The sequence below is a fragment of the Dactylosporangium salmoneum genome (genome assembly GCF_039532525.1).
GTDB lineage: Bacteria > Actinomycetota > Actinomycetes > Mycobacteriales > Micromonosporaceae > Dactylosporangium > Dactylosporangium salmoneum.
Window position 1 is genome coordinate 1 of sequence record NZ_BAAARV010000064.1, and the last position, 57,671, is coordinate 57,671.

Consider the following 57,671-nt stretch of genomic DNA (forward strand, 5'->3'; position numbering starts at 1 on the left):
GCCGGCGCCCCGACCAGCGACTGCAGGCCGGCCGGCACCGCCGCGGTCACGCCCCCGCGCAGGGCGGCGAGGTCCAGCCGCGCCGGCACCACGAGCGACGCCCCGGCCGCCAGGGCCGCGTCGAAGAGGGCGAGCCCGTGCCCGCGCTCCAGCGGCACCAGCCCGCCGCGGGCCAGGCGGGCACGGTCGGCGCCGGTGAGGTGCTCGGTGAGTGCGCCGTCGCCGGCCCACAGGCCCCAGGCCACGGACACGCCGGCCAGCCCGGCCGCCGCCCGCCGCGCCGCGACCGCGTCGAGCACGGCGTTGGCCGCCGCGTAGTTGCCCTGACCGGGCCCGCCGATGAGCCCCATCACGGAGGAGAAGAGCACGAACATCCGCAGGTCCAGCCCGCGGGTGAGCTCGTCGAGGTGCAGCGCGGCGTCGGCCTTGGCGGCGAGGACGCGGTCGCACTGCTCGCGGGTGAGCGACCCGATGACCCCGTCGGCGAGCACGCCCGCGGTGTGCACGACGCCGGTCAGCGGTCGGTCGGCCGGCACCGCCTCGAGCAGCGCCGCCACCTGGTCCCGGTCGGCGACGTCGGCGGCGGCCACCAGCACCCGCGCGCCGGCCCGCTGCAGCTCCCCGGCGAGCTCGGCGGCCCCGGGCGCGTCCGGCCCGCGGCGACTGACGAGGACGAGGCTGCGCACGCCGTGCCCGGCCACGAGGTGCCGCGCCACGAGCCCGCCGAGCGCCCCGGTCCCGCCGGTGATGAGCACGGTGCCGTCGCCGAGGTCGGGCCGGCCGGTCGGCAGCGGGGACCGGACCAGGCGCGGCACCAGCATCGCCCCGCCGCGCACGGCCACCTCGGGCTCGCCGGTGGCGACGGCGGCCAGCACGTCGCCGTCGGCGCCCGGGCGGTCCCGGTCGTCGAGGTCGACCAGCGCGATCCGGCCCGGGTTCTCCGACGCGGCCGAGCGGGCCAGGCCCCAGACCGCCGCGGCGACCGGGTCGGGCGCCGGGTCCTCGGGACCGGCCGCGACCGCGCCGCTCGTCACCACCGCCACGAGACGGGACTCGTCGGCCAGGTGCTCCCGAAGGCGCGCGAGGGCCTCGCCGACGCCGTCGTGCAGATCGGCGCCCACCGCCGGAAGGTCCAGCCGTACGACGTCGGGCGCCTCGGCCCGCGCGGCCGGGGCCGGGCGCCACTCCAGGCGGTGGAAGGCGTCGTCGGCCGGCGCGGTGAAGGGGCGCCAGCCCAGCGAGCCGATCCGGCCCAGCGGGCGGCCCGCGCCGTCGGCGAGGTCGAAGGTGGTCCCGCCCGCGCCGTCGGGCGACACGCGCACCCGCAGTTCCCGGGCGCCCGCGGCGTCGAGGGCCACGTCGCGCCAGGCGAACGGCAGCTGCGTGCCCCGCACCGGCCCGAGCAGCGCGGCGTGCAGGGCGGCGTCCAGCAGCGCGGGGTGGATCGCGAGCCGAGGATCGTCGTCGACCGGCAGCGTCACGGTCGCGTAGACGTCCTCGCCGTCCCGCCAGGCGGCGGTCAGTCCCTGGAAGGCGGGGCCGTACTCGTACCCCCGTGCCGCCATCTCCTCGTAGAAGCCCGCGAGATCGACCGCCGACGCCTCAGCGGGCGGCCACTCGACCGGCTCGAAGTCCTCGGAGGCCGTGACCAGCGAGCCGCTCGCGTGCGCGGTCCACTCGGCGTCGTCGCCCGGTCGCGAGTGGACGGTCACCGCCCGCCGCCCACCACCATCCGGTTCAGAAACCCAAACCTGCACCTGTACCGCATCGTCGCCGTCCAGCACCAACGGCGCCTGGATCGTCAACTCCTCCACGACCGGGCACCCGCATGCCTGACCGGCCCTCAGCGCCAGCTCGACGAACGCGGTGCCCGGCAGCAGTACGGTGCCGTTCACGGCGTGGTCGGCCAGCCACGGCTGCGCACCCAGCGAAACCCGCCCCGCCAACAGGTACGCGTCCGCGTGCGCCAGCCGGACCATGTCCAGCCCGCCGTCCCCCGCAGCCCAGAACCGCTCGTGCTGGAACGCGTACGTCGGCAGGTCCACCCGCCGTCCGCCGCCGAGCCCGAAGTCGACCCCGATCCCCTGGGTGTATGCCTCCCCCAGCGACGTGACGAGTCGCCGCATCCCGCCGTCGCCCCGGCGCAGCGTCCCCACCCCGAGCGCCAGCACCGGATGCGCACTGCACTCGACGAACCCGTCAAGCCCAAGCCCCCGCGCGGTGTTCACCGCATCGTCAAACCGCACCGGCTGCCGCAGATTCGTGTACCAATACGTCCCATCCAACTGCGACATATCCAGCACATCGCCCGTCACCGCAGATATGAACGGAACTCGACCCGCAGCCGGCTCGATATCGGCCAGGTCAGTCAGGATCTGCCCACGCAACTCCTCCACCTGCGGCGTATGCGACGCATAATCCACCGGGATCCGGCGCACCCGAACGTCCTCACCGCAGGAGGCCACGAACTCGTCCAACGCCTCAACCGGACCAGCCACCACCGTCGCCGACGGACCGTTCATCGCCGCAATAGAGAGCCGGCCGTCGATCAGCTCACGCACCCGATCCACCGGCTCGGCGACCGAAACCATCCCACCGCGACCGGCAATCGCCCGCAGCGCCTTCGACCGCAGCACCACCACCCGCGCGCCATCCACAATGGACAAGCCACCGGCAACCACCGCCGCGGCGATCTCACCCTGCGAATGACCGATCACGGCCGCAGGAGTCACGCCATAGGACTCCCACATCGCGGCCAGGGAGACCATCACCGCCCACAGGACCGGCTGCACCACGTCGACCCGCTCCAGCAACTCCGGATCGGTCAGCGCATCCCGCAGCGACCAGTCCACCAACGACGCCAGGGCTCGCTCGCATTCGGCGAAGACCGGGGAGTCGGCCAGCAGTTCGGTCGCCATACCCACCCACTGCGAACCCTGGCCCGGGAACACGAACACCGCCCGGCGGCCCGCACCGGCGAAGCCCTCCACCAGGTTCGCGAACGGCTCCCCCGCGGCCAGCGCCGCCAGGCCCGCCAGGGCCTCCGCACGGTCCGCCGCCACGACCACCGCCCGGTGCTCCAGCGCCGCCCGGCCAGAGGCCAGCGAGAACGCCACATCGGGCAGACCGAGTGACGGGTCCCCGGAGAGCCATTCGGCCAGCCGGGCCCCCGCCTCCCGCAGCGCGGGCAACGAGCGGGCCGACACCACCAGCGGCACCGGCCCGGAAGAGGGGGACGGCACGCGGTCGACGGCCGGCGCCGACTCCAGGATCACGTGCGCGTTGGTGCCGCTGATGCCGAACGCCGATACCCCGGCCCGGCGCGGGCGGCCGGCAAGAGACCACGGCCGGGACTCGGTCAGCAGCTCGACCGAGCCGGCCGACCAGTCCACGTGCGACGAGGGCTCGTCCACGTGCAGGGTGCGGGGCAGCACGCCGTGGCGCATCGCCTCGACCATCTTGATGACCCCGGCCACCCCGGCCGAGGCCTGGGTGTGGCCGATGTTCGACTTCACCGAGCCGAGCCACAACGGCTCGGCGCGGTCCCGGCCGTAGGTGGCCAGCAGCGCCTGCGCCTCGATCGGGTCGCCCAGCGCCGTGCCCGTGCCGTGCGCCTCGACGGCGTCCACGTCGGACGGCCGCAGGCCCGCGCCGGCCAGCGCGGCCCGGATCACCCGCTGCTGGGAGGGGCCGTTGGGGGCGGTCAGGCCGTTGGAGGCGCCGTCGGAGTTGACCGCCGAGCCGCGCACGACGGCGAGCACCGGGTGCCCGAGCCGCTGCGCGTCGCTGAGCCGCTCCAGCAGCAGTACGCCGACGCCCTCGGACCAGGCCGTGCCGTCGGCGCCCTCGGCGAAGGCCTTGACCCGCGCGTCGCGGGCCAGACCTCGCTGGCGGCTGAACTCGGTGAACATGCCCGGGCCGGACATCACCGTCACGCCGCCGGCCAGGGCCAGGGCGCACTCACCGGCCCGCAGCGCCTGCGCGGCCAGGTGCACCGCCACCAGCGACGACGAGCAGGCGGTGTCCACGGTCAGGGTGGGGCCCTCGAAGCCGAACGCGTAGGAGATCCGGCCCGACGCGACGCTGGGGGCGCTGCCGGTCAGGACGTACCCCTCGTCGCGCGGGCCGGCCTCGTGCAGCCTCGGGCCGTACTCCTGCGAAGTGCACCCGACGAACACCCCGGTGCCGCTGCCGCGCAGGCCCGCGGGGTCGATCCCGGCCCGCTCGAAGGCCTCCCACGACGCCTCCAGCAGCAGCCGCTGCTGCGGGTCCATGGCGAGCGCCTCGCGGGGCGAGATGCCGAAGAACGCGGCGTCGAAGCCGGCCACGTCGTCGAGGAAGCCGCCCTGCGCGACGTACGAGGTGCCGGGGCGCTCGCCGGTCGGGTCGACGAGACCGGCGACGTCCCAGCCGCGGTCCGGCGGGAACGGGCGCAGCACGTGCCGCTCGTCGAGCACCAGCCGCCACAGCTGCTCGGCCGAGGCGACGCCGCCGGGCAGCCGGCAGGCCATGGCCACGATCGCCACCGGCTCGGCGGCGCCGGCGGGCGCCGCGGTGGTGGCCGGCTCGGCCTCGGTGGGCGCGCCGGCCAGCTCGTCGGCGAGGCGCAGCGCCAGCCGGGCGGGGGTCGGGTGGTCGAAGAGAAGCCCGCCGGGCAGCGTCAGCCCGGTGGCGGCGGCGAGGCGGTCGCGCAGCTCCACGGCGGAGAGCGAGTCGAAGCCCAGGTCCTTGAACGCCCAGTGGATCTCGACCGCGCTTGCGCCGCCGTGCCCGAGCACGGCCGCCGCCTCCGCCCGGACCAGCCGCAGCAGCGCATCGGCCCGCGCGGCCGGCTCCAGCCCGGCGAAACGGCCCGCGACACCGCCCGCGACACCGCCCGCGACACCGCCCGCGACACCGCCCGCGACACCGCCCGCGACACCGCCCGCGACACCGCCCGCGACACCGCCCGCGGCCGAAAAGTCGGCCGAAGAGCCGGCGAAATGGCCCGCCGCCGGCGCCGGGGACTCGACCCGCGCCCCGTCGGCGCCGATCCAGAGGCGTTGGCGCTGGAAGACGTACGTCGGCAGCTCGACCCGCCGGGCGCCGGCGAACTCGCCGGTGCGCTCGACCGCGACCCCGCGCGCCTCCAGCCCGGCCAGCGCGGCCAGCAGCGTCCGCCGCTCCGGCCGGTCGGCCCGCAGCGCCGGGACGAACGTCGCCCCCTCCACGCAGTCGCGCCCGAGCGCGGACAGCACGCCGTCGGGCCCCAGCTCGGCAAAGAGCGTGACCCCCACGTCGCGCAGGGCCCGGATGCCGTCGGCGAAGCGCACGGTCGCCCGCACGTGGCGCACCCAGTGCTCGGGCGTGCACAGCTCGTCCGGCCCGGCGACGGCCCCCGTCAGGTTGGTGACGATCGGAATGACCGGCCTGTGGTACGTCAACGACTCCGCCACCCGCCGGAAGTCCTCCAGCATCGGCTCCATGAGCGGCGAGTGGAAGGCGTGCGAGACGGTCAGCGCGCGGGTGCGGAAGCCGTCGGCGGCCAGCCGCTCGGCGATCCCGCGCAGCGCGGCACCGTCGCCGGACAGCACCACCGAGGCGGGCCCGTTGAGCGCGGCCAGCCCCACGAGGTCCTGGCCGCGCAGGTACGGCGCGACGTCCCCCTCGCCCGCCTTCACCGACACCATGCCACCGCCGGGCGGCAGCGCCTGCATGAGCCGCCCCCGCGCGGCCACCAGCTTGCAGGCGTCGGGCAGCGAGAGCACGCCGGCCACGTGCGCGGCGGCCAGCTCCCCGATCGAGTGGCCGAGCAGGTAGTCGGGGCGCACGCCGTGCCGCTCGAACCAGCGGTGGAGCGCGACCTCCAGCGCGAAGAGGGCCGGCTGCGCGTGCCCGGTCCGCTCCAGCAGCGCCGGGTCGCCGGCCTCGAAGACCACGCGCCGGACGTCGGGGCCGAGCAGGGCGCAGCACTCGTCGAAGGCCGCGGCGAAGGCGGGCTCGGTGGCGTACAGCTCCCGGCCCATCCCGATCCGCTGGCTGCCCTGGCCCGTGAAGAGGAACGCGAGCCGGCCGGAGCCGGCGGTGGTGCCGGTGACGACGCCGGACGGGCGGGCGGCCGCGGGATCGGCGAGGGCGGCCAGGCCGTCGAGCAGCTCGGCGCGGTCCTCGGCGACGACCGCGGCGCGGTACTCGAAGGCGGTCCGGGTGGTGGCGAGCGAGTACGCGAGGTCGGGCAGGGCCACGCCCGGGTCGTCCGCGACGGCGGCGTGCAACGCGGCGGCCTGCGCGGCCAGCCCCGCCTCCGACCGCGCCGACACCGGGAACGTGAGCGGGCCCCCGTGCGCCGGGGCCGCTTCGGGGTCGTCGTGTTCCCAGGCGCCCAGGACCACGTGGCAGTTGGTGCCGCCCATGCCGATGGAGCTGACGCCGGCCAGCAGCGGCCCGTCCGGCGACGGCCACGGCCCGAGGCCGGTCTGCACCGCCAGGCGCAGCTCGTCCAGCGGGATCAGCGGGTTGGGCGCGCGGAAGTTGAGGCTGGCCGGCAGCTGCCGGTGCCGGAGGCTGAGCACCACCTTGAGCAGCCCGGCGATGCCGGCCGCGCCCTCCAGGTGCCCGATGTTCGTCTTGACCGAGCCGACCCGCAGCGGTGCGTCGGCGGGCCGGCCGCGGCCGAGCACCGCGCCGAGCGCGGCCGCCTCCACCGGGTCGCCGGCGCGGGTGCCGGTGCCGTGCAGCTCGACGTACTGGACCTCGCCCGGGTCGACCCCGGCCCGCCGGTAGGCCTCGGCGAGGACGTCCTCCTGCCCGGCCCGCCCGGGCACGGTCAGGCCTTCGGTGGCGCCGTCGTTGCCGACCGCGCTGCCGAGGATGACGCAGTGGATCTCGTCGCCGTCGGCGCGGGCCCGGTCCAGGGTCTTCAGCACGATCACGCCGCCGCCCTCGCCACGCACGAAGCCGTTGGCCCGCTCGTCGAAGGTGAAGCAGCGCCCGTCGGGCGAGAGGCCGCCGAAGCGGGCGGTGATCCACGAGGTGTGCGGCAGCAGCGCGAGGTTCACGCCGCCGGCCAGCGCGACGGTGGACTCGCCGCGGCGCAGGCTCTGCACCGCCAGGTGTACGGCGACGAGCGACGACGACTGCGCGGTGTCGACGGTCAGGCTGGGGCCGCGCAGGCCCAGCGCGTAGGAGATGCGGTTGGCGATGATGCCGCGCACCAGGCCGGTGGCCGAGAACGGGGTGACCGCCCCGGCACCGAGGGCGTGGCTGAGCTTGGCGTAGTCCTCCCACATCGAGCCCATGAAGACGGCGGCGGGGCTGCCGGCCAGCCGGTGCGGCGGGATGCCGGCGTGCTCCAGGGCCTCCCAGGCCAGCTCCAGGGCGAGCCGCTGCTGCGGGTCCATGACCGCCGCCTCGCGCGGCGAGATGCCGAAGAACGCCGGGTCGAAGGCGTCGGTGGCGTCGAGGTAGCCGCCCCAGCGCGCCCCGGGCAGATCGGGCGCGGCGTGGGCCGGGCGTTCGGTGATGGCGTCACGCCCCTCGCGCAGCAGCCGCCAGAACTCGGCGGGCCGGTTCGCGCCGGGCAGGCGGCAGGCGAAGCCCACCACCGCGATCGGGCACTCGACGGCGCCGTCAGACACGAAAGGCCTCCCCATCCCGAGTTCGCCAGCCGCAGCGCACCCGCGATCCATCCCGAGTTCGCCGGCCGCAGCGCACCTACGATCGATCGGGCCGCTAAAGCGGCGCTAACGCATCGACGGCTGCGACGCTAGGCAAGCCACGAGGGGGCGGAACACCCTTACCGGGCCCCTAACAACGGCGCAATGGGCCGAGAATCCCGCACCCTCTCGACAACCGCGCGGGATCGTATATGATCGGCACAGCCCTAGTGGCCAACCCCTGAGCGCGGCCATGAATCGCGGGTTAAGACAATGTCGAATGTCGATCGCCATGCGTTCACGTGAACGTCGCCGCCAACATCGGGCGGCGGAGGGATCGAGAGCGCTACCGCGCGGCGCGCAGGGCCATTCCGGCCGTGGCGTCCAGGAGCCCGACATCGGTGCGGCCCCAGTAGATCCAGCACGCCTCGATGAGCCCCTCGTCGTTGGCCCGGATCAGGCCCACGACATTCAGGGTGAGCAGGGTGCGCCGGGGATTGCGCGGCGCGTCGAGGAAGCCGTGCGCCACCAGCGCCGGCCCGAGCGGGAGGTAGTTCATCTGCACGGTCACCGGCAGCATGGCGTGCCGGCCGTCGCCGGCGGCCACCGGCACGCCCGGTATGTCGTAGGTCTCCGACTCCGCCGCCCGGGTGAAGTGCCCGCGCAGCTCGTCGTGGCCGATCATGGGCCGCGCGCCGACCGGGTCCTCGAAGCGCACGTCCCGGCTGTAGAGCTCCAGCATGTAGTCGACGTCGCCGGTGTTCATGCGCCGGCAGTGCTCGGCCAGCAGGCCGGTGAGCTTCGCATCGGTGAGCATGGATCCCCCATGGGCCGTTTCGCCCGACCCTTGCAGGCGTGGCGGGGGGCTGTCAAGGGCGGGCACGGCGAGCACCGTCCACTATGGACGGTTACCGTGACGGACATTACATATTTACGTTGAGCACTTCGTAACAGCACCGCAACGAGCGATTTCACCGAACGTAGCAAGCAGTCTATCCGGGTCGCGTTAATGCATTCCGGGTGCATCTGCCGCCTTACCCAGGTCGGAAAAAGTCCGAAAGCTGACGAAGCCGGGACGGTGATCCCATGTCGGCCCCCACCGTGTCCCGTGCCCCGAGATTGACGGTGGTCCGAGCGTCGCCCGAGCGGCTACCGTATCGAAGGTCGACAGGCCCGAGTGTTCGCGTTCATTCGTCTTTACGAAGAGGCGGCTGTAGATGGCTCTGGTGGAGCGCAAAAATGAGCTCGACACCCTTGAGCAGGCTCTGGACGCATGCCTGCGCGGCCACGGCGGCGTCGCGCTGATCTCCGCCCCCGTGGGGTGCGGCAAGACCGCCCTGTGGCACGCGGTGCAGCAGCGGGCGACCCCCGCGGGCGCGGTGTGCCTTTCCGCCACCGGTTCGCGGGTGGAGAGCTCGCTCGCCCTCGGCGTGGTGGACCAGCTCTTCGCCGGCGCGCCCTTCGCCGAGGACCAGCGGGTCCGCGTGGGCCGGCTGCTGCGCGAGGGCACGCTCAACGCGATGCTGTACGAGACGGGCGCCGTGCCACTGGTCAGCGCGGAGGTGTTCGGCGCGCTGACCGAGGCCCTCGTCGAGCTGTCCGAGCGGGTCCCGCTGGTCATCGGCGTCGACGACGTGCACCTCGCCGACGCCGCCTCGCGGCAGTTCCTGCTGTACCTGGCCCGCCGGGTGCACCGGGCCCGCGTGCTCATGGTGCTCACCGAGTGCGTCGGCGCGCAGCCTTCGGACCCGCTCTTCCGGGCCGAGCTGGACAGCCAGCGGCACCTGCGCCAGATCCTGGTCGGGGCGCTGTCCCGGGCCGGGGTGGCCGCGCTGGCCGGCGACGGCGTCGCCGAGCTGCACCGCATCAGCGGCGGCAACCCGCGGCTGCTCACCGCGCTGTTACTGGACCGGCAGGCGGCCGGCGGGACCGAGCCCGTGGCCGTCGCCGACGCGTTCGCCCAGGCGGTGCTCAACTGCCTGTACCGCAGCGACGCCACCGTCCTGCGGGTGGCTCGGATGGCCGCCGTGCTGGACGAGCCGGCGCCCCTTGCCGTGCTGGCCGAACTGGCCGAGCTGGACCCCGCGGCGACCAGCGGCGCGCTCGCCGCCGCGGCCGGCATGGGCATCCTGCGCGAGGGCCGGTTCCACCACCCGCGGGCCCGGGCGGCCGTGCTCTACGCCATGCCCGCCCCCGAGCGGGCCGCGCTGCACGAGCGGGCGGCCCGGCTGCTGCACGCCACCGGGGCCGCCGCGATCCAGGTGGCCCGGCACGCCATCGCGGCCAGCCCGGCCGACGGCGGCTGGTCGGTGCCCGTGCTGCGCGACGCCGCGGAGGCCGCCCTCGAGGACGACGACACCGCGCTGGCCCTGGACTGCTGCCGGATGGCCGACCGGATCGGGGCCTACGGGCCGCAGCGGACCGCGGTCGCCGCCGCGCTGGTGCGCACCCAGTGGCGGCTCGACCCCTCCGCCGCCGACCGGCCGCTCGGCGAGCTGGTGACCGCGGCCCGGGCCGGGCACCTGAGCGTGCCGCAGGGCCTCGAGCTCATCCGCCACCTCATGTGGCACGGCCGGCCGGAGCAGGCGGTCGAGCTGCTGCGCCGCTTCGCCGCCGCGGCCGAGCCCGCCGACGTGCCGGCCGCGATCGAGCTGCAGCTGGTCCGCCAGCAGCTGTGCTACGTCTACCCGGGCCGCTCCGGGCAGATCCGCGCGGCCGCCGGGCCCCCGCTGCCCGGGCTCGGCCACGCCGGCGCCGACTGGTCGGTGCGGCTGCAGGCGGGCCGGGTCGTCGAGGCGCTGACCACCGGCGCCGCCATCTCGGACGAGACGCTCGGCGATGCCGAGCACGTGCTGCGCACCGTGCGGCTCACCGACGACACCGTCGGCCTGGCCGCGTACTGCGTGGAGGCCCTCATCGGCGCCGAGCGCCTGGACGCGGCGGCGAGCTGGTGCGACGGGCTGATCCGGGAGGCCGGTGCGCGCCGCGCGCCGGTCTGGCGGGCGCTCTTCCGCGCGATCCGGGCCGGCGTCAACCTCCGCCGCGGCAACCTGGCCGAGGCCGAGGAGGACTCCCGCGGCGCGCTGACCCAGTTCTCGCCCAAGGGCTGGGGCGTCATCATCGGCGCCCCGCTGTCCACGCTGATCCTCAGCACCACCATGGCGGGCCACCACGACCAGGCGGTCAACCACCTCAACGTGCGGGTGCCGGCGGCCCTGTTCCAGGCGCGCACGGGGCTGCTGTACCTGCGCGCCCGCGGCCGCCACCACCTGGCCACCGGCAACCGGCAGGCGGCGCTGAAGGACTTCACCACCTGCCGCGACCTGATGCGCTCCTGGGGGCTGGACCTGCCGACGCTGCTGCCGTGGCGCATCGACCTGGCGGAGACCTACCTCGCGCTCGGCGACCAGGCCCAGGCCCGCGCGATCCTGCGCGACCAGCTCGACCACCTGGGGCCGCACACCGACCGGGTCCGCGGCGCCGGGCTCCGCCTGCTGGCCAACGCGTCCGAGCCGGAGCACCGGGCCGGCCTGCTGCACGACGCCGCGAGCGTGCTCGAGGCGACCGGCGACCACCACCAGCTCATGCTCGTGCGGGCCGACCTGCTGACCGACCAGCAGCGGCAGCCGCGCGAGACGCCGGCCGGGCACAACGTGCTCGGCGGCCACCGCGGCGCCTCGGCGCAGCGGCCGGGCCGGCCCGATCACATCGCCGAGCTCAGCGACGCCGAGCTGCGCGTCGCCGCCCTGGCCGCCCGCGGGCACACCAATCCGCAGATCGCGCGCTCGCTCTTCCTCACCGTGAGCACCGTCGAGCAGCATCTGACGCGGGTGTACCGCAAGCTCAACGTGCCCGGGCGGTCCGCGCTGCCGCGGGAGCTGACCCGGCGCAGTCGAGGCTATGGCGGCCTTCCGCGGGCCGTCAGCCCCTAGCCCGCCCCTAACCCGCCCCACCCGCGCCAGGTGCCATCGGGGGCGCCCCGGTTAGGGGTGTACGCCCCCGCCGGGCCCGCCTTACGTTGCTAACCGGTCGAAGCGGGTGAGTGCATCCAGGCCCCGCCGGCCGCTGGTCCGCAGCCAAGGAGGGTCTGGTGGCCGTGACCGCCTTCAATACGATGATCGCTCCGCCGGTCGGCATCCTCGCCACCGGGTCCTATCTGCCGGCGCTCGAGGTCGGAAGCGACGAGGTCGAGCGCCTCGTCGGGGTCGAGCCGGGCTGGATCGAGCGCAAGACCCGCATCCGGGCCCGGCGCCGGGCCGCGCCCGAGGAGGCGACCTCCGACCTGGCCGCCCAGGCCGCCGCGAGCGCGCTGGCCCAGGCCGGCCTCGACGCCGACAGCATCGACTACCTCGTGGTGAGCACGTCGACCGGCGACCACCCGATGCCGCCGACGTCGAGCCTCGTGCAGAGCGCGCTGTCGGCCGCCCGGGCCGCCTGCTTCGACGTCAACGCGGTGTGCAGCGGCTTCGTCTACGCCATGGCGCTGGCCCGCGGGCTCGTGTCGCTGTCGCCGGGCGCGCACGCGCTCGTCGTCGGGGCCGACATCTACTCGCGCATCCTGGACTTCGGCGACCGCCGCACGGCCGTGCTGTTCGGCGACGGCGCCGGGGCGGCCGTGCTGGGGCCGGTCCCCGAGGGGTACGGCATCATCGACCTCGACCTGGTCAACCACCGCGGCACCGAGAAGCTCATCCGCATCGAGGCCGGGGGCAGCCGCCGCCCGCCGACGCGGGAGACCGTCGAGGCCGGCGAGCACTACTTCCGCATGGACGGCCGCGGCGTGCGCGACTTCGTCATGGAGAACGTGCCGCCGACCCTGGCCGCGCTGGTCGAGCGGGCCGGCTACGGCCTCGACGAGGTCGACCACTTCGTGCCGCACCAGGCCAACGGGGTCCTGCTCGACGAGCTCGTCGGGCGTTGCGGGCTCGAGGGCGCGCGGACGCTGCACACCCTGGAGCGGTACGGCAACATCGGCAGCGCCTCGGTGCCGGTGACCCTCGACGAGGTCAACCGGGCGGGCTCCCTCGCCGACGGCGACCTCGTGCTTCTCGCCGGCTTCGGCGGGGGCATGTCCATCGGCGCCTGCCTGCTGCGCTGGTCAGGCCGCGCACTCGGGGAGGAGACGCGATGAGCGACATTCAGCGGGTCGGGATCGTGGGCTGCGGCATCATGGGCTCCGGCATCGCCGACGTGTGCGCGAGGCGCGACGTCGACGTGATGGTCGCCGTGGCCGGCCCGGCGTCGGCGGAGGCCGGCCGCAAGCGGGTGACCGGCTCGCTCGACAAGGGCGTGCGCAAGGGCGCCGTCACCGAGCAGGAGCGCGACGCGGCCCTGTCCCGCATCCGGTTCACCACCGACCTCGGCGACCTGGCCGACCGGCAGCTCGTCATCGAGGCGGTCCGCGAGCACGAGCCGACCAAGCTCGAAATCTTCGCCACCCTCGACAAGGTGGTCAGCGACCCCGACGCGATCCTCGCCTCCAACACCTCGGCCATCCCGATCATCCGGCTGGCCCGGGCCACCGGGCGGGCCGCGCAGGTGATCGGCGTGCACTTCTTCAACCCGGTGACCGCGCTGCCGCTGGTCGAGCTGGTCGGCTCGCTGCTGACCGCGCCGCGGACCCGCGAGCGGGCCGGGGCGTTCGTGACCACGGTGCTGGGCAAGCGGGTCGTCGCCGCCCCGGACCGGGCCGGCTTCGTCGTCAACGCGCTGCTCATCCCGTACCTCGTGTCGGCCATCCGGATGGCCGGGGCCGGCCTGGTGACCGCCGAGGCGATCGACAGCGCGATGACGCTCGGCTGCGCCCACCCGGTGGGCCCGCTGCGGCTCGCCGACATGATCGGGCTGGACACCGTCGCCTCCATCGCCTCCTCGCTCTACGAGGAGTCGCACGACCCGGCAGTGGCCCCGCCGCCCGCGCTGCTGCGCATGGTGGAAGCCGGCCTGCTGGGCAAGAAGAGCGGCCAGGGGTTCTACGCCTACTGACGACGACTTGACCAATGGTCAAGGATCAAGCCGCCGCCCACCCCCGACCCCGGCGGGCCGGGATCAAGCCGCCGCCCGCGGCCGACCCCAGTGGGCCGGGATCAAGCCGCCGCCCCCGCCCGACCCCGGCGGGCCGGGATCAAGCCGCCGCCCGCGGCCGACCCCAGTGGGCCGGGATCAAGCCGCCGCCCCCGCCCGACCCCGGCGGGCCGGGATCAAGCCGCCGCCCTCGGCCGACCCCGGTGGGTCGGGACCAGGCCCGCGAGCAGCGCGATGGCGAGGCACAGGCCGACCGCGCCGGCCACCACGGGCCAGGGCACGACCAGGGCGACCGGCGCGCCGACCTGCGCGCTGAGCCCGGCCCGGATGCTCACCAGCGCACCGAGGGCGACCGCGCCGCCGAGCAGCGCGCCCAGCAGCACCACCAGCCCCGACTCGGCGGCCACGCAGGCGAGGACCTGGCGGTGGGTGGCGCCGGCCAGCCGCAGCACCCGCAGGTCGGCGGCCCTCCCGGCGGCCGCCATGAACAGGGTGTTGGCCACCGCGATGGCGCCGTAGCCGGCCGAGACCGCGATGAGCATCAGCGTGAACAGCCACACCAGGCGGTCCTCGGCGGCGTCGGCCTCGGCCGCCCAGGCCGCCGCGGTCACCACCCGCGCCCCGGCGGCCGGCCGCAGGGCCGGGTCACGCAGGAGCACCGCGGAGGTGAGCGCCGACGGGTCGTGGGCGCGCACGGTCGCCCGGGACAGGAGCACATCGCCGCGGACGGAGCCGTCGGCCACCACGGCGACGACCCGCAGGCGCACCCGCTCGCCGTCGGCGAAGACGAGCGGGTAGTCCTCGCCCACGCGACGGCCGGCTTGTCGCGGTACCACCGCGGCATCCTCGTCGGCGAGATCGCCCAGCGCGCCGTCGAGCACGCGGGCGCCCCGGTCTGTCGCGGCGAACGCGGCCGGGTCCACGCCGAGCGCGCGCAGCGCCCGGTCGCCGTCGTAGACCGTGGCCGGCAGCAGCGCCGTCCCACCCGGGGCGCCGGCCACCGCGGCGTCGGTGAGCCCGGGCGGGCCGTCGGGCACCAGCACCCAGCCGGCGTCGACCTCGGCCTGCCGTCCGGCCGCGTAGGCCGCGGTGCTCGTGCGCACCATGCCGGCCACCAGCACCGCGAAGGCGACGGTGAGCAACACCGGAGAGGCCGTGGCGGCGGTACGGCGGGCCGCGCTCGAAGCGCCCTCGCGCACCAGCAGCCCGATCGCTCCCCCGCCCCGCCGCCGCGGCAGGCGCAGCACCCGGGCCAGCGGCGCGACGGCCGCCGGCGAGAGCACCGCCACGCCGGTGACCAGGGCCATCGCCCCGTAGAGGGCGAACGCCGCGCCGTCCTCGGGCGCGCCGGCGGCGGCGGTGCCGAAGCCGCAGGCGATGCCGGCGGCGAGCAGGACGCCGCCGATGCCCCAGCGGGCCCGACCCATCGCGCGGCGCTCGACCGCCGCCTCGCGCAGCGCCTCCAGGGGCCGCACCCGCGCCGCCCGGCGGGCCGCGGCGCCCGCCCCGAGCAGGGCGACGAGCGGGCCGGCGGCCAGGGCGGCGAGGATGGGCAGCGGCGCGTAGCCGACCTCGTACGTGGCCGGCTCCAGGCCCACGCCGACGAGCAGGCGCCCGACCGGCGGGGCCAGCGCGGCACCCACCGCCACGCCGATCGCGGCGCCGGCGGCGCCGACGAGCAGGGCCTCGCCGTACACCATCCGCCGCACCTGCCGCGGCGTGGCCCCGACCGCGCGCAGCAGGCCCAGCTCCCGCCGCCGCTGCGCGACCCGGTAGGCGAAGGTCGAGGCGACGACGAACACGGCGGCGAAGCCGGACAGGGCCGTCACGCCGGTGAGCACCTGCAGGCCGATCCAGCGCAGCCGCGCGTCGGCCGCCGGCTCCAGATCGGCGCGGGCGGCGCCGGACAGCACCCGGCCGTCCGCACCGACCAGCTCCCCCGCCGCGGCGGCCACCCGGCCCGCGTCCGCGCCCGGTGCCAGCACCAGGCCGATGGCCCGCACGCCCGGGGCCAGGCGGGCGGCGACCGCGTCGGCGACGTAGTACCCGGGCGCGTCCGTCGAGCCGGTGACCGTGAACTGGGCGGGCCCGGCCGCGGTCAGCAGCGTCACCCGCGCGCCCACGGCCCGGTCGGCGGCGACCTCGCCGTCCCGCTCGGGCGCGCGGCCCGCGGTCAGGCGGGTCCAGGCCCAGCCGTGCCCGGCCTCGGCGTCCTGCAGGAAGAACGTGTGGTCGGGGTAGGCCTTCGCGACCCCCGGGACGGCGGCCAGCGCGGCGGCGAGCTCGTCCGCGCGCGACGCCGACCAGGGCACCGTCGTGCTCACCACGACGGGCGTCGCGGCGAACCGCGCGGGCACGACCGGCCGCCCCGCGGCAAGCAGCAGCAACGCCGCGGCGAGCAGCGCCACCCCGACGGACACGGCGACGAGGGCACCCGCGGCCCGCCGCAGCATCAGCACGACGCCGCCGGCGACACGGGCACCCGCGGCCCGCCGCAGCACGACGCCGCCTGCAGAGAGGGCGCCCACGGCCCGCCGCAGCACGACGCCGCCTGCAAAGAGGGCACCCGCGGCCCGCCGCAGCGTCAGCACGGCGCCGTCTCCAGGTGGGCGGCGCGGGCGGCGATGGCATCGGCGGCGAGCGGCCCCGGCAGCTCGGCGGCGATGCGGCCGTCGGCGAGGAACACGACCCGGTCGGCCCGGGCGGCGGCGACCGGGTCGTGGGTCACCATCACCACCGTCTGCCCGTGCTCGTCGACCAGCGCCCGCAGCAGGTCGAGCACGTGCCGCGAGGTGACGCTGTCCAGCGCCCCGGTCGGCTCGTCGGCGAAGACCACCGCCGGGCGGCTGACGAGGGCCCGGGCGATCGCCACCCGCTGCTGCTCGCCCCCGGACAGCTCGCTCGGCCGATGCCGGAGCCGGTCGCCGAGACCGACCGCGGCCAGCGCCCCGGCCACGTCGGCCGCGGCCGGGCGGCGGCCGGCCAGGCGCAGCGGCAGCGCCACGTTCTGCTCGGCGGTGAGCGCGGAGACGAGGTTGAAGGCCTGGAAGACGAAGCCGATACGGTCGCGCCGCAGCCGGGTCAGCGCGTCCTCGCCCAGACCGCCGAGCGTCACCCCGTCGATGGCGACCGAGCCGGCGGCCGGGCGGTCGAGGCCGGCCGCGCAGTGCAGCAGCGTCGACTTGCCCGACCCCGATGGGCCCATCACCGCGGCGAACGTGCCGGCCGCGAAGCCGATCGATACACCGTCCAGCGCCACCACGCGCCGGGCGCCCGCGCCGTACTCGGCGCGGACCCCGTCCAGTACCACCGTCTGCGTCGTCATGGCCGAAACGATGCCGCGCGGGGGCGGCCCACACATCGGACCAAGGCCGTCACTTCCCGTTCATACCTGGGTATGACGACGCCCGGTCCGACGCGCCCGGCCGCGCCGCCCGCTACCGTCGAGGCCATGCAGCTCAGCGGGCGGCTCGCGGCCGCGATCGACGCCGCCGCGGTGGTGCCGGTCGGGGCGGCGTGCCTGGCGGCGGCCTATGCCGCGCCGGAAGCCGGCGGGCCGCACGAGCCGGGCTGGGTCTCGGTCGTCGTGGCGCTGGCGATCTCGGCCCCCGTCGCGGTGCGCCGGCGGTGGCCCTACGCGGCCGCCGCCGTGGCCACCCTGGCCGCCGCGGCCGCGCTGGTCACCCAGGTCATCCCCTCGTTCGCCGGCGTCGCGCCGGGCTGCGCGCTGGCCCTGGTCTTCTACAGCCTGGGCGCGGCCGCCCCGAACCGGTGGGGCCTGACCGCCGCGGCCGCGGGCGCGGTGCTGGCCGGCGTCGGGGTGCGGCCGCCGACGGTGGCCGTGTTCTTCGGCCTCGCCGCGGTGGGGCCGGCGTTCGCGCTCGGCTACGTCGTGGCCGAGCGGCGGGCCCAGGCGGCGCTGCGCGACGAGCAGCTGGTCCGGCAGGCGACGGTCGAGGAGCGGCTGCGGGTCGCGCGGGAGCTGCACGACGTGGTGGCCCACACGATGACGCTCATCGTGGTCAAGGCGTCGATCGCCAACCACGTCGCCGAGAAGAGCCCGGCCGAGGCCCGCGACGCGCTGCGGGTGATCGAGACGGCGGGGCGGGAGGCCATGCTCGAGGTGCGGCGCATGCTGGACATGCTGCGCGAGGACACGCCCGACGCGCCCGTGCGGGGGCTGCGGGACCTGCCGGAGCTGGCCTCCCTCGCCACGGTGGGAGGGGTGGAGGTACGGCTGGAGCTCGACCCGCCGGACGCGGCGCTTCCCGAGGCGGAGGGGCTGGCGGTGTACCGCATCGTGCAGGAGTCCCTCACCAACGTGGTCAAGCACGCCGCGCCGGCCCGCTGCCGGGTGCGGGTCGAGGTGCGCGGCGGGGAGGTCGGCATCGAGGTGACCGACGACGGCGGCCGCGCGGCGGCGCCCGGCCGGGCCGGCCACGGGCTGATCGGCATGCGGGAGCGGGCCGCGATGCACGGCGGGACGTTCGCGGCCGGCCCGCGCCCCGGTGGCGGGTTCGCGGTCCGGGCCAGGCTCCCCGTCGGGGCCGCTCGTGATTAGCGTGCTCATCGCCGACGACCAGGCGCTGCTGCGCGGCAGCTTCCGGGCGCTGGTCGACCTGAGCGGCGACTGCGCGACCGTCGGCGAGGCGGGCACGGGCGCGGAGGCGGTGGACCGGGCCGTCGAGCTGTTGCCGGATGTGGTGCTCATGGACGTACGGATGCCGGAGATGGACGGGATCGAGGCCACCCGGCGCATCTGCGGCGACCCCGCGCTGCCCGGCGTCCGGGTGCTCATCCTGACCACGTTCGACCTGGACGAGTACGTCTACGGGGCCCTGCGCGCCGGCGCGAGCGGCTTCCTGCTCAAGGACACCCCGCCCGCCGACCTGCTGGCCGCCATCCGCGTCGTGGCGGCCGGCGAGGCGCTGCTGGCGCCGTCGGTGACCCGGCGGCTGATCGCGGAGTTCGCCCGCCGCCCGCAGCCGGCCCGCCCAGTGCCGCGGCGGCTGGAGGGCGTGACCGAGCGGGAGCGGGAGGTGCTCACGCTGATCGGCCGCGGCCTGTCCAACACCGAGCTCGCGGCCCACCTCTGCCTGAGCCTGGCCACCGTGAAGACCCACATCGGCCGGATCCTCGCCAAGCTCGGCGCCCGCGACCGCGCCCAGCTCGTCATCGTCGCCTACGAGACGGGCCTGGTCACGGTCGGCGAGTGAGGGCCGCGCGAGCGGACCGCGGCCGGCGCGGAGCTGACCGCCCAGTTCAGCGCGGCGAGCGGCTGCGGGCCCACACCCCGGCCGATGCCCGGCAAGGCGCACCATCCCGTTCCATGCCGCATATGCGGCAGAACGTGGCTGTAACTGTTACAGCGCTCGCGGCGGGGCGGTGGAGCCACGGACCACCAGATCGGTGGCCAGTTCCACGTGCAGGGCGTCGAGCTCGTGGCCGCCCATCATGCGCAGGAGCATGGTGACCGCCATCCGCCCGAGCTCGGCCAGTGGCTGGCGCACGGTGGTGAGCATCGGGCTGGTGGCCCGGCTGACCTCGATGTCGTCGAAGCCGGCCACCGACAGGTCCGCGGGGACCCGCAGCCCGCGCTCGGCCGCGGCCCGCAGCGCGCCGAGGGCGATCTTGTCGTTGAAGCAGGCCAGCGCGGTCGGCGGCGACGGCAGGTCGAGCAGCTCACCGGCGGCCGCGTGGCCCTGCTCCTCGTTGGGCTCGGTGACGAAGCGCAGCAGCTCGAGCGGCGGGAGGGCGCCGACGTCGACCAGCGGGGCGATGTAGCCGGCCTGCCGGCCGTCGCTCACCGACCACTCGCGCGGGCCGCCGATGATGCCGATGCGGCGGTGGCCGAGGCCCACCAGGTGGGTCATCACGCTGCGGGCGCCGGCGAAGTGGGCCGAGGACACCGCGACGACGTCGCGCGGCGGCGCGGTGCGCGGGTCGACCACCACGAACGGGAACTGCCGGTCGCGAAGCGCCGCCAGGTCCTCGGCCGGCTCCGGCGGCAGGATGAGGACCGCGCCGCGCACGCCGGCCCGCTCGGGCAGCGTCGGCAGCGGGCTGCGGCCGGCCGCGCTCTTGCCGGCGTTGAGCACGACGCCCATGCCGTGCAGCTCGACGGTCTCCACAATGGAGGAGACGATCAGCCCGAAGTAGTCGCTGAGCACGTAGGGGCAGCGCACGAACACGGTGTCGCCGCCCGCCGCCGGGCCGGAGCGGGCCCGCGGCCCGTGGGCGCCCAGCTTGTGCGCGGCCCGCAGCACCAGGTCGCGGGTCTGCGCGGAGACGTTGGTGTGGCCGTTGAGCACGCGCGAGACGGTGGCCACCGAGACACCTGTCTCGTCGGCAAGGTCTCGGATCGTGGCACGTCTCGGCACGCGCGCAGTATAGGTGACTCAAGATTTGTTACTTGTTTCATTATGTCTTGCTGTGTTTCGTTGACACAACGCAGCATCGGGTGTTGTCTATGTGACACCCCGCCGAGTACCGCCCCTCACCCGATCACGACCGCGACGCGCCGCCCGCCAGCCGCGCCCGGTCGCACCGCCCCCGAAAGGGGATCCCCCATGCCCAAAACCAAGTCCAGGGCCCGGCAGGCGACCATCCTGGCGGCCGTCGCCGTGGCCGCCGCGGCCGCCGTGGTGCTGCCGCAGTCGTTCGCCAACGCGGCGAACGAGAGCGTCAACGTCTGGCTGACCACCACCTCCGACTCCGGCGGCCGGACCGTCACCCGCGGCCTGCAGCAGCAGAACTCCATCGCGTTCAGCGCCGGCAGCGGCAGCGCCAACCAGACCATCACCGTCAACGAGGGCACCACCTACCAGCCGTTCGAGGGCGCCGGCGCGTCGTTCACCGACACCGCCGCCTTCGACATCCGCGGCAGCGGCACGCTGAGCTCGGCCACCCAGAACGACGTGATGACGAAGCTGTTCAGCCCGACGTCCGGCATCGGCCTCAGCGCGCTGCGCAACGTCATCGGCTCCTCGGACCTGGCCCAGAACAGCTACTCCTACGACACCACCTGCTGCGACCTCAACGACTTCTCGCTGTCGCGCGACGCCGACGTCATGGCGCTGACCAAGCAGGCGAAGAGCCTCAACCCGAGCGGCATCGTCATCGGCTCGCCCTGGTCGGCGCCGCCGTGGATGAAGGACAACAACGCGTACAGCCAGGGGTACCTCCAGGCGCAGTACTACAAGACGTACGCGCAGTACTTCGTGAAGTACATCCAGGGCTATGAGGCCCAGGGCGTGCACATCAACTACGTGACCGAGCAGAACGAGCCCGGTTGCTGCGCCGGCTACCCGTCCATGCAGTGGCCCGTCTCCGGCCTGCAGTCCTTCGCCAAGAACGACCTGATGCCGGCCCTGCAGAGCGCCGGGCTGAGCACCAAGCTGCTCATCGGCGACTGGAACTTCGACACCTACGACACGTGGGTGTCGCCGCTGATCAACGACTCGGCGATCCGCAACCACCCGAACTTCGGCGGCATCGCCTGGCACGACTACGGCGGCAGCCCGACGCAGATGACCACGGTGCACAACCAGTTCCCCGGCGTGAACCAGTACTTCACCGAGCACTCCGGCGGCACCTGGGTCAGCAACCAGCAGGTCGAGGACATGTACGACCTGATCGACTACTTCCGCAACTGGGGCCGGTCCTGGACCAAGTGGAGCCTCGCCGTCGACCAGAACATGGGCCCGCACAACGGCGGCTGCGGCACCTGCACCGGCCTGATCACGGTGCACCGCGGCGACTCGCGCAGCGGCCAGGTCGACTACACCATCGAGTACTACACGATGGGTCACCTGACCAAGTTCGTCCGGCCCGGCGCCGTGCGCATCGACTCGACCGCGAACACCACCATCCCCAACGTGGCCTTCAAGAACCCGGACGGCTCGAAGGCTCTCATCGCCTTCAACTCCAGCGGTTCGACGCAGACCCTGAAGGTCAACTGGGGCGGGCAGTCGTTCACCTACAGCCTGCCGACCAAGACCTCGGCGACGTTCACCTGGAACGGGACCACCAGCGGCGGTGGCGGTAGCACGCACACGGGCGCCATCACGGGCATCGGCGGCAAGTGCGTCGACGTCGCCTCGGCGAGCTCCGCCAACGGCACCGCGGTGCAGCTGTACACCTGCAACGGCAGCGGCGCTCAGCAGTGGACCGTCGGCAACGCCGACAACAGCGTCCGCGCGCTCGGCAAGTGCCTCGACGTCACCTCCGCCGGCACGGCCGACGGCACGCCCGTGCAGATCTACGACTGCAACGGCAGCGGCGCCCAGCAGTGGACGGCCAGCGCCGGGAAGCTCGTGAACACCGGCTCCGGCAAGTGTCTCGACGCCACCGGCAACAGCAGCGCGGACGGCACCCGCCTGCAGATCTGGACCTGCTTCGGCGGCGCCAACCAGCTCTGGACGCTGCCCTCCTAGACGTTCGTCGACCCGGCGCGGCGGCGCCCACCAACCCTGGGCGCCGCCCCCACCCCACCCCTAGTCGTCCGCCTGTCCAACCGGAGGAACTGTCCATGCCCCGATCCCGCTCCCGGAGACTGCCGCTCGTAGCGGCGCTCGGCGCGCTGCCGCTGGTGACCGCCGGCGTCATGTTCGCCAACATCGGTGCAGCCTCAGCCGCCGCCAACCCCGGCCCCGGCTTCCCCGCCCACTACGCCGCACCGTACGCGGAGATGTGGAACAACCCGTCCACCCTGATGGCCGCCTACAACGCGACCGGCAACAAGTACTACACGCTGGCCTTCGTCATCAGCCAGGGCACCTGCAACGCCACGATCAACGGCGACACCCCGGTCACCGACGCCGGCTGGAACAACGCCATCAACAGCCTGCGCGCGGTCGGCGGCGACGTCATCGTCTCGTTCGGCGGCGCGTCCGGCGACGAGCTCGCCTCGTGCAGCACCGTCGCGGCGATGCAGGCGCAGTACAAGAAGGTCATCGACCAGTTCAACCTGACCCGCATCGACCTCGACATCGAGGGCTCGACGCTGAGCAACACGGCCGCCAACGACCGTCGCAACACCGCGCTGGCCAACCTGCAGCAGGACTACGCCGCCCAGGGCAAGACGCTGGCGGTCGACTACACGCTGCCGGTCAGCCCGAGCGGCCTGGAGTCCAACGGCATCGCCCTGCTGCAGAACGCCAAGAGCCACAACGTCAACGTCAACCTGGTCAACATCATGACCATGGACTACGGGCCGGCGATGGACATGGGCCAGGCCGCCATCAACGCCGCCACCGGCCTGCGCAACCAGCTCGGGCAGATCTGGACCAACAAGACCGACGCGCAGCTGTGGGCCATGGAGGGCAACTGCCCGATGATCGGCGTGAACGACACCAGCGCCGAGGTCTTCACCATCCAGAACGCCCAGGCGCTCGAGTCCTTCGCCGCCAGCAAGGGCATCCAGGAGCTCACGTTCTGGTCGCTGGGCCGGGACAACCAGGGCCAGAGCGGGACGCCGCAGAGCAACTACCAGTTCACGAACATCTTCAAGGCGATCACCGGCGGCACCACCACCCCGCCGACCACCACGCCGCCGACCACGCCCCCGGCCGGCAGCACCACGCCGATCCACGGCTACGGCGGCAAGTGCGTCGACGTGGCCAGCGCCAGCACCACCAACGGCACCCACGTGCAGCTCTACACCTGCAACGGCACCAACGCCCAGCAGTGGACCCACACCGGCAACACCTTCCGGTCCCTGGGCAAGTGCATGGACGTGACCTCGGCCGGCACCGCCAACGGCACCAAGGTGCAGCTCTGGGACTGCAACGGCTCGAACGCCCAGAACTGGACCCTCGGCGCCAACGGCAGCCTGGTCAACACCGGCTCGGGCAAGTGCCTGGACGTCACCGACTGGAGCACCGCCGACGGCAACCAGCTGCAGATCTGGACCTGCGGCGGCACCGCCAACCAGTCCTGGACGCTCGGCTGATCCAGTAGTTCGCAGGCGCAGCCCGTCCGCCCGGTGTGGCGGGCGGGCTGCGCTGTGTGGGCTACCGGCCGGCGACCTCGACGCGCAGGCCCGGTGGTGCACTGTGGACGGTCACCGCGCCGGCCTCGGTGACCGTCACGTCGAGCGGCGCGCCGGCGATGCGCAGGTCGCGCACGCGGAAGGCGCCGATCGGCGACGGGGTCAGCGGGGCCAGCGTCAGCCGGCCGGCCGGGACGTCGACGTCGAGGCCGAGCAGCGCGGTCAGCAGCGCCGGGCCGGCCGCCGCGGCCCAGGCCTGAGGGCGGCACGCGGCCGGGTACGGGGTGGGGGCGTCGTCCCCGCCGTACAGCTCGGGAAGCCGGAATGCGAAGCGCTCACCGGCGGCGAGCAGCGCGCGCACCACCTCGGCGGCCTCCTCCCGGTGGCCGTCGCGCACCAGGCCCAGCAGCGCGATGGCGGTGTCGTGCGGCCAGACAGAGCCCAGGTGGTACGACAGGATGTTGTACCCGGCGGACGACGGCGCGACCGTCCGAATGCCGAAGGGCGAGCGCAGCGCCGCCAGGTGCTCGGCCACGGCCCGGCTCTCCGCCTCGTTCAGCAGGCCCGTGCCGAGCAGGTGGCCCATGTTGGAGGCGATGCTGTCCACCCGGTTGCCCTCGCCGTCCAGGGCGATCGCGGGATAGCCCCCGGGGCACCAGAAGGCGCCGCGGAACCGCTCGGCGAGGTCCCGCGCCCAGCCGCGCCAGCGCTCGGCGCCGTCGCGGCCGAACGCCTCCAGCAGCCCGGCGCCGTCCAGCGCGGCCCGGTACGCGTACGCCTGGACCTCGCTCAACGCCAGCGGCGCGGTGGCCAGCCGGCCGTCGGCGTGCTGCACGCCGTCGCCGGAGTCCTTCCAGCCGTGGTTGGTCAGGCCGCGCTCGCTCGCGCTGTACCGCACGAAGCCCTCGTGGCCGCCGAGCCACTCCAGCGCGCGCTCCACGTTGGGCAGCAGCGCGGCCACCTCGGCGGCCGGCATGCCCCAGCGGTAGGCGTCGGTCAGGGTGCTGATCCACAGGGCGGTCGCGTCGACGGTGCCGTAGTAGACGGGCGGCAGGTCGTAGGTCGCGTCGGCCGGGCGGACCTCGTGCAGGATCTTGCCGGGCTCCTCGTCGGTGGCGCGGTCGTGCACGCGCCCCTGGCGGCGGGCCAGTGCGCGCAGCGTGCCCGCGGCGACCTCGGTGCCCATCGGCAGGGCCAGCCGGGCGGCCCACAGCGAGTCGCGGCCGAACAGGGTGAGGTACCAGGGGCTGCCCGCCGTGTAGTAGACGTCCGGGCCGTCGGCGCGGCGCAGCGCGTCGAGGTCCTGCACGCCGGTGGCCACCAGGGCGTCGAGGCGGCGGTCGGCGGCCTCGACCCGCAGGGGGCTCGGGGCGCCGGGGGCGGGCTCCTGGGGTACGTCGGCCCGCACCAGCGTCAGCCGGGCGCTCCACGTCTGCCGGGGCTCGAGGGTGACCTCCCAGCGCAGGCCCGGGCCGTCCGGGGGCGGGGAGGCGTCCAGGCGCACCGTCATGCCGTCGGCCGACTTGGCGCCGTCCGGCGCGAGATCCACGAGCGGCAGGCCCGGGTCGCCCTGCTTGACCACGCCCATGGCGGCGAAGTCGGTCGCGGCGTTCACCTCCACGGCGACGGTGAGCGTCTCGTGCGAGGCGTTGGCGAGGGTGAGCGTCTCGGTGCCGCCGAGCGCCTCGGCGACCCGGTGGCGGGTCAGCCGGACGGTCGGGTCGGGCCCGACGTCGCCGAGGCGCGGCAGCACCGCGGCGAACTCGGCCTCCGCCGCGCCTGGGCGGCGGACCCCGAGCGGGACCGGGTCGTGGCCGGCGACGGTGACGGCGAGCCGGGCGAGCACCCGCCGGTCGCAGACGTAGAGCCCGTCGGCGCCGCCGGTGAGATCGCCGGACGGCCCGGAGAGCCAGGTCGCCGGCGCGGCGACGCACGTGACGTGCTCGTGCAGGTATGGCTGGGCCATCGGCGTACCCCTTGACAACTCGCAGTGGCGGTGACACTGTCCGAACATCCGGAGTTGAACGTTCAAACGCGGCGTTTGACGGATTTGAACGTTCAACTCGTAGCACCCTACGACACTCGGGAGCAGATGTGCAGCCCACAGTTGAGGACGTCGCGCGGGCCGCCGGGGTGTCCCGGCAGACCGTGTCCAACGTGCTCAACGCGCCCGAGCGGGTGCGGCCGGAAACGCGCGAGCGCGTCGAGGCGGCCATCGCCCAGCTCGGGTACCGGCCGAACCGGGTCGCCCAGTCGCTGCGCGCTTCGTCCTCGCGCATGATCGGGTACCGCATCGAGCCGGTGCACCCGTTCGCGGTGGGCAGCATCCACGACCGCCTGCTGCACGCCCTCGCCGACGCCGGGCGAGCCGAGGACCACCACCTGCTGCTGTACACCGCCGACGACCTCGACGGCGAGATCGCCGGCGCGCTCGCCCTGCACCGGGCCGGCGCGGTCGACGGCTTCGTGCTCTACGGCCTGCACGCCGGCGACCCCCGCCCGCCGGCCCTGCTGCACCACGGCATCCCGTTCGCCGCGTTCGGCCGCACCGGGCACGACGAGGGCCACCCCTGGGTCGACGTCGACAACGCGGCCGGCACCGCCGCCGCCACCCGCCACCTCGTCGAGGTCGGCCACCGGCGCATCGCGTTCGCGGGCTACCCCCGCGGTGGCGACGTCGGCGAGCGCCGCGCCGAGGGCTGGCGCGCCACGCTGGAGGCCTGCGGCCTGCCGCCCGGGCCGGACCTGCGCGGCGAGGACTCGCTCGCCACCGGCGCCCGCCTCGCCGCGGAGCTGCTCGACGATCCCGAGCCGCCGACCGCCGTCGTCGCGGCCACCGACACCCTCGCCGCCGGGCTGCTGCGCGGCGCCCGCGACCGCGGCGCCCGGCTCGCCGTCGTCGGCTTCGACGACACCCCGACCGCCGCCGCCCTGGACCTGTCCAGCGTCCGCCAGCCGATCGAGGCCGTCGGGCACGCGATGGTCCGCGCTCTGCTCAACCCTGCCCCGCCGGACGGCCCACCGGCCGCCTCCCTGCTGCCCCCCGAACTGATCGTCCGGGGCTCCAGTTGCCCGCCCTGACACCCCCTTGGAGCGACCAATGTTTCGTATCCGCCCCGCCCGAGCGCTACTCGCCCTCACTCTCCTCGGCACCCTGACCGCCACCGCCGCGTGCGGCGACGACGGCAGCGGCAAGGCCGGCGACGCGACCGGCGCCAAGCTGACGATGTTCGCGTTCTCCTCCTCCCCCGCCGAGGACGCGGTGCTGCGCAAGGCCGTCGACGACTACAACAAGCAGGGCCGCAACACCGTCGAGCTCAAGGTGCTGCCGGAGTACGACACCGCGCTGACCACGGCCCTGGCCGGCGGGCAGCCGCCGGACGTGTTCTACGTCAACGACAACAAGCTGCCGGACTTCGGCAAGAACGGCGTGCTCGAGCCAATCGGCGACAAGGTCGACAACCCGGGCGACTTCTACGACACGCTCAAGCAGTCGTTCACGTACAAGGGGACGTACTACTGCGCCCCGAAGGACTTCTCGACGCTGCAGCTGGTGTACAACACCGCCGACTTCGAGGCCGCCGGGCTCAAGCCGCCGACCACCTGGGACGAGCTCACCGCCACCGCGAAGGCGCTGACCAAGCCCGGCCACCCCGGGCTCGTGCTGGCGCCCGAGTTCTACCGCTGGGGCGCGTTCATGGCCGAGGCCGGCGCGTGGCCGACCGACGACGAGGTCACCAAGATGACCGCGGACACCCAGCAGATGCGCACGGCGCTGCAGTACCTCGCCGACAACCACAAGGCCGGCTGGTTCGGCACGCCCGCCTCGGTCGGCGCCGGCTGGGGCGGCGAGGCGTTCGGCAAGGCCGCCACCTCGATGACCGTCGAGGGCAACTGGATCGTCGGCGCGATGAAGAACGACTTCCCGAACGTGAAGTACGCCGTCGCCGAGCTGCCCGCCGGCCCGTCCGGCAAGGGCACCATGTCGTTCTCCGTCTGCTACGGCGTGGCGAAGGCGTCGAAGAACCAGGCCGCCGCACTCGACTTCGTCAAGTTCCTCACCTCGCCCGACGAGCAGTTCGCGGTCACCAAGGAGTTCCCGGTCATGCCGTCGCGCAAGTCGCTGGCCGACAAGTGGCTGGCCGACAAGCCCGAGCTGAAGGCCTTCGTCTCCGGCGCCGACTACGCCAAGAAGTCCGTCTTCGTCCCCGGCTTCAGCACCGTCATCGACACCTTCAACGACGGCATCCAGGGCCTGGCGAAGGGCAACAAGCAGATCGACGAGGTGGTGACCGGCACGCAGAAGGCCGGCACGTCGGTGCTTGGCTGATGAGCTCGATCCGCGGGCGGCAGGGACTGGCCGGTTGGCTGTTCGTGTCGCCCGCCCTCATCGGGCTCGGCGTGTTCATGGTCGCGCCGATCGCGCTCGTGCTGTGGGTCAGCTTCCGCGACTGGAGCGGCCTCAACCCGCTGGCCGACTCGACCTCGGCCGGCGCCGGCAACTACCAGGACCTGCTGACCCACACCGGGGTGGTGCGGGGCGACTTCGCCAAGAGCCTGCGCAACAACCTGTACTACGTGCTCGGGGTCGTGCCCGCCCAGACGTTCCTGGCCCTCGTGCTGGCCGTCGCGGTCAACACGAAGCTGCTGCGCGGGCGGACGTTCTTCCGCACCGCGTTCTACTTCCCGTCGGTGACGAGCTCGATCGCGGTCGCGTTCATCTTCGTGTTCCTGTTCAGCCCGTCCGGCGTGGTGAACACCGTGCTCTCCGCGGTCGTGCCGGGCAAGGTCGGCCTGGTCTGGCTCGACGACCCCGACGGCCTCATCCACCTGCTGCTGCGCGTCTTCGGCGTCGACTCCCCGCCCGGCCCGCTGCGCCACGAGTTCCTCGACCTGTCCTGGTGGGAATGGCTGTCCGGGCCCAGCGTCGCGCTCACCGCGATCATGATCCTGGCCACCTGGACCACGACGGGCACCTTCATGCTCATGTTCCTGGCCGGCCTGCAGAACATCCCCGTCGAGATCGAGGAGGCGGCGTCGGTCGACGGCGCCTCCCGCCGGCAGCTGTTCTGGCGGGTGACGCTGCCCATGCTGAAGCCGACGCTGTTCCTCGTCGTCACGCTCGGGATCATCGGCACCTGGCAGGTGTTCGACCAGGTGTACGCGATGACCTCCGGCGGGCCGCAGAAGACCACCTTCACGCCGGCCTATCTGGTGTACCGCGAGGGCTTCCAGAACTCGGCGATGGGCCGCGCGGCGGCGATCGCGCTCATCGTGTTCGTCATCATCGTCGTCTTCACCGGCGTGCAGCGCCTGGTGCTGCGAAGGGAGCGGTGATGCTGCGCCGGTTGCTGCTGACGGTCTTCGCCGTGGTCTTCATCTACCCCTTCCTGCTGTCGCTGGCCACGTCGTTCAAGTCCCGCGCCGAGACCGCCGCGCACCCCGTCCAGCCGTGGCCGTCGCAGCCCGACCTGCGGGCGTGGACCGACGTACTGCTGCACAGCGACTTCCCGCTGTGGACGTTCAACTCGATCCTCGTCACCGTCCTGGCCACCCTCGGCCGCGTCTTCTTCGACTCGCTGGCCGGCTACGCGCTGGCCCGCCTGCGGTGGCGCGGCCGGGGACTGGTCTTCGCCGGCATCGTGTCGGTCCTCGCGGTGCCGCCGATCGTGCTCACGGTGCCGCGCTTCCTGGTCCTCAAGGAGCTGTCGCTGCTCAACTCGTACACCGGGATGGTCCTGCCCCTGGCGGTGGACGCGATGGGCATCTTCCTCATGCGCCAGTTCTTCGTGGAGCTGCCGGTGGAGCTGGAGGAGGCGGCCCGCCTGGACGGCGCCTCGATCTTCCGCGCCTACTGGCACATTGTGCTGCCGCTGGCCCGCCCGGCCCTGCTGACCCTGACGATCCTGTCGTTCCAGGGCGTGTGGAACGAGTTCCTGATGCCCCTCATCGTGGTGCGGGCCAGCCCGTCGCTGTGGACGCTGCCGTTCGGGCTGTCCACCCTGGGCCGCGGCGGGGCGGGCGGCCAGACCTACGACTATCCGGTGATGATGGCCGGCTCAAGCCTGACCATCATCCCGGTGGCGATCGTCTTCATCGTCTTCCAGCGCTTCTTCGTCCGCGGCGTGGCCGCCTCCGGCGTGAAGGGCTGACGTTTCAAGAAGATAGACCTTGGTACATGACGGTCATATGCCGTAAAGTGGTCTGTGGGACCGGCGTCTTCCCCCGTGGATGCCGGTCCCTTTTACGTACCACCATTCGGCCGGTTCCGCAGGGTCAGTTCGAGAAGTCCTGGGTCAGCCACACCGTGCCCGACGCATCGCGGATCACGTCGATGCCGATGTGCGGATAGGTGGGCTCGGCCGTGTCAAGACTTCCTTGACACGCGGGCCGCGTCAAGGAATCCTTGACACCGTGAAGATCGAACGGGGGCAGCTCCCCTACCTTGTCGCCCTTGTCCCCGCGGTCGGCGTGATCCCGGCCGCCCTGATCCCCGTGCTCGGCGGCACGTTGCCGCACGTCACGCTCGCCCTGCTCGCCGGCCTGCTCTCGGGAGCCACGATCGGCGCGGCCCTCGCCCTTCCGGGCCTCCAGCGCGGCGCCCCCGTGCCCGCCGTGCCAGCCATTTCGCCGGCCGACCGGGCCCGGCTCGACGAGCTGGAGCCGCTGCGCGCCGACGGGGAGCGCCGGTGAACCGGCCGGCCGGCGCCGCCCGGCCCGAGCCCCAGGACGGCCTGCTCACCCCGGCCGAGGAGGCCACCGTCCGCGAGCTGGTCGCCGAGGCGGTCCTGGCCACGCCCCAAGACCTGCGCGCCGAGCTGGAGCACGACCCCACGGCGTACCTGCGGCTGGTCGCGGCCAGCCGAGTGGCCGCCGAAGAGTCCAGCCGCCTGCTGCGCGAGGCGATCGCGGGCGCCCGCGGCGCCGGCCACAGCTGGGACACCCTGGGCCGCCTGCTGGGCGTGAGCCGCCAGGCAGCACAGCAACGGTTCGGCACCCCGTCCGAGGCGTCCCCCGAGGTGACCGCGGACGGTCCGGCCCAGCGCGTGCTGCGCCCCTTGACCGCATTCGACGAGATGGCCGTCCTGAAGGTCGAGGGCCGCCACGGCTGGCACGTCATAGGTTTCGGCCCGCTGTACCACCTGGTCGAGGCCTCGCCGTGGCAGTGGGAACACCGCCGGGTCCCGTTCGGCGCACCCCGCCGGCGGCTGGAGACCGAAGGCTGGCAACAGGTCCCGGGCGCGACTTTCCCATGGGCGTACTACAAGCGCCGCTTGGACCTGCCGGCGCTCTAGCGCGCCCGCGCCGCTGCCTTCGGCTCCTCCACCGCGGCCAGGGCCTCGCGCAGGCCCGTCCGGGACCGCTCGGCGAGCGCGCCCAGCTCCTCGGCGCCGGGCACCTTCGCGACGTGCGGCCCGAGGTCGGCGAGCAGGCCCGCGGCGGCCATGGCGAGCCGGCCGGCCGGCGCCAGATCGTCCTCACCCAGCATCATCTTGATCTCGCCGCCGAGGCAGGCCAGCGCCGCGTCACCGGTCACGTCCGGCAGGTGGCCGGCCAGGCTCGGCGGATCGGGCGCCCGCATCCGAAACTCCCGCAGCGCCCCGACGACGGGCCGGCAGTCGCCGAACCGGTCCAGCAGCGCCACCAGCGTGAGCACCCGGGTGATCAGCTGCGGCCGGCCCGGGAACTTGTCCAGCCAGGCCAGCAGCTCCGCGTCGCCGCCGACGTGCTGCATGACCTGGCGCATGGCGGAGGCGATCGGGGTGCACGGCGGCTCCGGCTGCCCGATCACGGCCGCGACCTGGTCGGCCAGGACGGCCTCACGAGCGGGCTCGAGCCGCCCGCGCCTGAACGCGTGTACCGCACCGATGTCGACGCCCTCGTAACCGCTCGGGCCGCCGGGCGCACTGAGCCGCTCCACGCTACGGGGGCCGCTCGCCGGCGGGGCGTAGCCGGAGCTCTCGACCCCGGTGTCCGCGAGGTTGCTCACGAACTCGGCCTCGTCCGGGCGTGCATCGGGGGTTCTGTCTGGTTCCCTATGTGACGTGGTCACCCGCGGGCGCCTACCCGCCCCCCGGCCCGCCAAACCCTCGGAGGATCACGTGGGAATCCGGCCGGCGGCCCCGGCTCCTGGCTCCCGGCCCGCCAGAAGGCGTGCGGCGCCCTCGCTCACGCCTGTCCCAGTTCGGCGAGGAGCTGGCAGATGTACAGGTCGACCTGGTCTCGCCGGTACCCGCGCGGCGCCGTCGGTATCTCGGCCTGGCGAAGCGCGGCCACCGCGGCGGTACGGCCGGAACTCTCCGGATCGTCGAGTGCGCGATGAACGCGGGTCAGCAGCCGGTCCACGATGTCGGCCCGGTACCCGGGCATCGCGTAGCCGAATTCGACCGGCGGCTCCGGCCGCTCCGCGACAACGGCGTCGGCGCCCGGCGGCACGGTGACAGCGGGCGCGCGCCGGCGCAGCCGCGGCCCGGCGATGCCCATCACCACGACACCGACGGCCACCACGAGCGGCGGCAGGGCACCGCGGCGGTAGTCGCTGACGAGGCCGGTGGCGGTGACGACGCTCTCGGGGTCGTCGCGGTCCACGTACACCGTGATGGACTCGCCCTTGGCCACGCCGGGGTCGTCGGAGATCGAGCCGAGCCCGACGCGATGGGTCACGCCGTCGATCTGGTACGTGACCCGGACCCACGCGCCGCCGCTCCTCGCGCCGCCCCACGTCCCAACCTGCTCGACGACGGCCGGGACGGGCACGCCCTCGCGCACCCGCCGCCCCGGCCCGGCGAGCCGATCGACGGTGGCGACGATCCCGAGCACGAACAGCGCGGCCCCGGCGATCAGGAACCCGAGCGCCACCCGCCGCAATGGCCTGCCTCCCTCGTGGTCGCGCTCATCGTGCACCATCCGGGCAACGGCGGTGCCGTGCCCGGCGGAGCACGCGCACGAGGAGCGCTCAGTCAGCCGCTCGGGGAGCCCTTCCGGCGAAGTCGTTGAGCACGTTGCGGGTCAGCGCCGAGACGCCCTCGTCGACCAGGAGCGAGGCGATGTACGTCATGGAGCCGACGGAGTAGACCTCGCCGCCGCTGCCGGGCAGATTCCGGTAGACCACCTCGGCGCCGCCGTTGTCGGGATTGGTCCCCTGTGCCAGTACGACGAAGCCGGGCGGGGTGTTGGGCGTGCGCTTGTCGGTCTCGTGGCCCGAGGCGCCGCCCGGCACGCGCTCGTGCATGCTGTGCGTCCCGAACAGGTCGCCGTTGCGCAGACCCGTGCCGGCGAACGCCCAGTGGTCGGCGTCGAGAACGCGGTACGGCGCGGCGGTGCCCTCGCCGGCGTGGGTGAACGCGACGCCCAGCAGCCGCGCCTGCGGTTCGTGGGTGCGGTGGAAGCGGCTCTCCAGGTGTGCCTCCTCCGGCCGGTCGCGATCGGGCTGCCGGGTCAGATAGCGGCCCCGGCTCGCGTCGACGTGTTCGACCTGGCAGTCGGCGCCGTTGCCGCCGAGATACATCAACCGGCCGCCGCGCCGCTCCACCCAGTCGCGGACCGCGTCGTACTCCTCGGCGTACCAGTACTCGGGGTGCATCTCGGTCAGCAGGACCCGGTAGGCGTCCAGGTCGAGTTCACCGTTGCGCACCTGGGCGTCGGAGTACAGGTCGTATTCGAATCCCTCGCGTTCGAGCCAGGCCAGCAGCCGCCACAGCCCGGGGGCGAGGCTGGAGGCCAGCCGGCCGGTCATCGGGTCGGTCACCTCGACGTCACGGTCGACGAAGCAGTCGGGCTCGGGCCGTTCGAACGACAGTGGCGGGTAGACGTCGTTGTCGGCGGTCTGGGTGGCGCTGTTGCCGATGCGGTACCGGGCGAGGTCCTGCCGTGCGTTCACCGTCGGGGTGGGCGGCAGGCCGGCCTCGTTGATGTAGTTGCTGCGCCCGCCGAAGCGGTTGTAGGCGTTCCAGTTGTTGGTGGCGGCGAGCACCGCGATCGGTTCCCGGGGAGCGGCGGGGGCCACCACCCACGGGAATGAGAAGAACTCGCCGCGCTCGTTGTGGACGTGCATGTAGTACAGACCGGAGCGCTGCGGTCCGGCCAGCCGGCGGACGTGGCCCGGGCTGGTGAAGCCGACGGTGTTGAACTGCACCCCGGTCTGCGAGAAGTCCTCGTCGGGAAGGATCTGCGCCATCGCCCGCGGGCCGTGTTCGTCGAACCATCCGAGCAGTTCGACCGGCTCCTTGCGCTGCCCGTAGCGGAACAGCTCGGCACGGTACGGCGCGACGGAGTGCACGCGCAGTTCCGCCGCCTCGCCGGAGCGCACCCACTTGGGCCACATGAATCCGGTCAGGGTGTCCGACAGCAGCCGCAGCTGCAGCGGCTGCTCGGCCGGAAGCGTCGCGGTGAGGTGCTTGGCGCCGAAGCCGGGCATTGCGAGCGTGAGCCGGTACTCCCCCGGTTGCAGGTCGGCGACGATGGCGCCGCTGGCGGTCGAGGCGGCCTGGGCGACGATGTCGCCGTCGCGGGCGAACTCGACCGAGACGCCGGCCAGCGCCAGATAGTTCTCGTCGCTGACGTACCCGATCAACATAGCGCTGCTGTCTCCTATCGTGGCTGGTCTGCGGTCAGTGAGCCGGCCACGTCGGCGGCGGTCCGCCTCGCTCGTGGATCGTCGGCGAAGTGGCAGGCGACGTGGTGCGCGGTGCGGTGGTGGCCAGGGGTCAGCGCCTGCAACGGAGGCCGCTTGGTGGAGCACACCTCGGGCGAGCCGAGCATGTCGCGCAGCGGGCAGCGGGTGTGGAACAGGCACCCGGTCGGCGGGTTCTCCGGGCTGGGGATGTCACCGCGCAGGATGGTGCGGCGCCGGGTCTTCTCGACCACGGCGTCGGGTACGGGCACCGCGGACAGCAGCGCGGTGGTGTACGGGTGCCGAGGGTCGCCGTACACGGCCTCGGACGGGCCGGTCTCGACGATGCTGCCGAGATACATCACCGCCACCCGGTGGGCCAGGTGCCGTACCACCGCCAGATCGTGGGCGATGAACAGGTACGCGATGCCCAGCTGCCGCTGCAGGCCGGCCAGCAGGTTGACGACCTGGGCCTGGATCGACACGTCCAGGGCGCTGACGGGCTCGTCGCAGACGATGACGTCGGGCTCCACCGCCAGGGCCCGGGCGATGCCGATGCGCTGCCGCTGGCCGCCGGAGAACTGGTGCGGGTAGCGGGCGGCGAACGACGGGTCCAAGCCGACCAGCTCCAGCAGCTCGGCCACCCGGGCCGCGCGGCGGCCGGCCGCCAGGCCGTGTACCCGCAGCGGTTCGGCCAGGGCTTGGCCGACCGACTGGCGCGGATCGAGGCTGGCGTACGGGTCCTGGAAGACCATCTGCACCCGCCGGCGGAACGGCCGTAGCCGCGTGCCGTGCAGGGCGAGCAGGTCCTGACCGTCGAGCCGGATCGCACCCTTGCTGGGCTGGTTCACCCGCACGATGGCACGGCCCACGGTCGACTTGCCCGAGCCGGACTCCCCCACCAGCCCGAGGGTCTCGCCGCGGTACAGGTCGAGGGAAACGTCGTTGACCGCGTACACCCAGGAGGCCGGGCGGCCCAGGAGACCGCGGCGCACCGGGAAGCGGACCTCGAGGTCGCGGACTTCCAGGACGGCGGCCTCGTCAGCGTGCTGCTCGGTCATGGGTTCCCACCTGATGTCGTGTCCTGCAGGGGCGTGAGTCGGGGGCTCCAGCAGGCGACCCGGTGGCCCGGATGCAGCTCGCTCAGGGCCGGCTCCTCCGACTGCGCCCGTGGTGACGGGTGCGGGCAACGCGGCCGGAACGGGCAGCCGGGCAGTTCGGTCCCGAGATCCGGCGGAGCGCCGGGAATCGTGTGCAGCGCCCCGTCGCGGGGGGCGTCCAGCCGGGGTACCGATTCCACCAGCCCGGCGGTGTATGGGTGCTCCGGCCGGGCGAGGACCTCGGCGGTGGCGCCGTCCTCGACGATCCGACCGGCGTACATGACCGCCAGCCGGTCGGTGCTGCCGGCGACCACGCCGAGGTCGTGCGTGATCAGCAGCATGCTCATCTCGGTGGTGGCCCGCAGTTCGGCGAGCAGTTCGAGCACCTGCGCCTGGATAGTCACGTCCAGCGCGGTGGTGGGCTCGTCGGCGATGAGCAGGGACGGCCCGCAGGACAGCGCCATGGCCACCATGGCCCGCTGGCGCATGCCGCCGGAGAGCTGGTGCGGGTACTGCTCGATGCGCCGGGCGGCGTCCGGGATGCCTACCCGCTCGAGCAGTTCGACGGCCCGGTCGCGGGCGGCCCTTCCGGTGGCGATGCGGTGTGCCCGCAGCTGCTCGGTGATCTGCCGGCCGATGGTGAGCACCGGGTTCAGGCTCGACAGCGGGTCCTGGAAGATCAGTGCCAGTGAGCGGCCGCGGATCGCGCGCAGCTGCCGTTCGGGCAGCCCGACCAGGTCGCGACCCTGGAAGCGGATCCGTCCGGCGGTGATTCTCGCCGCGCGCGGCAGGAGTCCCAGGATGGCCAGGGCGCTGACGCTCTTGCCGGAGCCGGACTCGCCCACCAGGCCGAGCGACTCACCCTGATCGATCTGATAGTTGAGGCCCCGCACCGCCCGTACTCGGCCCTGCCGGGTGCGGAACTCGACCTGCAGGTCCTCGACCTCCAGCAGCCGGGTGTTCATCGGCTCCCCTTCGGGTCCATCGCGTCGCGCAGGCCGTCGCCGACGAAGTTCACCGCAAGGACGGTCAGGACGATCGCGACGCTCGCCGGCACCCAGATCCACGGCCGGTTCATGAGCACGACGGGCGACTGCGCGGCGTTGACCATCTGACCCCAGCTGCTGGTCGGCGGCCGCACGCCGAGGCCGAGAAAGCTCAGCCCGGCCTCGACCAGGATGGCGTTGGCGACGCCGAAGGTACCGACCACGGACAGCGGGCCGAGCAGGTTGGGCAGCAGGTGACGCAGCACGATGCCCCGTCGTGGCACGCCGATGACTTCGGCGGCGGTGATGAACTCGCGTTCGCGCAGGGCCAGCACCTGCCCGCGGACCAGGCGGGCCGCCGCCGGCCAGGTCGTCAGCGCGATCACCACGGTGACCGAGACGAGGCTCGGTCCGGCGATGGCGACGAAGACGATGACCATCACCAGCGGCGGGACGCTCATGACCGCGTCGGTGACGCGCATGAGCAGCGCGCCGATCCACCGCCCGTAGAAGCCGGCCAGCATGCCGACGCTGACGCCGATCAGCAGCGAGATGGCCACGGCACCGAAGCCGACGATCAGCGAGGTGCGGGCGCCGAAGACCAGCCGGGCCCAGATGTCGCGGCCCACGTTGTCGGCCCCGAGCAGGTGACCGTCGCCCGGCTTGTGGTTGACCGCGCTGAGATCCACGTCATTCGGTGCGTGGGTGGCGATCAGCGGCGCCAGCAGCGCCAGCAGGATCACCGCGACGAGGATGCCGACGCCGAGCACGGCCATGCGGTGGGCGGCGAAGCGGCGCAGTGCGGGATACCGTCCGGCATCCGCAGCGGTTGCCGATGCGGACTCGGCCGGGTCGCCGGGCACGGCGCGGGGTGGGGGGTCGAGGTCAGACAAGGCGCACCCTCGGATCGGCCCGCACGTAGGCGAGATCGGCAAGGAGGTTGGTGACCACGACCGAGACGGCGATGACGACGACGATGCCCATCATCAACGACACGTCCCGGTTGCCCGCGGCCCGCACGGCGAGCTGGCCCATGCCGGGCCAGCCGAAGACCTGCTCCACGATGACCGCGCCGGCCACCATCTCCGGCAGCGTCAGGCCGATGACGGTGATGATGGGCAGCAGCGCGTTGCGGAACGCGTGGGACAACAGCACCCGGCTGGGCCGCAAGCCCTTGGCCCGGGCGGTCACGATGTACTCCGAGCTGAGCACGTCGAGCATGCTCGCCCGGGTGTACCGGATCAGCGGCGCGGCCACCCCGATGGCCAGCACACTGCCCGGAAGGGCCATGTGGCGCAGCAGGTCGCCGAACGACTCGTCGCCCAGGGTGTGCATACCGTTGGTGGGGAACAGGCCGAACTGCACGCTGAACAGGTAGATGGCGGCCAGGGCGAGGACGAAGCCGGGGATGCCCACCAGCAGGATCGGTACCGAGCCGAGCAGGTAGTCGGCCGCCGTGCCGCTGCGCACGGCGGCCGCCACGCCGGCCGCCAACGCCACGACGGTGCCGACGACGAGCGCGGCGCCGACCAGCATCGCGGTCGGCCCGAGGTGTGCCCGGATGTCCTCGGCGACCGGCAGCCCGTCGGAGGACGAGGTTCCGAGGTCGCCGCTCAGCGTGCTCTTCAGCCAGGTGACGTATCGCAGCGGCAGTGGACGGTCCAGGCCGAGGGCGTGGCGCTTCTCCGCGATCTGGTCGGGCGTCAGCTGGGCGACGACCTCGGGGCTGAGCCGGACGGTCAGTTCGTCGCCGGGCGCCAGGGAGAGACCGAGGTAGACGATCACGGAGACCATCCACAGCACGACCGTGCCGATGAGCAGTCTTCGCAGCGCGTAGTTCCACATGCGGTCTCTCCCTGGTTGGTGCGGGCCCTGCTTGGGGGTGGTGCGTCTAGCCGGCCAGTGTCCAGCCGTTGACATTGAACGCGCTGTCCCGGTCGTTGGCGAACACCTGGAAGGAGCCGCCGAGCTTGCCGGTCCACGCGTTGTAGGTGGTGGTCTGCCACAGGGCCACCATCGGCACGTCACGGTTGAGGATCTGGGCGACCTGCTTGTAGCGGTCCGCGCGGGTCGACGCGTCGGTGGTACCGCGTGCCTGTGCGTACAGGTCGTCCATCTGGCAGTTGGCGTAGAAGCTGCTCAGCGGGGCCTTGCAGTTGAAGTACCCGGAGCTGCGGTCGGGCGACAGGCCCATCGAGCCGCCGGCGTTGACGGTCATCGGGTACTTGGCGTCCTTGGACGCGTTCGCCGCCGACCAGGCCGCGGAGTCCAGCGGCTCCAGCACCGCGTTGAGCCCGACGTCCTTGAGGTACTTCTGGATGGCCGGCATCATCTGGTCCCAGGCAGGGTCGACGCCCTGGGCGTAGGAGATCTTGAAGGGCTGGCCGAGGTCGACTCCGGATGCCGCGAGAAGCTGCTTGGCCTTGTCCGGGTTGTAGTCGTAGCGGTCCAGCGCGGCGTCGTCCTGGTCGAAGCCGGGCAGCACCCAGCGGACCTCGCCGTTGCCGCCGAACAGGTTCTTGAGCATGGCGCGGCGGTCGATCGCGTAGTAGATCCCCTGGCGCAACCGGACATCCTTGGCCTGCGGGTGGTCAGTGCGGAACTGCAGGAACTGCGCCGCCGGTGAGACGACGAACTTGGTGGTCAGTCCCTTGACGGCCGACAGGGCCGGCGCGTCGTTGGCCGCGGCGTTGAGCACCATGCCCAGCTCGCCGGACTGCAGCTGAGCGGCCACCGACTCGGGCTTGACGTTCAGCTTGAAGAACAGCGTAGCGATCTTGGGGGCGCCGCCGAAGTACTTCGGGTTCGCCTTGAACTGCAGGTACTGGTCGGGCACCGCCTTCTCCAGCACGTACGGGCCGGTGCCGACCGGCTTGCTCTTGCTGAACTCGACGGTACGCACGTTCTCGGCGGTGGCGTCCTGCAGCAGGTGCTTCGGCACGATCGAGTAGACGGCGTCGGTGAGGTTGCGGATGAACTCCGCGTTCGGCGCGGCCAGCGTCATCTTCACGGTGTGGTCGTCGAGCGCGGTCACCCCGGATACCGGGTTCTTGGTGCCCTTCGCCTCGGTCGCGCCGACCGCCTGGCGCCACTGGGTGGGCTGGTAGCCGACATAGGCGGTGGAGCCGAGCTGGGCGGCCTGGGTGACGGTGAAGACCACGTCGTCCGCGGTGAAGGGCTGACCGTCGGACCAGGTGACGCCCTGGCGCAGGTGGAAGGTGAACTCCTTGGCGTCCGGCGACTGTTCCCAGGTCTGCGCGAGGTCCGGGATGATGCTCTTCTCGTCCGGCGCGACCTTGACCAGGTTGGAGAAGAGCAGGGAGTTGACGACCGCGTCGTTTCCGGTGCTCTGGTTGCTCGGCCCGAAGCCGGCGGTGTTGATGCCGAGGCGGGTAAAGGTCAGGCTCGCGCCCGCCTGGGAGGTTGGGCTGGACGAGTTTCCACAGGCGGCGACCGCCGTCGCCGTTGTCGCGAGGAGCGCCAGGCAGGCGCTCAGTCGCGCTCTCCGAAGGACCATGCTCTCTCCATTCCAGTGGCGCCAGGTCGCGGCCGGGGCCGCGGCCTTCAGGGGTTGGGGTTGTCGGTGCGGCGCAATGCCTGTGCGGTGCCGGTGCCGGCCGGGACGGCGTCGAACCGGTGACCCTGCTCGTCGGTCACGCTGACGAAGCGGGCCTCGATGTCCTCGCGGAGCGAGACGGCCAGGCCGGGCCCGTCCGGGAGCCGGGCCGTGCGGCCGTCGGCGGTCAACGGCTCGGCGAGCACGTCTTCCTGGTAGTAGTGCGCGCCGATGATGTCGGAGGGGATGTGGGTGGACAGCCCGGCCGCCGCGGCGCCGGCCTGCAACTGGGCAGCGGCCCCGACGCCAAGCTCTCCGTTGGAGCCGATGACGACGGTCAGGCCGAACGCGTCCGCGAGACGGGCCATCGACACCAACCGGCCAGGGCCACCGCTCTTGCCGATGTAGAGGCTGACCACATCGGCCGCCTCGGCGCGCAGCACCGAGACCAGCTCGTCCGTGCCGAAGACGCTTTCGTCGGCGACGATCGGCAGCCCGAGGTCGCGCAGCTGCCGCATGCCCGCGAGGTCGCCTGGTTCCACCGGCTGTTCGAGGAAGGCCGGGGCCGACGGGCGGATCAGTTCGACCGCGCGGCGCGCCGCGTCCCGCCGGTACCCGCCGTTGGCGTCCAGCCCGATGAAGGCATCCGGTCCGCACAGCTGCCGGGCCAACGCCACCCGCTCCGCGTCGGCGACCGGGTCCAGTCCGATCTTCACCTTGAAGGATCCGAACCCGGCGGCGGCGGCCGCCCGATGGGTGTCCCGCAGCCGGTCTCCGTCCCCGCTCAGCGAGCACTTCACCGGAATCTCGGTGTGCAACGGGCCGCCGAGCGCGACGGCGAGCGGGACGTCGAGGGTGCGGGCGTAGGCGTCCCACAGCGCGGTGGACAGGCCGGCCTTGGTGAACGGCGAACCCGCCAGCGCACGGTCCATGCGCCGCTCCAGGTCGGCCACCGGCGCGATCGGCTGACCGATGACGGCACCCGCCAGGACGGTGCGGATCAGGTACTCACCCGTGGCGCCGTCCTCACCGCTCCAGGTCAGCGTGGCGCTGACCTCGCCGATGCCGGTCACCCCCGCCGACGTGACGACCCGTACCAGCAGGAAGTCGGACCGGTCGTGGACACCCCGGGCGCCGGCCACCACCAGCTCCGGCTTGACCGTCGGGCTGACCCGCACGGTCTGGACGTCGACGATGGTCGCGTCGATCGCGCGCCTGCCGTTCGACGGGCCGCTCATCTGGCGGCCGCCGGTTCGGTGCTGGCGCTGCCGGACGCGGTGCGCGTGGCGGTTCGTTCGCGGCACAGGCGGTAGGCCTCGGACAGCAACTCGCGCCGCCGCTGATCCACCCCGACGAGCGGCAGCCGTACCTCGTCGGAGGCGAACACGCCGATCTCGTGCAGCACCGCCTTGCTCGTGGCGATCTCGTCGCCGATCCCGAAGACGTGCAAGAACGGCAGGATCTCGGCGGAGAAGATGGCGAACGCCTCGGCCAGCTGCCCGGCCCGGGCCAGTTGCCAGGTCTCCCGGAAGGTGTCGGGAAAGATGGCCGGGGCGATGACCATGACACCGTCCACGCCGGCGGCGAGGTATCGGAACAGGATCGGGTCGTCGCCGCCGAGCACCGTCAGCCCGGCCTGTTGCCAGGCCTGCACCTTGGCCAGCCCGTGATCGGTCAGCTTGACCGTGTTGAGCCGGGGGATCCCCGCGGCGTACTCGAGGACCTGCTCGATGGTGACTGCGGTCGCGGTGGGCGTGGGGTTGTCGTAGAACACCACCTCGATGTCCACGGACGCGGACAGCTCGGCGAGGTAGCCACGCAGGCCGTCACGGGTGTTCGGGAAGTAGTAGGGCGACGCGCACAGGACGCCGGCGGCGCCGTGCTGCGCGGCGTGCTGGGCCAGCCGCACGCTCTCGTGCAGCGAAGTGTGGGTCACGCCGACCACGACGGTCTTGTCGTCCGGGACCATGGCGAGCGCCGTCTCGGTGATGTCCATCCGCTCTCGCGTCGACATCGACGGCGCCTCGCCCGTACTGCCCAGCAAGGTGTAGCCGTCCACCGATGCGAGCGTGTGGTCCAGCAGGCGGCGGAAGCTGATCGCGTCGAACCGGCCCCGGTCGAACGGTGTCGGAATCACGGGCAGGACCCCTGTGATCGTCATGGCGTCGTCCTGGCTCCTTCTGCTGACGGATGATCGCCCGCGCTGCGCCGCGCTACACCGTCAGCCATCGTGTTAGCAATACGAACACTGTGACTGCGTAGCGAACAGGCTAGGAGCACCGTTGGAGGAACACAAGAGCCCCCACAGGCGAAAGACGCACTCCCACAGCGGGCATTTGTCCGCAGCCTGGACGGATCGGACTGCGCATCGGCGCTCACGGATCAGCCCAGGTACCTCGACCGATGGCCGGTACGGGGAATCGCCCGTGCGCCGAACGCGGTGTTCACTTCGGACCGGTCGGACGACCCGCGACCACCGGAACGGCTCCCTGGGGCCGACTGTTCACCAAGCAGGACCCCGTGTACGGTGAGCGGACAGCCTTGGTCGAGCGCGGAGCGGGGTTTCACTGGTGGCAGGTGGCGGCGATCTGAGCAGCCTGGAGAAGGGGCTCGTCATCCTGCGTGAGCTGGCGGGCTCGGAGGGCGGCATGACCGCCGGGCAGCTGGCTCAGGCGGCGGGCCTCAACAGGACAACCACCTACCGATTGTGCGACGCACTCGAACGGGGCGGCTGGGTCCGCCGTAGCTCTCCCGGCGACACCACGGAGTTCGAGCTCGGCGTCTCCGCGCTCGGTCTGGCCGTGCTCATCGGCGACAAGTACGACACCGAGGCTCGGCTGCGGCCCGTGATCTCCGAGCTGGCCCGGGCGATCGGCGAGACCGTGCACGTCGGCGTGCTGGCCGGCGCCGAGGTCGTGCACGTGGCGCGCGCGCTGCCGGCGTCCGGGTTCAGCGTCGCGGCGCGAGTCGGCACCCGCGAGGCCGCCCACTGCGCGGGCCTCGGGAAGGCACTGCTGGCCACCCTGGCGAGCGAGGAGTTCGAGGAGCTCTTCCCCGACGAGCGCCTGCGCACGCAGACGATCAACTCGCTGGCCACCCGCAGCGCGCTGCGCCAGGACCTGGCCACGGTGCGGTCCCGCGGGTACGCGCTGGACGAGGAAGAGGGCACGCTGGGGATCAAGTGCGTGGCCACGCCCATCTTCGCCGCCGGCGCACAGCCCTACTTCGCACTGAGCGTGACGAGTGTCCCGGCCCGGATGACCGAGGACCGCCTGCCGGACATCGTCAGCGCGGTGCGGGGCGCCGCGGCCCTGCTGACCGCCGCCTTCGGCGGGACCGTGCCCCGCGACTGGGGCAACGGTTCGCCCGCGGCGGTCGCGCCCGACGCGCAGCCGGCGACCGCCGCCGACCCGGGCACCGCGACCCGTGCCGCGCGCCGCGGCAGGACCCCGGTCAGCGTGCCTCAGCCAGCCGCGCCAGCAGCCGACTGACGGCCTCGCCGCCGTGCGCGGACAGGGCCGATCCGATGCCACAGGCCAAGGCCCCGGCCGCGATCCACTGCGGTGCCTCCTCGAGGCTGACCCCGCCCGTGGGCACCACCGGCACCTGCGGGAGCGCGGCCAGGACGTCACGCAGGACCGCCGGGGAATGGGCCGAGGCGGGGAACAGCTTGACGGCGTCCGCTCCCCATTCCAGCGCCTGGGTCCACTCCGTCGGCGTCGCCGCCCCGGGAATCACGGCCACGCCGTACCGGTGCGCGGTGCGCACCACTGCGCGGTGCAGGTTGGGCGACACGACCAACCGCGCGCCTGCGGCGATCGCGGCCCGCGCCGCGGCCTCGTCCAGGACGGTACCCGCGCCCACCACGCAGCCCGTGTGCCGCGCGGCCAGCCGCTCGATCGCGTGCAACGCGCCGGGCGTGGTCAGCGACACCTCGACGACGCGCAGGCCGGCGTCGATCAGCGTCTCGCCGGCCCGCACCGCGGCATCGGCTCCGTCAGCGCGAATGATGCCGAGCACCCGCTGCGCGGCGAGGGTCTGCATGACATCCCAGCGGTACATCGGTTCTCCTGACGCTCATGTGCGGTCAACGGTTGACGGACTCGGTGTTGTCGGTGAAGCGGGACAGCGCCCGCGACCGCTCGGCGGCGGTCGGCAGGCCATCGATGTCGGAGGCGGACGCGACGACCAGCGCCGCCACCGCGGCGGCCTCCGCGAGGGTCCGCTGGGGCGGCAGGCCGCGCAGGATCGCGGAGAGCAGGCCGGCGGCGAACGCGTCGCCGGCACCGACCGGATCCGTGACCCGCACCGCGAAGGCCGGCTGTGTCCAGCTGCCGCCCTCGGTGGTCAGCACCGCCGACTTGTCCGGGTGCTTCACGACGACGGTCTTCACCCCGGCCGCCCGCAACCGGTTCACCGACCGTTCGCCGGCTTCGCCGGTCAGCATTTCCAACTCCTCCGAGCCGGCCACGACCAGATCCGCCCGCGCCAGCAACGGAGCCACGACCGCGCGCCACCGGTCGCGGTCGCCGAGCTTGTTTCGCACGTTGGGATCGAAGGACACGACGGTGCCGGCCGCACGCGCCGCCTCGATGAGCCGCAGCGTGGTGGCATGCGCCGAATCGGAGAGCATGGCGGTGATTCCGGTGACGTGAACGACGCGCGTTCCGGCCGGCACCGCCACCCGGTCCGGCGACATCAGCGACGCGGCGGAGCCGGCGCGGTAGTACTGCACGTCGATCCCCCGCTCGGCGTGGCAGTCGCGCAGCAGCAGACCGGTCGGCGCATCCGGATCGACCCGTACCGCGTCGACGTCCACACCCTCACCGCGCAGCACCTGCAGCACAACGTCGCCGGCCGGATCGTCGCCGACCGCCCCGATGAAGCGGACCCGGTGCCCGAGGCGGGCCAGACCGATCGCCACGTTGCTCTCCGCGCCGGCGACCGAACGGCGGAACTGCCACGACCGCGCGAGCGGTACGCCCGGCTCGGCCAGCAGCAGCATCATCGCCTCGCCACAGGTCACCACTTCCGGTGCTCCGGCTACCACGGCGGACCCCCTCTCCCTCACTGTAAGACTACGTAGTCACAAGTCGACGTCAACAGCCGGGAACCCTTGCGTGGCACCGAGAATCGCGCCTATGGTCGGGAGGCCGAGATCGGTTCGAGGCACCGTGGTGGCTCATCGCCGCCGCGGTTGGACCGCAGGTTGGGTGTTGAACGTGGCGCGATTGCACTGGACCGACTGCGACCGGGAAACCCTGCGGCAACACCTGCCTTCGGCACTGGTGGTGCTGCCCGTCGGCGCCGTCGAACAACACGGCCCGCACCTGCCGACCGGCACCGACGCGTTCATCGTGGAGGCGATCGTCGAGGCGGCCGTGCGGCAGGCCGCGCCGGACGCGCCGCGGGATCTGGTGCTCGCGCCCACGCTGCGGTTCGGCGCATCGGACCACCACTTCCCCTTCGGCGCCACACTGTCGCTGACCGTCGAGACGCTCACCCAGGTGCTGATCGACCTGGCCCGGTCGGTGGCCGCGGCCGGCGGCCGGCGGTTGCTCATCGTCAACGGTCACGGCGGCAACCGGGGCGCGTGTCACGCCGCGGGCGCCGCGGCGGCCAGCCGGCATGGGTTGTCGGTCGGTCACCTGGACTACTGGCAGCTGCTCACCGGGCCGGACGACGACGACCGGATGAGCGACGACCCGCAGCCCAGCCCTCCGATTCCGGGACACGCCGGCGCCTTCGAGACATCGATGATCGCGCACCTGCGCCCGGCGCCGGTCAGCGCCGCCCCACACCGCCCGTCACCGCCAACGGTGGCCGACGTCCCCGACGTGATGATGCACGACAACGAGATCTGGCGGCACCTCGACGGATACACCGACGACCCGTTCGGCGCCAGCGCCGAGGCCGGCGCACGGTGGTTCGCCCGATGCGTGGCGCGGCTGTCCGAGCGCATCATCGCCGTCGCGGCCGCAGAGGTCACCGCCGTGAAGAATTGAGGACCGCAGCGTGATTGTCGACGTCCACGCGCACACCCCCACCCATCGCCACGCGGTGCCCGCCGAGGAGGTGCTCAGCTACGACGGCTGGCGCACGGACCGCACGGTGGTGACCACGAACTCCTGGGACGACTACGACCGCGCGATGGCCGGCTGTGACGTCTCGATCGTGTTCAACATCGCGGTCGACGACCCGTTGAGTGCGACCGGCATGAAGTACCGCCCCGAGGACACCAACGAAGCGACGGCCGCGTTCTGCGCGGACGCGCCGCACAAGCGGATCGGCTTCATGTCGGTCAACCCGCTGTGGCCCGGGGTCCTCGACGAGGTCGACAAGTGGCGGGAACGGGGCCTGGTGGGCATCAAGCTCGGCCCCAACTACCAGAACTTCGACCCGTTGTGCGACGAGGCCCTCGCGCTGTATGCCCACGCCGAGCGCACCGGCCTGCCCATCCTGTTCCACCAGGGCGCGTCGCCGATCCGCCAGGCCCCGCTCCGGTACACCTACCCGCTGGTCACCGACGAGGTGGCGCTGCGCTTCCCCGAACTGCGCATCGTCATGGCGCACATGGGCCACCCGTGGGGCCGCGAGACCGTGGCCACGATCCGCAAGCATCCTCACGTGTACGCCGACGTGTCCTCGATCTACCTGCGGCCGTGGGTCTGCTACGAGTCGCTGCTGTACGCCACCGAGTGGGGCGCGGCCGGCAAGCTGCTCCTGGGATCCGACTACCCGATCGCCAACACCGACGAAGCGATCGCCGGGCTGCGCCGGGTCAACGACATCCTCGCCGGCACCGCGCTGCCGCGCATCTCCACCGAGGTCATCGACCGGATCATCCACGCCGATGCTCTGGGCGCCCTGGGCCTGACCCTGCCGTAGCGGGCGTCCGGCGGGCCGGCCGGTCGGTCGGCCCGCCGGGTCCAACCCCTAGTCGGCGGCCTCCCGCGAGCGCAGCCGCTCGTCCCGCTGCGACAGCGCGGCGCGGGCCGCCTCGGCCGGCCACTGGTACACGCCCGCGCCGGTCTTGGTCGTCAACACCGCCTCGCCGCCGGCGCACCCGGCCAGCCGCTGCCACACCTCACGCTTGGCCTCGAGTACCTCGGGGATCGCCTCGACCACCAGCTCGGCGCCGTCGACCGCGGCCGCCAGATCGGCCGCGGACCGCACCCGCGCGAGCATCCGCGCCGCCTCGTCCGCGGGCAGCTCGCCTCGGCGAACCGCTGACCGCACATCCTCGGCCAGGGTGGCCCGGCCCGCCTCGGCCAGCGCTTCGTCGCGGTCGCACAACGACACCGCAACGCCCTGCCCGGCCAGCAGCCGGGCGATGCCGCGCCCCATCGTGCCCGCGCCGACGATCGCGGCCCGCTCGAATCCGTCCATCCGCTACGCCGGTCGGACCCGGACGATCGCGTCCACCTCGGTGGGGCTGCCGGTGGGCAGCGCCGCGACACCCAGCGCCGTCCGGGCGTGCGCGCCCCGCTCCCCCAGCACGCGCAGGAAGGCCTCGGTCGCCGCGTCCGCGACCAGATGCTGTTCGGTGAACCCGGGGACGCTCGCGACGTAGACCGTGATGCGGTCGACCTGCTCGATCCGGTCCAGGCCGCCCAGCTCCCGCTCCAGCACGGCGAGCACGTTGAGCGCGCACTGCCACGCGCAGTCCCGGGCCTGCGCCAGGCTCAGTGCGCCGTCGCCCACCGCCCCGGTGTGGCGCAGCGACCCGTCGGAGCCGACCGCGGTCTGGCCGGAGACCGTCACCAGGCCGGCGTCCTGCCGTAGTGGCAGGATGCCCGGGCGCGGCCCACCGACCGGCGGCGGTCCGTCGATGACGAGCGTGGGCAGAAGCGACGATGCTGTGTTCAAGGGTTCCTCATCGGGATCGGGCGAGCCGTGGCTCGCGGGTAGGGGCATTCGGGCGCCTGGCCCGGGTGGCCGGTGGCTTGCCCGCCGATTGGGCTTCATCGCCACCGTGATGTGCGGTGGAGCCGCGCACGATGAGCTCGGCCGGCATCGTGACCCTGCGCGGCGCGGTGGCCGGCTCGGCCACCCGCGACAGCAGCAGCTGCACCGCGATGCGGGCCATCTCCCCGGTCGGCTGCCGAACCGTGGTCAGATCGAAGGCGTCCCACGACGCCATCGCGATGTCGTCGTACCCGACGACCCACACGTCGTCGGGTACCTTTCGACCGAGCGACCGGGCGCCGTCCAGCGCGCCGAGGGCGGTCAGGTCGTTGACGCAGAACACCGCCGTGGGCGGCTGAGTCAGGGACAGCAGTTCACGCATGGCTTCCCGCCCGCGCAGGTAGGTGAAGTCGCCGCCGCGGCGATATTCGTCGGGCAGCGACAGTCCCGTGGCCGCCAGGCCGCTGAGGAAGCCTTTCTCCCGGTCCGCGGACGTGCTCGGCGCCGCTGGACCGCCGATGTAGCCAACCCGCCGATGTCCCGCGGCGGCAAAGTACCGCGCGATCCGCTGGCCGCCGACCCGGTTGTCGCTCACCACCTGGTCGCACTGCCAGCCCGGCATGGCCCGGTTGAGGGTGACGGCCGGGGCACCGGCCCGCATCGCCTCCCGCAGCGCCGCCGACTTCGCCGTCGCCCCGGTGAACAGCACACCGTCCAGCACACCCTGCCGGATCGCCTCCAGCGCCGCGTCCTGCCCCGGCCCCCCGGACGTCCACAGCGCCATCCGGCATCCGGCACTGCCCAGCGCCGCGCTCAGCTCCTCGATCAGCCCCGGGTAGAACGGGTTGGTCAGGTCCGAGACCACCACGCCGACCGTGCCGCTGCGCCGGGTCCGCATCGCCCGCGCCAACGCGTTGGGCTGGTACCCGATCTGCGCCGCGGCCTCCAGCACCCGGGTGCGTGTCTCGGCCTTGACGGGACCGGCGTCGCGCAGCACCCGCGAGACCGTCGCCTGCGAAACACCCGCCACCTGTGCCACGTCCCTGCTGGTGACCATCGAACCTCCTGCTCCCGCGGCTACCAGGCCGTCCACCCGCCATCGACCACCAGGGTATGACCGGTGATCAGGCCGGCCATCGGCCCCACGAGGAACGCTACCGCCGCGGCCACGTCGACCGGCTCACCGAAGCGTCCCAACGGGATCCGCGCGAGGAACGCCGTCGGCGATGGATCGGCCGAGGCCACCGGCGGCCCCGGTCACCAATGCCCGGCAACCGTCCAGCCGGAAGTCCAATGCCGCCCCCGCGCCGGGCACGCGCGACTGCTCGCGGGTCACGACGTGGCGGCCGTGGACAGGTCGTGCGCCGTCCAGCTCAGCCGGTCGCCGGCGTACTTCGCCGCCCGCACGTCACCGGATCGGGCGTGGCCCTCGAACAGCTCCACCCGGCTGGCCCGGCCACAGATCCGGCCCAGTTCGGCGCTCGCCCGCTTGTCGAGCACCTCCTGGTAGGTCACCGTCTTGAGGTATTTGCCGACCCACAGTCCGCCGGTGTACCTGGCCGCGCCCCGGGTCGGCAGCACGTGGTTCGTCCCGATCACCTTGTCCCCGTACGAGACGCAGGTGCCTTCGCCCAGGAACAGCGCGCCGTAGTTGCGCATCCGGTCCAGCGCGTCCCGGGGCGTCGCGGTGAGCACCTCCACGTGCTCGCTCGCGAACTCGTCCGCCAACGCGAACATCTCGTCCGCGCTGGACACGACGTGCACCTGCCCGTGGTCGCGCCAGGCGGGCTCGGCCATGTCCCGCGTCGGCATGCCGGGCAGGATCTCGTCGATGTGCCGCAGAACCTGCTCGGCCAGCGGCCGCGACGTCGTGATCAGCACCGCCGGGGAATCGGGACCGTGCTCCGCCTGGCTCAGCAGGTCCACCGCGACCACGAACGGATCCGCCGTCTCGTCGGCGAGCACCAGGATCTCCGTCGGCCCGGCGAACAGGTCGATGCCCACCTCGCCGAACAGCTGGCGCTTCGCCTCCGCCACGTAGGCGTTGCCCGGCCCGGCAAGCATGTCCACCCGAGGGATCGACTCGGTTCCGAGCGCGAGCGCGGCAATGGCCTGCACGCCGCCGAGAAGGTAGATCTCGTCGGCGCCGGCAAGGTGCAGGGCGGCAACGGTGGCGTCCGGGACCACGCCGCGGATCGGCGGGCTGCATGCCGCCACCCGGGACACGCCGGCGACCTTCGCGGTCACCACGGTCATGTGCGCGGAGGCCACCAGCGGGTACCGCCCGCCGGGCACGTACGCCCCGGCCGCGGCGACCGGGATGTGCCGGTGCCCCAGCCGAACGCCGGGCAGCGTCTCCACCTCGATGTCGGTCATCGACTCCCGCTGACGTTCCGCGAACCCGCGCACCTGCTTCTGGACGAAGCGGATGTCGTCGATCACGGTCTCCGGGACCCGCGCCACGATTCGCTCGACCTCATCGCCGCTGAGCCGGAAGCTCGGCGGGCTCCAGCTGTCGAACTTCTCCGAACAGGCCCGCACCGCCTCGTCGCCGCGCCGCCGAACATCGTCGATGATGCCCGCGACGACCTCGGCGACGGACTGCTGTTCCGGCCGACCCGAACGCTGCGCCTGCTTCAGAGCGGTCACCGTTCACCTCTATGAAATCGTAGTCATGACTACGTAACCATAGCGACCACGCAGGCGTCACGCCAGCGCCTGTTCCGCTGCATAGCCCTCACCGGACGACTTCGTCATTGAGGACCGAACCTGTCCTCAATGGCCCCTACAGTGACTCGTACCGGGGCCACCCGGAACCCCTTGCAACCGAAGGAGAACGTCATGCTCCTGGTCACCGGAGCCACCGGAAACGTCGGCCGTCACCTGCTCAATCTGCTGGTCGCCGACGGGCACCGGGTGCGGGCGCTCAGCCGCGACCCGCAGCGGGCGGCGTGGCCGACCGAGGTCGATGCAGTCGCCGGCGACCTGGCCGACCCGGCCTCGCTGGACGCCGCCCTGACCGGCGTGACGTCGGTGTTCCTGTTCGCCGCGCCCGGCACCGGGCCGGCGTTCGTCGCCGCCGCCCAGCGGGCCGGCGTGCGCCGGGTTGTGCTGATGTCCTCCGGCGCGGTCGACGACGACGCGGATGTGCAGAACGGTCCGATCGCCACCTACCACGCCGAGATCGAGCAGGCCCTGCGCGGCTCCGGCCTGGCGTGGACGGTGCTGCGCCCGGACGTGTTCGCCACCAACACCCTGATGTGGGCTGGGCAGACCAGGTCCGGTGACGTGATCCGCGGCGCTTACGCCGGGGCGGCCTCCGCCCCGGTGCACGAGGCCGACCTCGCCGCGGTCGCCGCGGCCGCCCTCACCGAGGACGGGCATGCCGGTCAGGTCTACCGGCTGACCGGGCCGGCGTCGCTGACCCATGCCGACCAGGCCGCCATCCTCGGCCGGGCGCTCGGCCGGGCGATCCGCTACGTCGAACTTCCTGCCGAGGTCGTGCGCGAGGCGATGAGCGCCCACGTGCCGGGCCCGATCCTGGACGACATCTTCGCCACCTGGGCGGGCTCCGTCGGCCGTACCGCACCCACCACCGTCGACGTCGAGAAGGTCACCGGTCGCCCCGCGCGCAGCTACCACGACTGGGTCCTCGACCACGCCGCCGCGTTCTAGTCAGCCCCCCACCGCCGTTCCGCGTCGAGGAGTAACCGAGATGACCCGCGTCTACCTGGAAAAGGGCCGAACGAAGATCGTCGCTTGCGCGCTGGACTGGCCCGGCTGGGCGCGCATCGGCACCACCGAGGACCGCGCCGTGGAGGCGCTGACCGCGTACGCCGACCGGTACCGCATCATCGCCGCCAGTGCCGGGTTGTCCTTCGAACCCGGCCCGATCGAGATCGTCGAGACGGTGACCGGCGTCAACACCACCGACTGGGGCGCGCCCGGCGTACCCGTCGCCGATGACAGCCGGCCCTACAGCGCCGCGGCGGCGCAACGCATCGCCGCGGTCCTGCCGGCCGCGTGGCAGGTTCTCGATGAGCTGGCCGCGTCCGCACCGCAGACGCTGCGTAAAGGTCCCCGGGGTGGTGGCCGCGACCGCGATGAGATCGTCGCCCACGTGGTGGACAGCGAACGCACCTACGCCCGCAAGATCGGGATCAGGCACCGGCCGTTCGAGCCGAACGATCGAACCGCGCTGGCCGCCCTGCGTACGGCCGTGCTCGACGTCCTGGGCACGCCGGCCGATGGTCTGCCGCTCACCGCCGACGGCTGGCCGCCGGCCTATGCCGCCCGCCGGTTCGCCTGGCATGTCCTCGACCACGTCTGGGAGATCCAGGACAAGTCCTGACCACCCAACGAGTTTCGGCCGCCCGGCCACCGTCCTCTATGGATGGTGGCCGGCCGGCTCGTCCCGATCACCGGATGCGGCTGACGCGTCGAACAGTATGCGGGCCGCCTCCGTGCGGGTGGCCGCGCCGAGTTTGGTGAGGATCCGGGATACGTGTACGCCGGCGGTGTTGCTGCTGATGAACAGGTCGGCGGCGATCTGCCGGTTGCTCTTGCCTTCGGCGACCAGTCGCAGCACCTGCCACTCGCGCGCGGTCAGCCCGAGCATGGGTGAGGTACGCGGCTGCGGCTGAGGGGTCTTCCCCTCACACAGCGACAGCTCGTACGGCTGCCCGAGGGCGCGCCAGCCGCGCGCTGCGGTCTCGCGGTCGCCGCGTGCCATGGCGCGGTACGCCTCATCCACCGGGCCGATCACCGGGATGTCGGGCAGCTCGGTCAGGCCGGCCGGCGTGGCGGCCGCGGCGATCAGGGCCCAGGCCTCGTGCGGGTACGCGGCGAGGTCGGCGGCCGTCGCGGCGTAGATCTCACGCGCCCGGTCGGGGGCGAGCCGGATTTCGAGCGTGCGCAGCCGGATCCGGTACCGCCGTACCCACGGCTCGGCACCGAGGAGTTGCCGCACCCGGTCGGCGGCCTCGGCCGCGGCGGCCCGGTTGCCCTGCGCGAGGTGGATCTCGCCGAGGCTGATGAGGAGTGCGGCGTGGCTGAGCTGCGGCAGCTCGGCTTCCCCGAGTGTCTCGTCGATGAGGTCGAGCGCCTCGGGCCAGCGTCCGAGTGCGGTCAGGGCCTGGACCCATTTGACGACGAGGATCGGTGCGTGTTTGGCGTACTGGAATGTCTCGTGCGCCGTCCGCAGACCGACCTGGATGACCTCGATGGCGGTGGTGTAGGCGCCCACGCTGACGTGCAGCGCCGATTCCCAGGTGGCGATGTCGATCGTCGTCTGCGGGTCGGCGAGGGCGCGGGCGGCGGCGAAGTGTTGGGCGGCCGTCTGCGGGTCGGCATCGGTGGCGAGGCCCAGGTACGCGTGGGCGCGGGCGAGCAGCGACGGGTTGGCGACCTGCTCGGCCACGTCGAGCGCGGCCCGGGCGTACTTCTCGCCCTGCCCGATGTCGCCGGTGAAGACGCAGCCGAGGGCCAGCCCGGCCAGCACGTCGCCCCGCAGCGCGGACGCCTCAGGCAGCAGGTCCAGCGCCTGGTGGAAATCTTCCTGACCGCCGGTGCGGCCCATGCCCTTGAGTACCGCCCGGGTGGAAGTATCGCCGCGGGTGCGGGGCGATCGCCAGCGCCTCGGCCGACCAGCGCAGGCCGGTGGCGACCGCGTTGGTGGCGATGCTGGCCTCCACCAGGTGGTCGAGGACGGTCAGCCGGTCGAGTTCGGGCGTGTCGTCGACCTTGTCCCTCAGCTCCAGCACCCGCTCCAGCAGCTGCAGCCGCACCGGCTCGCCGCCGGTGCGCTGCGCCTGGGTGGCCGCCTCCCAGGCCGCTCGGAGGGCGCGGCTGTGGTCGCCGGCCGCATACGCGTGCGCCGCGAGCTGGGCGACGCGCTCGGGCATCGTCGCCAGCGCGGCGGCGAAGTGCCCGTGCAGCCGGGTGCGCTCGACCGGCAACAGGCGTTCGTACACGGCCTGGCGGATCAGCGCGTGGCGGAACTCGTAGCCGGTGTCGCAGGCCAGCAGCACGTGGCGATCCACGAGCTCGCGAAGCGCCCGATGCAGCGAGGCCTCCGGCATGTCGGCGACGGCCGCCAGGAACTCGTGGTCGACGATCGTTCCGGCGACCGCGGCCAGGGTCAGCACGTTATCGCCGTCGGCGGTCAGCTCCGGCAGCCCGGCCAGCAGCAGCTCGCGCAGCTCGGCGGGATTGTCCTCCGGCGCGTCGCTGAGCGCCTCGATGAACAACGGGTTGCCCCGGCTGCGCTCGAACACCCGGGTGACCAGGGTGGGTTCCGGCTCCTCGGCCAGCAGCGCGGCGAGCTGCCGGCCGGTTTCGTGCCGGCTCAGCGGCGCGGGCGTGACGAGGCGGACGGCCGGCAACCGCGCCAACTCGGCGACCACCTGCCGCAGCGGCCCGGTGGGCGCCCGGTAGGTGCCGACCAGCAGGATGCCGTCGTGGTCGAGGTTGGCCACCAGGAACGCGAGCAGCTGCAGGCTGGACGGGTCGGCCCAGTGCAGATCTTCCAGGACGAGCACCAGCGCACGGTCCTGCGCGGACCGCTCCACGGCCATCAGGACCTCGCCGAAGTCGGCCGGCGCGGCGACCGACAGGCTGCGCAGCGGCGACAGGAACGGCGCGAACGGCAGCCCGTCGTTGCCGAACTGCAGGCAACGGCCGGTCAGCACCTGCGCCTGCGAACCCAGCCGCGACGTGAACTCGCCGACCAGCCGCGACTTGCCGATGCCGGCCTCGCCGGAGATCAGCGCCGTGTGCACGGCCGGGTCCTGATAGGCGGCCTGCAGGGCGTGCAGTTCGGCGCCGCGGCCGACGAACGTAGTGCTGCGCCGGAAGATGCTCACGGCCAAAGATAACGAGATGTCATGATCCGCTGCCAACCTCTTTACCAGCAGGATTACTGGCATGACGAACGAGATCAGGCCCTTCCGCATCGAGATCACCGACGCCGAACTGAACGAGCTGAAGGACCGGCTCCACCGCACTCGCTGGACCGACGAACTGCCCGAAGCCGGGTGGGAGCGCGGCGTCCCGGTGAGCTACCTGAAGGAGCTGGCCACCTACTGGGCCGACACGTTCGACTGGCGCGCCGCCGAGGCTGAGCTGAACCGGTACCCGCAGTACACCACCGTCATCGACGGCCAGAATGTGCACTTCCTTCACGTGCGTTCCGAGCGCGCCGACGCGACCCCGCTGCTGCTGCTGCACGGCTGGCCGGGCTCGGTGGTCGACTTCCTCGACCTGATCGAACCGCTCACCACCGGCGAAAACGCCTTCCACCTGATCATCCCGTCCCTGCCCGGGTTCGGCTTCTCCGGCCCGATCGCCGAGGCCGGCTGGACCGACACCCGGATCGCGTCCGCGCTCGCGGTCCTCATGGCCCGGCTGGGGTACGACCGCTACGGCGTGCAGGGCGGCGACGTCGGCGCCTTCATCGGTCCGGCGCTGGGCCGCGCCGACGCCGAGCACGTCATCGGCGTTCACGCCAACGCGCTGGTCACCTTCCCCACCGGCAACCCGGCCGACATGGCCGCGCTGACCGAGGCCGAGCAGCTGCGGCTCAAGGCGATGAAGCACTTCCAGGACGACATGTCCGCCTACATGCAGCTGCAGGGCACCAGGCCGCAGACCCTGGCGCACGCCCTCGCCGACTCCCCGGCGGGCCAGCTGGCCTGGATCGTCGAGAAGTACAAGGAGTGGACCGACGAGGCCAAGGAGCTGCCCGAGGACGCCGTCGACCGTGACCGGATGCTGGCCACCGTGAGCATCTACTGGTTCACCGACACCGCACGCAGCGTCGCGAACTCCTACTACGAGCGGTTCCACGACGCGAGTATGTGGGCGCCGAAGCCGCCGGCGACCGTGCCCACCGGGGTCGCCGTGTTCGCCGCGGGTGACTACGCCATCCGCCGCTTCGCCGAGAACGCCCACAACATCACCCACTGGTCCGAGTTCTACCGCGGTGGGCACTTCCCCGCGCTCGAGGCCCCCGACCTGCTCATCGGTGATATCCGCGAATTCTTCGCATCGCTGGCCAAGTAGCGCAGCCGACCGGCGTGCCGTACGAGGAGTCCTCGTACGGCACGCCTCGAATCCTTGACGATAGATTGATCATTTACGTATGGTGTCGCACTGTGAAGACCATGCGGGAACCAACGTTCCTCATCCTCACCGCGCTGGCCGACAGCCCCCGCCACGGCTACGGCATCGTGCAGGAGATCAGTGCGCTGTCCGACGGCCGGGTCAGCCTGCTGACCGGCACGCTCTACACGGCGCTGGACCGGCTCACCGCCGAAGGGCTCATCGAGCCCGACCACGAGGAAGAGGTCGACGGGCGGGTGCGGCGGTACTACCGGCTCACCGCCGAAGGGCTCGCCGCGCTCACCGCGGAGACCGCCCGGCTGCGCCAGCTCACCACGGCGGCCGAAGCCCGGCTGCGTGCCGTCCGCCCGCGGACCGTGTGATGACCGGCCCGCTCGCCCGCCGCTACCGCCGGCTGCTGTTCGCCTACCCGCGCGCCTACCGCCGCTCGCGCGGCGACGAACTGCTCGGCGCCCTGCTCGACGCCGCCCCACCCGGACGCACCCGGCCGACCGCGCGCGAAGCCGCCAACCTGATCCGGCACGGGCTGCGGGCCCGCCTCGGCCGGCCGGCCAGCCGCACCGTCGTCGCCTGGGCCGTGCTCACTGCCGTCATCAGCGGCGTGTTCAGCGCCGCGTTCGCGACCCGCGCCGCGTGGGAGACCGCCCGGCCGCTGCCGCGGACCGCCGAGGCGCGGGCCATGCTCGCCGAGATCCTGCCCGGGCAGGAGTTCACCGGCATCCAGGACGCGCCCGCCATGTTCGTCATCTACGGGCAGCCGCTGAGCTGGAACGCGGCGCGCGATCTGCTCTTCGGCGACGGCGGCGAGTACGCCCGGTCCGGGATCGGCGGCGGGGTTGACGCTCCGACCCCTTCGCCACAAGAGACCGTCGAGCTGGTGCAGCACAATCTGCGCGCGCACGGCTGGACCGTCTACGCGCTGACGACGCGCGACATATACACCTGCGACGCGCCCTGCGATCCGGCTGGGCAGTACACCACCATCGCGGCGCAGCGCGGGGACACAGTGTTCACGATGCAGGTGTACACCCCGCAGGTCCCGATATCGCCGCACATCTCGGCCAGCTTCGTACGGGCGACACCGTTCGCCGTGTACCCGTCCGGCCTCATCGGCGGCATTGTCGGCGCGGTGGTCGCGTTCCTGCTGTTCGGCTGGGCCAGCCGCCGGACCGAGGGACGACACCCGGCCCGCGCCGTGGTGAAGATGCTGCTGGGCGTCACGCTGTTCTTCTGGTGGGTGCCGACGCTGTTCTCGGTCCAGTGGATGGCGCGGCACTACCAGGACGAGCCGGACCCGTCGTGGCCCCCGATGTGGGAGTGGCTCGGCCAGCCGACATTTTCCCTGCTGTTCCTCATCGGGTGCGCATCGGCGCTGCTCGGCCTGGCACTGGCGGCCCTCCCCCGTCGCGACCGCGAGCCACTGACCACCGCCGCCGTCTAGCGCCGGCCGCGATCAGTGGACACGTGCTGCCACCAGACCCGGGGTGGTACGGGCACCACAGGCACACCGCATACACGTACGCGGATCGAATGTCGTGATAGCACGCTCACCTGGAAGTGGGCGTTGCGCGACAGTGGATGGCGTCGATGACACATCCACACTCGAGGAGCAGAGATGAAGCACCGCAACACGTTGCGCCGGCTGGCCCTGGTCGCCGGCCTCGCGCTGGGCCTCGGCCTCGCGGTACTGACCGGACCGGCACAGGCGTCGCTTGCCTACCCGCCCGGCCCGACCATTA

At 73.1% G+C, this 57,671-nt stretch carries 47 protein-coding genes (1 of these 47 running past the window's edge); 22 read left to right on the top strand and 25 right to left on the bottom strand.

The features are described from left to right. Window positions 1-7,616 (bottom strand): type I polyketide synthase (locus tag ABD352_RS32835; RefSeq protein ID WP_344616410.1); only part of this gene is annotated, 7,616 nt, incomplete at its 3' end. A 364-nt stretch (window positions 7,617-7,980) separates the two neighbouring features. Next, window positions 7,981-8,451, bottom strand: coding sequence for a nuclear transport factor 2 family protein (locus ABD352_RS32840; protein WP_344616411.1), 471 nt, complete (start codon window positions 8,449-8,451; stop codon window positions 7,981-7,983). A 409-nt stretch (window positions 8,452-8,860) separates the two neighbouring features. On the opposite strand from ABD352_RS32840, the gene ABD352_RS32845 reads away from it, so the two are divergent. From ABD352_RS32845 to ABD352_RS32855, 3 genes are all read left to right on the top strand, one after another. Next, window positions 8,861-11,566: an AAA family ATPase gene (locus ABD352_RS32845; protein ID WP_344616412.1), complete on the top strand. Its 2,706-nt coding sequence runs from the start codon at window positions 8,861-8,863 to the stop codon at window positions 11,564-11,566. Between the two features lie 158 nt (window positions 11,567-11,724). Continuing rightward, the gene (locus ABD352_RS32850) at window positions 11,725-12,765 is read left to right on the top strand and encodes a 3-oxoacyl-ACP synthase III family protein (RefSeq protein ID WP_344616413.1); all 1,041 of its coding nucleotides are present in this window, start codon (window positions 11,725-11,727) and stop codon (window positions 12,763-12,765) included. Beyond that, window positions 12,762-13,619, top strand: coding sequence for a 3-hydroxybutyryl-CoA dehydrogenase (locus ABD352_RS32855; RefSeq protein ID WP_344616414.1), 858 nt, complete (start codon window positions 12,762-12,764; stop codon window positions 13,617-13,619). Before ABD352_RS32850 ends, ABD352_RS32855 begins: the two co-directional genes overlap by 4 nt. Window positions 13,620-13,834: 215 nt before the next feature. Here ABD352_RS32855 and ABD352_RS32860 read toward each other — a convergent pair whose 3' ends face one another. After that, the gene (locus ABD352_RS32860; protein WP_344616415.1) at window positions 13,835-16,249 is read right to left on the bottom strand and encodes an FtsX-like permease family protein; all 2,415 of its coding nucleotides are present in this window, start codon (window positions 16,247-16,249) and stop codon (window positions 13,835-13,837) included. After that, on the bottom strand, window positions 16,243-16,983 hold the full coding sequence (locus tag ABD352_RS32865) for an ABC transporter ATP-binding protein (protein ID WP_344616416.1): 741 nt from the start codon (window positions 16,981-16,983) through the stop codon (window positions 16,243-16,245). Before ABD352_RS32865 ends, ABD352_RS32860 begins: the two co-directional genes overlap by 7 nt. Window positions 16,984-17,109: 126 nt before the next feature. Between ABD352_RS32865 and ABD352_RS32870 the strand changes: the two genes are divergently transcribed. Next, window positions 17,110-18,219 carry a sensor histidine kinase gene (locus ABD352_RS32870; RefSeq protein WP_344616417.1) on the top strand — a complete coding sequence of 370 codons (1,110 nt, stop codon included), beginning with the start codon at window positions 17,110-17,112 and terminating at the stop codon, window positions 18,217-18,219. Next, on the top strand, window positions 18,212-18,874 hold the full coding sequence (locus ABD352_RS32875; RefSeq protein WP_344616418.1) for a response regulator: 663 nt from the start codon (window positions 18,212-18,214) through the stop codon (window positions 18,872-18,874). Before ABD352_RS32870 ends, ABD352_RS32875 begins: the two co-directional genes overlap by 8 nt. Window positions 18,875-19,021: 147 nt before the next feature. Here ABD352_RS32875 and ABD352_RS32880 read toward each other — a convergent pair whose 3' ends face one another. Then, window positions 19,022-20,038, bottom strand: a complete 1,017-nt coding sequence (locus ABD352_RS32880) for a LacI family DNA-binding transcriptional regulator (protein ID WP_344616419.1) — start codon at window positions 20,036-20,038, stop codon at window positions 19,022-19,024. Window positions 20,039-20,227: 189 nt separating this feature from the next. Between ABD352_RS32880 and ABD352_RS32885 the strand changes: the two genes are divergently transcribed. Beyond that, entirely contained in the window at window positions 20,228-22,093 is a 1,866-nt protein-coding gene (locus tag ABD352_RS32885) for a ricin-type beta-trefoil lectin domain protein (protein ID WP_344616420.1), read from the top strand. A gap of 95 nt (window positions 22,094-22,188) precedes the next feature. Further along, a complete protein-coding gene (locus tag ABD352_RS32890) occupies window positions 22,189-23,610 on the top strand; it encodes a ricin-type beta-trefoil lectin domain protein (RefSeq protein WP_344616421.1) in 1,422 nt (473 codons plus the stop codon). Window positions 23,611-23,671: 61 nt separating this feature from the next. Here ABD352_RS32890 and ABD352_RS32895 read toward each other — a convergent pair whose 3' ends face one another. Beyond that, window positions 23,672-25,615 carry a glycogen debranching N-terminal domain-containing protein gene (locus tag ABD352_RS32895; protein WP_344616422.1) on the bottom strand — a complete coding sequence of 648 codons (1,944 nt, stop codon included), beginning with the start codon at window positions 25,613-25,615 and terminating at the stop codon, window positions 23,672-23,674. 128 nt (window positions 25,616-25,743) lie between these two features. On the opposite strand from ABD352_RS32895, the gene ABD352_RS32900 reads away from it, so the two are divergent. The 6 genes from ABD352_RS32900 (at window position 25,744) to ABD352_RS32925 (ending at window position 30,944) form a co-directional block, all read left to right on the top strand. After that, window positions 25,744-26,730, top strand: a complete 987-nt coding sequence (locus ABD352_RS32900; protein ID WP_344616423.1) for a LacI family DNA-binding transcriptional regulator — start codon at window positions 25,744-25,746, stop codon at window positions 26,728-26,730. A gap of 19 nt (window positions 26,731-26,749) precedes the next feature. Beyond that, window positions 26,750-27,979 carry an ABC transporter substrate-binding protein gene (locus tag ABD352_RS32905; protein ID WP_344616424.1) on the top strand — a complete coding sequence of 410 codons (1,230 nt, stop codon included), beginning with the start codon at window positions 26,750-26,752 and terminating at the stop codon, window positions 27,977-27,979. Then, a complete protein-coding gene (locus ABD352_RS32910; RefSeq protein ID WP_344616425.1) occupies window positions 27,979-28,986 on the top strand; it encodes a carbohydrate ABC transporter permease in 1,008 nt (335 codons plus the stop codon). Before ABD352_RS32905 ends, ABD352_RS32910 begins: the two co-directional genes overlap by 1 nt. Continuing rightward, on the top strand, window positions 28,986-29,801 hold the full coding sequence (locus ABD352_RS32915) for a carbohydrate ABC transporter permease (RefSeq protein WP_344616426.1): 816 nt from the start codon (window positions 28,986-28,988) through the stop codon (window positions 29,799-29,801). Before ABD352_RS32910 ends, ABD352_RS32915 begins: the two co-directional genes overlap by 1 nt. A gap of 262 nt (window positions 29,802-30,063) precedes the next feature. Beyond that, entirely contained in the window at window positions 30,064-30,342 is a 279-nt protein-coding gene (locus tag ABD352_RS32920) for a hypothetical protein (protein WP_344616427.1), read from the top strand. After that, complete coding sequence (locus ABD352_RS32925; protein WP_344616428.1) at window positions 30,339-30,944, top strand: hypothetical protein; 606 nt, start codon at window positions 30,339-30,341, stop codon at window positions 30,942-30,944. Before ABD352_RS32920 ends, ABD352_RS32925 begins: the two co-directional genes overlap by 4 nt. Here ABD352_RS32925 and ABD352_RS32930 read toward each other — a convergent pair. The 10 genes from ABD352_RS32930 to ABD352_RS32975 all read right to left on the bottom strand — a co-directional run bounded on the left by ABD352_RS32930 (window position 30,941) and on the right by ABD352_RS32975 (window position 42,064). Continuing rightward, window positions 30,941-31,639 carry a hypothetical protein gene (locus tag ABD352_RS32930; RefSeq protein ID WP_344616429.1) on the bottom strand — a complete coding sequence of 233 codons (699 nt, stop codon included), beginning with the start codon at window positions 31,637-31,639 and terminating at the stop codon, window positions 30,941-30,943. The two genes, ABD352_RS32925 and ABD352_RS32930, sit on opposite strands and share 4 nt — an antisense overlap. A gap of 179 nt (window positions 31,640-31,818) precedes the next feature. Next, window positions 31,819-32,556, bottom strand: coding sequence for a DUF3592 domain-containing protein (locus ABD352_RS32935; protein ID WP_344616430.1), 738 nt, complete (start codon window positions 32,554-32,556; stop codon window positions 31,819-31,821). A 49-nt stretch (window positions 32,557-32,605) separates the two neighbouring features. Then, window positions 32,606-34,225, bottom strand: a complete 1,620-nt coding sequence (locus ABD352_RS32940; RefSeq protein ID WP_344616431.1) for a N,N-dimethylformamidase beta subunit family domain-containing protein — start codon at window positions 34,223-34,225, stop codon at window positions 32,606-32,608. A gap of 14 nt (window positions 34,226-34,239) precedes the next feature. Next, the gene (locus tag ABD352_RS32945) at window positions 34,240-35,322 is read right to left on the bottom strand and encodes an ABC transporter ATP-binding protein (protein WP_344616432.1); all 1,083 of its coding nucleotides are present in this window, start codon (window positions 35,320-35,322) and stop codon (window positions 34,240-34,242) included. Then, entirely contained in the window at window positions 35,319-36,326 is a 1,008-nt protein-coding gene (locus ABD352_RS32950; RefSeq protein ID WP_344616433.1) for an ABC transporter ATP-binding protein, read from the bottom strand. Before ABD352_RS32950 ends, ABD352_RS32945 begins: the two co-directional genes overlap by 4 nt. Next, entirely contained in the window at window positions 36,323-37,240 is a 918-nt protein-coding gene (locus ABD352_RS32955) for an ABC transporter permease (protein ID WP_344616434.1), read from the bottom strand. The genes ABD352_RS32950 and ABD352_RS32955 overlap by 4 nt, the downstream gene beginning before the upstream one ends. Next, window positions 37,233-38,192 (bottom strand): ABC transporter permease, encoded by a 960-nt coding sequence (locus tag ABD352_RS32960; protein WP_344616435.1) that lies wholly within the window; start codon window positions 38,190-38,192, stop codon window positions 37,233-37,235. Before ABD352_RS32960 ends, ABD352_RS32955 begins: the two co-directional genes overlap by 8 nt. A 46-nt stretch (window positions 38,193-38,238) precedes the next feature. Then, window positions 38,239-39,864, bottom strand: a complete 1,626-nt coding sequence (locus tag ABD352_RS32965; protein ID WP_344616436.1) for an ABC transporter substrate-binding protein — start codon at window positions 39,862-39,864, stop codon at window positions 38,239-38,241. A 47-nt stretch (window positions 39,865-39,911) separates the two neighbouring features. Further along, window positions 39,912-41,141: a mandelate racemase/muconate lactonizing enzyme family protein gene (locus ABD352_RS32970; RefSeq protein WP_344616437.1), complete on the bottom strand. Its 1,230-nt coding sequence runs from the start codon at window positions 41,139-41,141 to the stop codon at window positions 39,912-39,914. Further along, window positions 41,138-42,064, bottom strand: coding sequence for a dihydrodipicolinate synthase family protein (locus ABD352_RS32975; protein WP_344616438.1), 927 nt, complete (start codon window positions 42,062-42,064; stop codon window positions 41,138-41,140). The genes ABD352_RS32970 and ABD352_RS32975 overlap by 4 nt, the downstream gene beginning before the upstream one ends. A gap of 409 nt (window positions 42,065-42,473) precedes the next feature. Between ABD352_RS32975 and ABD352_RS32980 the strand changes: the two genes are divergently transcribed. Then, window positions 42,474-43,394, top strand: a complete 921-nt coding sequence (locus ABD352_RS32980; RefSeq protein WP_344616439.1) for an IclR family transcriptional regulator — start codon at window positions 42,474-42,476, stop codon at window positions 43,392-43,394. Here ABD352_RS32980 and ABD352_RS32985 read toward each other — a convergent pair. Together ABD352_RS32985 and ABD352_RS32990 are read right to left on the bottom strand one after the other, a co-directional pair. Beyond that, entirely contained in the window at window positions 43,357-43,965 is a 609-nt protein-coding gene (locus tag ABD352_RS32985) for a bifunctional 4-hydroxy-2-oxoglutarate aldolase/2-dehydro-3-deoxy-phosphogluconate aldolase (protein WP_344616440.1), read from the bottom strand. The genes ABD352_RS32980 and ABD352_RS32985 overlap by 38 nt on opposite strands. 25 nt (window positions 43,966-43,990) lie before the next feature. After that, a complete protein-coding gene (locus tag ABD352_RS32990; protein WP_344616441.1) occupies window positions 43,991-44,953 on the bottom strand; it encodes a sugar kinase in 963 nt (320 codons plus the stop codon). 172 nt (window positions 44,954-45,125) lie between these two features. Here ABD352_RS32990 and ABD352_RS32995 point away from each other — a divergent pair, with 172 nt between their 5' ends. Together ABD352_RS32995 and ABD352_RS33000 are read left to right on the top strand one after the other, a co-directional pair. Then, complete coding sequence (locus ABD352_RS32995) at window positions 45,126-45,908, top strand: creatininase family protein (RefSeq protein ID WP_344616442.1); 783 nt, start codon at window positions 45,126-45,128, stop codon at window positions 45,906-45,908. A 10-nt stretch (window positions 45,909-45,918) separates the two neighbouring features. Then, complete coding sequence (locus ABD352_RS33000; protein WP_344616443.1) at window positions 45,919-46,791, top strand: amidohydrolase family protein; 873 nt, start codon at window positions 45,919-45,921, stop codon at window positions 46,789-46,791. Between the two features lie 48 nt (window positions 46,792-46,839). Here ABD352_RS33000 and ABD352_RS33005 read toward each other — a convergent pair whose 3' ends face one another. From ABD352_RS33005 to hisD, 5 genes are all read right to left on the bottom strand, one after another. Beyond that, complete coding sequence (locus ABD352_RS33005) at window positions 46,840-47,292, bottom strand: 3-hydroxyacyl-CoA dehydrogenase NAD-binding domain-containing protein (protein ID WP_344616444.1); 453 nt, start codon at window positions 47,290-47,292, stop codon at window positions 46,840-46,842. Between the two features lie 3 nt (window positions 47,293-47,295). Next, complete coding sequence (locus ABD352_RS33010; protein ID WP_344616445.1) at window positions 47,296-47,772, bottom strand: RidA family protein; 477 nt, start codon at window positions 47,770-47,772, stop codon at window positions 47,296-47,298. Window positions 47,773-47,779: 7 nt separating this feature from the next. After that, window positions 47,780-48,868, bottom strand: a complete 1,089-nt coding sequence (locus ABD352_RS33015; protein ID WP_344616446.1) for a LacI family DNA-binding transcriptional regulator — start codon at window positions 48,866-48,868, stop codon at window positions 47,780-47,782. Between the two features lie 20 nt (window positions 48,869-48,888). Further along, on the bottom strand, window positions 48,889-49,056 hold the full coding sequence (locus ABD352_RS33020; protein WP_344616447.1) for an SDR family oxidoreductase: 168 nt from the start codon (window positions 49,054-49,056) through the stop codon (window positions 48,889-48,891). Between the two features lie 87 nt (window positions 49,057-49,143). Next, window positions 49,144-50,460 carry a histidinol dehydrogenase gene (gene hisD / locus ABD352_RS33025; RefSeq protein ID WP_344616448.1) on the bottom strand — a complete coding sequence of 439 codons (1,317 nt, stop codon included), beginning with the start codon at window positions 50,458-50,460 and terminating at the stop codon, window positions 49,144-49,146. A 192-nt stretch (window positions 50,461-50,652) separates the two neighbouring features. Between hisD and ABD352_RS33030 the strand changes: the two genes are divergently transcribed. Both ABD352_RS33030 and ABD352_RS33035 read left to right on the top strand, forming a co-directional pair. Next, on the top strand, window positions 50,653-51,486 hold the full coding sequence (locus ABD352_RS33030; protein WP_344616449.1) for an NAD(P)H-binding protein: 834 nt from the start codon (window positions 50,653-50,655) through the stop codon (window positions 51,484-51,486). Window positions 51,487-51,526: 40 nt separating this feature from the next. Then, window positions 51,527-52,162 (top strand): hypothetical protein, encoded by a 636-nt coding sequence (locus tag ABD352_RS33035; protein WP_344616450.1) that lies wholly within the window; start codon window positions 51,527-51,529, stop codon window positions 52,160-52,162. A 36-nt stretch (window positions 52,163-52,198) separates the two neighbouring features. On the opposite strand, the gene ABD352_RS33040 is transcribed toward ABD352_RS33035, so the two are convergent. Next, window positions 52,199-53,389 (bottom strand): helix-turn-helix transcriptional regulator, encoded by a 1,191-nt coding sequence (locus tag ABD352_RS33040; RefSeq protein ID WP_344616451.1) that lies wholly within the window; start codon window positions 53,387-53,389, stop codon window positions 52,199-52,201. Beyond that, window positions 53,334-54,674: an ATP-binding protein gene (locus ABD352_RS33045; protein WP_344616452.1), complete on the bottom strand. Its 1,341-nt coding sequence runs from the start codon at window positions 54,672-54,674 to the stop codon at window positions 53,334-53,336. Before ABD352_RS33045 ends, ABD352_RS33040 begins: the two co-directional genes overlap by 56 nt. 61 nt (window positions 54,675-54,735) lie before the next feature. Here ABD352_RS33045 and ABD352_RS33050 point away from each other — a divergent pair, with 61 nt between their 5' ends. The 4 genes from ABD352_RS33050 to ABD352_RS33065 all read left to right on the top strand — a co-directional run. Beyond that, window positions 54,736-55,872: an epoxide hydrolase family protein gene (locus tag ABD352_RS33050; RefSeq protein ID WP_344616453.1), complete on the top strand. Its 1,137-nt coding sequence runs from the start codon at window positions 54,736-54,738 to the stop codon at window positions 55,870-55,872. A 101-nt stretch (window positions 55,873-55,973) separates the two neighbouring features. Beyond that, window positions 55,974-56,294, top strand: a complete 321-nt coding sequence (locus tag ABD352_RS33055) for a PadR family transcriptional regulator (protein WP_344616454.1) — start codon at window positions 55,974-55,976, stop codon at window positions 56,292-56,294. Further along, window positions 56,294-57,373: a hypothetical protein gene (locus ABD352_RS33060; RefSeq protein WP_344616455.1), complete on the top strand. Its 1,080-nt coding sequence runs from the start codon at window positions 56,294-56,296 to the stop codon at window positions 57,371-57,373. The genes ABD352_RS33055 and ABD352_RS33060 overlap by 1 nt, the downstream gene beginning before the upstream one ends. 174 nt (window positions 57,374-57,547) lie before the next feature. After that, window positions 57,548-57,671 carry the 5' portion of a hypothetical protein gene (locus ABD352_RS33065; RefSeq protein ID WP_344616456.1) on the top strand. It continues 17 nt past the right edge of the window, so 124 of the gene's 141 nt are visible here — the first part of the coding sequence; it begins with the start codon at window positions 57,548-57,550; the stop codon falls past the right edge of the window.

Coding starts and splice junctions, on each gene's coding strand:
- ABD352_RS32840 (WP_344616411.1), bottom strand. CDS start 8,451: ATGCTCACCGATGCGAAGCTCACCGGCCTGCTGGCCGAGCACTGCCGG.
- ABD352_RS32855 (WP_344616414.1), top strand. CDS start 12,762: ATGAGCGACATTCAGCGGGTCGGGATCGTGGGCTGCGGCATCATGGGC.
- ABD352_RS32865 (WP_344616416.1), bottom strand. CDS start 16,983: ATGACGACGCAGACGGTGGTACTGGACGGGGTCCGCGCCGAGTACGGC.
- ABD352_RS32870 (WP_344616417.1), top strand. CDS start 17,110: ATGCAGCTCAGCGGGCGGCTCGCGGCCGCGATCGACGCCGCCGCGGTG.
- ABD352_RS32885 (WP_344616420.1), top strand. CDS start 20,228: ATGCCCAAAACCAAGTCCAGGGCCCGGCAGGCGACCATCCTGGCGGCC.
- ABD352_RS32890 (WP_344616421.1), top strand. CDS start 22,189: ATGCCCCGATCCCGCTCCCGGAGACTGCCGCTCGTAGCGGCGCTCGGC.
- ABD352_RS32895 (WP_344616422.1), bottom strand. CDS start 25,615: ATGGCCCAGCCATACCTGCACGAGCACGTCACGTGCGTCGCCGCGCCG.
- ABD352_RS32905 (WP_344616424.1), top strand. CDS start 26,750: ATGTTTCGTATCCGCCCCGCCCGAGCGCTACTCGCCCTCACTCTCCTC.
- ABD352_RS32910 (WP_344616425.1), top strand. CDS start 27,979: ATGAGCTCGATCCGCGGGCGGCAGGGACTGGCCGGTTGGCTGTTCGTG.
- ABD352_RS32915 (WP_344616426.1), top strand. CDS start 28,986: ATGCTGCGCCGGTTGCTGCTGACGGTCTTCGCCGTGGTCTTCATCTAC.
- ABD352_RS32935 (WP_344616430.1), bottom strand. CDS start 32,556: ATGGTGCACGATGAGCGCGACCACGAGGGAGGCAGGCCATTGCGGCGG.
- ABD352_RS32940 (WP_344616431.1), bottom strand. CDS start 34,225: ATGTTGATCGGGTACGTCAGCGACGAGAACTATCTGGCGCTGGCCGGC.
- ABD352_RS32945 (WP_344616432.1), bottom strand. CDS start 35,322: ATGACCGAGCAGCACGCTGACGAGGCCGCCGTCCTGGAAGTCCGCGAC.
- ABD352_RS32950 (WP_344616433.1), bottom strand. CDS start 36,326: ATGAACACCCGGCTGCTGGAGGTCGAGGACCTGCAGGTCGAGTTCCGC.
- ABD352_RS32960 (WP_344616435.1), bottom strand. CDS start 38,192: ATGTGGAACTACGCGCTGCGAAGACTGCTCATCGGCACGGTCGTGCTG.
- ABD352_RS32965 (WP_344616436.1), bottom strand. CDS start 39,864: ATGGTCCTTCGGAGAGCGCGACTGAGCGCCTGCCTGGCGCTCCTCGCG.
- ABD352_RS32970 (WP_344616437.1), bottom strand. CDS start 41,141: ATGAGCGGCCCGTCGAACGGCAGGCGCGCGATCGACGCGACCATCGTC.
- ABD352_RS32975 (WP_344616438.1), bottom strand. CDS start 42,064: ATGACGATCACAGGGGTCCTGCCCGTGATTCCGACACCGTTCGACCGG.
- ABD352_RS32985 (WP_344616440.1), bottom strand. CDS start 43,965: ATGTACCGCTGGGATGTCATGCAGACCCTCGCCGCGCAGCGGGTGCTC.
- ABD352_RS33005 (WP_344616444.1), bottom strand. CDS start 47,292: ATGGACGGATTCGAGCGGGCCGCGATCGTCGGCGCGGGCACGATGGGG.
- ABD352_RS33015 (WP_344616446.1), bottom strand. CDS start 48,868: ATGGTCACCAGCAGGGACGTGGCACAGGTGGCGGGTGTTTCGCAGGCG.
- ABD352_RS33030 (WP_344616449.1), top strand. CDS start 50,653: ATGCTCCTGGTCACCGGAGCCACCGGAAACGTCGGCCGTCACCTGCTC.
- ABD352_RS33035 (WP_344616450.1), top strand. CDS start 51,527: ATGACCCGCGTCTACCTGGAAAAGGGCCGAACGAAGATCGTCGCTTGC.
- ABD352_RS33040 (WP_344616451.1), bottom strand. CDS start 53,389: ATGGGCCGCACCGGCGGTCAGGAAGATTTCCACCAGGCGCTGGACCTG.
- ABD352_RS33050 (WP_344616453.1), top strand. CDS start 54,736: ATGACGAACGAGATCAGGCCCTTCCGCATCGAGATCACCGACGCCGAA.
- ABD352_RS33055 (WP_344616454.1), top strand. CDS start 55,974: ATGCGGGAACCAACGTTCCTCATCCTCACCGCGCTGGCCGACAGCCCC.
- ABD352_RS33060 (WP_344616455.1), top strand. CDS start 56,294: ATGACCGGCCCGCTCGCCCGCCGCTACCGCCGGCTGCTGTTCGCCTAC.